Annotated in this window: 39 protein-coding genes (1 of these 39 running past the window's edge); 30 read left to right on the plus strand and 9 right to left on the minus strand. The window is 73.2% G+C overall.

The features are described from left to right. Positions 1 to 5635, minus strand: a 5635-nt coding sequence (locus D7294_RS26125; protein WP_120684178.1) for a type I polyketide synthase, incomplete at its 3' end; no start/stop codon positions are given. Between the two features lie 723 nt (positions 5636 to 6358). Between D7294_RS26125 and D7294_RS26130 the strand changes: the two genes are divergently transcribed. Together D7294_RS26130 and panD are read left to right on the plus strand one after the other, a co-directional pair. Next, positions 6359 to 7198, plus strand: a complete 840-nt coding sequence (locus D7294_RS26130; RefSeq protein ID WP_120684011.1) for an AfsR/SARP family transcriptional regulator — start codon at positions 6359 to 6361, stop codon at positions 7196 to 7198. 81 nt (positions 7199 to 7279) lie between these two features. After that, on the plus strand, positions 7280 to 7702 hold the full coding sequence (gene panD, locus D7294_RS26135) for an aspartate 1-decarboxylase (RefSeq protein ID WP_120684013.1): 423 nt from the start codon (positions 7280 to 7282) through the stop codon (positions 7700 to 7702). A 214-nt stretch (positions 7703 to 7916) separates the two neighbouring features. Here the strand turns inward: panD and D7294_RS26140 are convergent, their stop codons facing one another. Further along, positions 7917 to 9143, minus strand: a complete 1227-nt coding sequence (locus D7294_RS26140) for a trypsin-like serine peptidase (protein WP_120684015.1) — start codon at positions 9141 to 9143, stop codon at positions 7917 to 7919. A gap of 287 nt (positions 9144 to 9430) precedes the next feature. Here D7294_RS26140 and D7294_RS26145 point away from each other — a divergent pair, with 287 nt between their 5' ends. The 3 genes from D7294_RS26145 (at position 9431) to D7294_RS26155 (ending at position 14472) form a co-directional block, all read left to right on the plus strand. Next, on the plus strand, positions 9431 to 11434 hold the full coding sequence (locus D7294_RS26145) for an IucA/IucC family protein (RefSeq protein ID WP_120684017.1): 2004 nt from the start codon (positions 9431 to 9433) through the stop codon (positions 11432 to 11434). 59 nt (positions 11435 to 11493) lie between these two features. Beyond that, the gene (locus D7294_RS26150; protein ID WP_120684018.1) at positions 11494 to 12270 is read left to right on the plus strand and encodes a GNAT family N-acetyltransferase; all 777 of its coding nucleotides are present in this window, start codon (positions 11494 to 11496) and stop codon (positions 12268 to 12270) included. A gap of 201 nt (positions 12271 to 12471) precedes the next feature. Next, positions 12472 to 14472: an ATP-dependent DNA helicase gene (locus tag D7294_RS26155; protein WP_120684020.1), complete on the plus strand. Its 2001-nt coding sequence runs from the start codon at positions 12472 to 12474 to the stop codon at positions 14470 to 14472. A 65-nt stretch (positions 14473 to 14537) separates the two neighbouring features. Here the strand turns inward: D7294_RS26155 and lexA are convergent, their stop codons facing one another. Further along, positions 14538 to 15287 carry a transcriptional repressor LexA gene (gene lexA, locus D7294_RS26160; protein ID WP_120684022.1) on the minus strand — a complete coding sequence of 250 codons (750 nt, stop codon included), beginning with the start codon at positions 15285 to 15287 and terminating at the stop codon, positions 14538 to 14540. A 529-nt stretch (positions 15288 to 15816) separates the two neighbouring features. Here lexA and nrdR point away from each other — a divergent pair. The 5 genes from nrdR to D7294_RS26185 all read left to right on the plus strand — a co-directional run bounded on the left by nrdR (position 15817) and on the right by D7294_RS26185 (position 21771). Continuing rightward, positions 15817 to 16317: a transcriptional regulator NrdR gene (gene nrdR / locus D7294_RS26165; RefSeq protein WP_120684023.1), complete on the plus strand. Its 501-nt coding sequence runs from the start codon at positions 15817 to 15819 to the stop codon at positions 16315 to 16317. Between the two features lie 130 nt (positions 16318 to 16447). After that, the gene (locus D7294_RS26170) at positions 16448 to 19366 is read left to right on the plus strand and encodes a vitamin B12-dependent ribonucleotide reductase (RefSeq protein ID WP_120684025.1); all 2919 of its coding nucleotides are present in this window, start codon (positions 16448 to 16450) and stop codon (positions 19364 to 19366) included. Positions 19367 to 19733: 367 nt separating this feature from the next. Then, positions 19734 to 20342, plus strand: coding sequence for a YdbC family protein (locus D7294_RS26175; protein WP_120684027.1), 609 nt, complete (start codon positions 19734 to 19736; stop codon positions 20340 to 20342). 45 nt (positions 20343 to 20387) lie between these two features. Further along, positions 20388 to 21053: a histidine phosphatase family protein gene (locus D7294_RS26180; RefSeq protein ID WP_120684029.1), complete on the plus strand. Its 666-nt coding sequence runs from the start codon at positions 20388 to 20390 to the stop codon at positions 21051 to 21053. A 13-nt stretch (positions 21054 to 21066) separates the two neighbouring features. Then, positions 21067 to 21771: a ribonuclease HII gene (locus D7294_RS26185; protein WP_120684180.1), complete on the plus strand. Its 705-nt coding sequence runs from the start codon at positions 21067 to 21069 to the stop codon at positions 21769 to 21771. A 45-nt stretch (positions 21772 to 21816) separates the two neighbouring features. Here D7294_RS26185 and D7294_RS26190 read toward each other — a convergent pair whose 3' ends face one another. Continuing rightward, the gene (locus D7294_RS26190; RefSeq protein WP_120684031.1) at positions 21817 to 24072 is read right to left on the minus strand and encodes a DEAD/DEAH box helicase; all 2256 of its coding nucleotides are present in this window, start codon (positions 24070 to 24072) and stop codon (positions 21817 to 21819) included. 134 nt (positions 24073 to 24206) lie between these two features. Between D7294_RS26190 and D7294_RS26195 the strand changes: the two genes are divergently transcribed. From D7294_RS26195 to D7294_RS26215, 5 genes are all read left to right on the plus strand, one after another. Next, positions 24207 to 25385, plus strand: a complete 1179-nt coding sequence (locus D7294_RS26195) for a DUF4192 domain-containing protein (protein WP_120684033.1) — start codon at positions 24207 to 24209, stop codon at positions 25383 to 25385. A 7-nt stretch (positions 25386 to 25392) separates the two neighbouring features. Then, positions 25393 to 26130 (plus strand): NUDIX hydrolase, encoded by a 738-nt coding sequence (locus D7294_RS26200; RefSeq protein WP_120684035.1) that lies wholly within the window; start codon positions 25393 to 25395, stop codon positions 26128 to 26130. A gap of 117 nt (positions 26131 to 26247) precedes the next feature. Beyond that, positions 26248 to 28032, plus strand: a complete 1785-nt coding sequence (locus D7294_RS26205) for an ABC transporter ATP-binding protein (RefSeq protein ID WP_120684037.1) — start codon at positions 26248 to 26250, stop codon at positions 28030 to 28032. A 153-nt stretch (positions 28033 to 28185) separates the two neighbouring features. Beyond that, entirely contained in the window at positions 28186 to 29175 is a 990-nt protein-coding gene (locus D7294_RS26210; RefSeq protein WP_277751116.1) for a FadR/GntR family transcriptional regulator, read from the plus strand. A gap of 300 nt (positions 29176 to 29475) precedes the next feature. Further along, on the plus strand, positions 29476 to 31104 hold the full coding sequence (locus D7294_RS26215; RefSeq protein ID WP_120684182.1) for an RNA polymerase sigma factor: 1629 nt from the start codon (positions 29476 to 29478) through the stop codon (positions 31102 to 31104). 307 nt (positions 31105 to 31411) lie between these two features. On the opposite strand, the gene D7294_RS26220 is transcribed toward D7294_RS26215, so the two are convergent. Then, positions 31412 to 31642: a DUF7455 domain-containing protein gene (locus tag D7294_RS26220; protein WP_120684041.1), complete on the minus strand. Its 231-nt coding sequence runs from the start codon at positions 31640 to 31642 to the stop codon at positions 31412 to 31414. Between the two features lie 425 nt (positions 31643 to 32067). Between D7294_RS26220 and D7294_RS26225 the strand changes: the two genes are divergently transcribed. Further along, positions 32068 to 34185, plus strand: a complete 2118-nt coding sequence (locus D7294_RS26225) for a DNA gyrase/topoisomerase IV subunit B (protein WP_120684043.1) — start codon at positions 32068 to 32070, stop codon at positions 34183 to 34185. Here D7294_RS26225 and D7294_RS26230 read toward each other — a convergent pair. Beyond that, positions 34136 to 35095, minus strand: a complete 960-nt coding sequence (locus D7294_RS26230) for a sucrase ferredoxin (RefSeq protein WP_120684045.1) — start codon at positions 35093 to 35095, stop codon at positions 34136 to 34138. The two genes, D7294_RS26225 and D7294_RS26230, sit on opposite strands and share 50 nt — an antisense overlap. A 111-nt stretch (positions 35096 to 35206) precedes the next feature. Between D7294_RS26230 and D7294_RS26235 the strand changes: the two genes are divergently transcribed. The 7 genes from D7294_RS26235 (at position 35207) to D7294_RS26265 (ending at position 44575) form a co-directional block, all read left to right on the plus strand. Next, entirely contained in the window at positions 35207 to 36226 is a 1020-nt protein-coding gene (locus tag D7294_RS26235; protein WP_120684048.1) for a LacI family DNA-binding transcriptional regulator, read from the plus strand. A gap of 112 nt (positions 36227 to 36338) precedes the next feature. Continuing rightward, positions 36339 to 37712, plus strand: a complete 1374-nt coding sequence (locus D7294_RS26240) for an ABC transporter substrate-binding protein (protein ID WP_120684050.1) — start codon at positions 36339 to 36341, stop codon at positions 37710 to 37712. A gap of 1 nt (position 37713) precedes the next feature. After that, positions 37714 to 38601, plus strand: coding sequence for a carbohydrate ABC transporter permease (locus D7294_RS26245; RefSeq protein WP_120684052.1), 888 nt, complete (start codon positions 37714 to 37716; stop codon positions 38599 to 38601). Positions 38602 to 38612: 11 nt separating this feature from the next. Continuing rightward, the gene (locus D7294_RS26250) at positions 38613 to 39482 is read left to right on the plus strand and encodes a carbohydrate ABC transporter permease (protein ID WP_120684054.1); all 870 of its coding nucleotides are present in this window, start codon (positions 38613 to 38615) and stop codon (positions 39480 to 39482) included. A gap of 69 nt (positions 39483 to 39551) precedes the next feature. Further along, entirely contained in the window at positions 39552 to 41153 is a 1602-nt protein-coding gene (locus D7294_RS26255) for a glycoside hydrolase family 13 protein (RefSeq protein WP_120684056.1), read from the plus strand. Between the two features lie 56 nt (positions 41154 to 41209). Then, positions 41210 to 43444: a discoidin domain-containing protein gene (locus D7294_RS26260; RefSeq protein ID WP_120684058.1), complete on the plus strand. Its 2235-nt coding sequence runs from the start codon at positions 41210 to 41212 to the stop codon at positions 43442 to 43444. Between the two features lie 93 nt (positions 43445 to 43537). Beyond that, a complete protein-coding gene (locus D7294_RS26265) occupies positions 43538 to 44575 on the plus strand; it encodes a CobW family GTP-binding protein (protein ID WP_120684060.1) in 1038 nt (345 codons plus the stop codon). 1 nt (position 44576) lies between these two features. Here the strand turns inward: D7294_RS26265 and D7294_RS26270 are convergent, their stop codons facing one another. After that, positions 44577 to 47054 (minus strand): DNA gyrase/topoisomerase IV subunit A, encoded by a 2478-nt coding sequence (locus D7294_RS26270; protein WP_120684062.1) that lies wholly within the window; start codon positions 47052 to 47054, stop codon positions 44577 to 44579. A 145-nt stretch (positions 47055 to 47199) separates the two neighbouring features. Here D7294_RS26270 and D7294_RS26275 point away from each other — a divergent pair, with 145 nt between their 5' ends. From D7294_RS26275 to D7294_RS26285, 3 genes are all read left to right on the plus strand, one after another. Beyond that, entirely contained in the window at positions 47200 to 48630 is a 1431-nt protein-coding gene (locus D7294_RS26275; protein ID WP_174248445.1) for a M16 family metallopeptidase, read from the plus strand. A gap of 14 nt (positions 48631 to 48644) precedes the next feature. Beyond that, a complete protein-coding gene (locus tag D7294_RS26280) occupies positions 48645 to 50015 on the plus strand; it encodes a M16 family metallopeptidase (protein ID WP_174248447.1) in 1371 nt (456 codons plus the stop codon). A gap of 235 nt (positions 50016 to 50250) precedes the next feature. Further along, the gene (locus D7294_RS26285; RefSeq protein ID WP_120684068.1) at positions 50251 to 50928 is read left to right on the plus strand and encodes a GntR family transcriptional regulator; all 678 of its coding nucleotides are present in this window, start codon (positions 50251 to 50253) and stop codon (positions 50926 to 50928) included. Positions 50929 to 51224: 296 nt separating this feature from the next. On the opposite strand, the gene D7294_RS26290 is transcribed toward D7294_RS26285, so the two are convergent. Further along, positions 51225 to 51512 carry an HPr family phosphocarrier protein gene (locus D7294_RS26290; protein ID WP_120684070.1) on the minus strand — a complete coding sequence of 96 codons (288 nt, stop codon included), beginning with the start codon at positions 51510 to 51512 and terminating at the stop codon, positions 51225 to 51227. A 103-nt stretch (positions 51513 to 51615) separates the two neighbouring features. On the opposite strand from D7294_RS26290, the gene D7294_RS26295 reads away from it, so the two are divergent. The 4 genes from D7294_RS26295 to D7294_RS26305 all read left to right on the plus strand — a co-directional run bounded on the left by D7294_RS26295 (position 51616) and on the right by D7294_RS26305 (position 56969). Continuing rightward, positions 51616 to 54342 carry a bifunctional acetate--CoA ligase family protein/GNAT family N-acetyltransferase gene (locus D7294_RS26295; RefSeq protein ID WP_120684072.1) on the plus strand — a complete coding sequence of 909 codons (2727 nt, stop codon included), beginning with the start codon at positions 51616 to 51618 and terminating at the stop codon, positions 54340 to 54342. Positions 54343 to 54445: 103 nt separating this feature from the next. Beyond that, positions 54446 to 55033, plus strand: coding sequence for a DUF5998 family protein (locus tag D7294_RS33460; RefSeq protein ID WP_241562634.1), 588 nt, complete (start codon positions 54446 to 54448; stop codon positions 55031 to 55033). Continuing rightward, the gene (locus D7294_RS26300; RefSeq protein WP_241562635.1) at positions 55030 to 56283 is read left to right on the plus strand and encodes an alkaline phosphatase family protein; all 1254 of its coding nucleotides are present in this window, start codon (positions 55030 to 55032) and stop codon (positions 56281 to 56283) included. The genes D7294_RS33460 and D7294_RS26300 overlap by 4 nt, the downstream gene beginning before the upstream one ends. 23 nt (positions 56284 to 56306) lie before the next feature. Further along, the gene (locus tag D7294_RS26305) at positions 56307 to 56969 is read left to right on the plus strand and encodes a thymidine kinase (protein WP_120684076.1); all 663 of its coding nucleotides are present in this window, start codon (positions 56307 to 56309) and stop codon (positions 56967 to 56969) included. 160 nt (positions 56970 to 57129) lie between these two features. Here the strand turns inward: D7294_RS26305 and D7294_RS26310 are convergent, their stop codons facing one another. Beyond that, positions 57130 to 57671, minus strand: partial view of a VOC family protein gene (locus tag D7294_RS26310; RefSeq protein WP_120684078.1) — the 3' portion only. 241 nt of this gene lie beyond the right edge of the window; 542 of the gene's 783 nt are visible here — the last part of the coding sequence; its start codon lies beyond the right edge, outside the window — the gene reads right to left on this strand; it ends in the stop codon at positions 57130 to 57132.

A 57671-nucleotide genomic window follows, 5' to 3' on the forward strand; every position in this document is an offset into this window, starting at 1 on the left:
GGGTGGTGTGGGCGTGGCCGTGGGTTTCGGCGGTGTCCTGGATGCTGTGGGTGAGGACGGGGTGGGGGCTGGTTTCGATGAAGAGGGTGTGTCCGTCCTCCAGGAGGCGGCGGGTGGTGGTCTCGAATTCGACGGTGGTGCGGAGGTTGTCGTACCAGTACGCGGCGTCCAGGAGGGCATCCGGCGCGAGGAGCCGGCCGGTGACGGTGGAGTAGAAGGCGACGCGGGGGGTCTGCGGCTGGACGGGGGCGAGGATGTCGAGGAGTTGGTCCTTGAGGGTTTCGACGTGGTGGGTGTGGGAGGCGTAGTCCACCGGTATGCGGCGGGCGCGGATGTCGTGGGCCTCGCAGTGGGTGAACATCTCGTCCAGTGCGTCGGCGTCTCCGGCGACCACGGTGGAGTGGGGCCCGTTGACGGTGGCGATGGCGATGCGGCCTTCCCAGCGCTGGATCAGCTCAAGTGCTTGGTCCTTGGGGAGGGGGAGTGAGGTCATTCCGCCGCGTCCGGTGATGGCCGAGAGCGCCTGGGAGCGCAAAGCCACGATCCGGGCCGCGTCCTCCAGCGTGAGAGCCCCCGCGATGTGGGCTGCGGCGATCTCCCCCTGCGAGTGGCCCACCACCGCATCGGGCCTGACGCCAAGGGACTCCCACAACCTCGCCAGGGAGACCATCAACGCGAACAGTGCGGGCTGGACCACGTCCACCCGGTCGAAGCCGGGCGCGCCCTCGGCCTCGTGCAGGACGTCGAGGAGGTTCCAGTCGGTGAACGGGGCAAGTGCCTCGGCGCACTCGTGCAGCGCCCGCGCGAACACGGGGGAGCTGTCCATGAGTTCGACGCCCATGCGGACCCACTGCGAGCCTTGCCCCGGGAAGACGAACACTGTCCTCCCTGGTTGGGTGGTGGCGGTGCCGGTGAGGAGGTGGGGGGCTTCCTGGTCGTCGGCGAGGGCGGTCAATGCGCTGCGGAAGTCGGCGAGGTTGCGGCCGAGGAGGACGGCGCGCTGGTCGAAGGTGGTGCGGGTGGTGGCCAGGGAGTAGCCGATGGCGGCGGGGTCGGGCTCTGGGGTGCGGTCGAGGTGTTGCAGCAGCCGCCGTGCCTGGGCGCGCAGCGCGGCCTCGGACTTCGCCGACAGCAGCCACGGCAACGTCCCATCCGTCCCCACGACCGGCCCCCCGCCGGGCGCCCCCGCGGGTTCCCCGTCCCGCAGCGCATCGGTGACCGGTGCATCGACGACCGGCGCATCGGTGCCCGGCTCGTCGGTGCCCGGCCGCTCGGTGGCCGGGGCCTCCTCGATGATGACGTGGGCGTTGGTGCCGCTGACGCCGAAGGAGGAGACCCCGGCGCGGCGGGGGTGGTCCGTCTCGGGCCACGGCCTGGCCTCGGTCAGCAGCTCCACCGCGCCCGAGGACCAGTCCACGTGCGGGGTCGGCTCGTCCACGTGCAGGGTCTTCGGCAGCACCCCGTGGCGCAGCGCCATGACCATCTTGATGACGCCGCCGACGCCCGCGGCGGCCTGCGAGTGGCCGATGTTCGACTTGAGGGAGCCCAGCCACAGGGGCCGGTCCCCGGGCCGGTCCTTGCCGTACGTGGCGAGAAGCGCCTGCGCCTCGATGGGGTCGCCGAGCGTCGTGCCGGTGCCGTGCGCCTCCACCGCGGTCACCTCGTGTGCCGGGAGGTCCGCCTGGGCGAGGGCCTGGGCGATGACGCGTTCCTGGGAGGGGCCGTTGGGGGCGGTCAGCCCGTTGCTCGCGCCGTCCTGGTTCACCGCGGAGCCGCGCACCACCGCCAGCACCCGGTGCCCGTTGCGGCGCGCGTCCGACAGCCGCTCCAGGAGCAGCACGCCGACGCCCTCGGCCCAGGCCGTGCCGTCGGCCGCCCCGGCGAAGGCCTTCACCCGGCCGTCGGCCGCCAGGCCGCGCTGCCTGCTGAACTCGACGAACATGCCGGGGCTCGCCATGACCGCCACCCCGCCGGCCAGGGCGAGTTCGCACTCGCCGCCCCGCAGCGCCTGGGCGGCCAGGTGCAGCGCCACCAGGGAGGAGGAGCAGGCCGTGTCCACCGTGACCGCGGGGCCCTGGAGGCCGAGCGCGTAGGAGACCCGGCCCGAGGCGACGCTGGCCGTGCTGCCGGTCAGGAGGTAGCCGTCGAAGCCGCCCGCGCCCTGGTGGAGTTGCGGCCCGTAGTCCTGGGTCATGGCGCCGACGAAGACGCCGGTCTGGCTGCCGTGCAGCGTGGCCGGGTCGATGCCGGCCCGCTCGATGGCCTCCCAGGAGACCTCAAGCAGGAGCCGCTGCTGGGGGTCCATCGCCGTGGCCTCGCGTGGGTTGATCCCGAAGAAGGCCGGGTCGAAGTCGGCGGCGCCGGAGAGGAAACCGCCCCTGGTGACGTACGAGGTGCCCGGCTGGTCCGGGTCCGGATGGTAGAGAGCCTCCAGGTTCCAGCCGCGGTCCCCGGGGAACTCCGAGATGGCGTCCACGCCCTCGCTCACCAGGCGCCACAGGCTTTCCGGGCTGTCGACGTCGCCCGGGTAGCGGCAGCCCATGCCGACGATCGCGATGGGCTCGTCCGCGGTCGCCGCCCTGGTCGCGGAGGGCCGGCCGGCCGCCGGGTCGCCCTCGGTGCCGAGGAGTGCGGCGAGCAGGTAGCCGGCCACCGCCGCGGGGGTGGGGTGGTTGAAGAGCAGAGTCGTCGGCAGGCGCAGGCCGGTGGCGTTGCCGAGGCGGTTGCGCAACTCCACCGAGGCGAACGAGTCGAAGCCGAAGTCCTTGAACGAGCGATCGGGATCGATCGTGCTGCTCGTCATGTGGCCGGTGATGACGGCTACTTCGGACCGGATGCGATCGATCAGGAGCTGTTCCCGCTGGCTCGCGGGGGCGTTCCGCAGGCGGGCGACCAGGGTGGGCGCGCCGGTGCCTTCCGCGCCGGCGCCCGGCGCCTCCGCACGGGGGGCCGGGAGGGTGGGCTCCGTGGCGGCGGCGCCCGGCACCGGCTCGGGGGCGTCGATCCAGTGGCGCGTCCGCTGGAAGGCGTACGTCGGCAGGTCGACGGCGCCGGTCCGGGCGTAGAAGCGCCGCCAGTCGAGGCAGGCGTGGGCGTGGGCGACGGCCAGGGAGGTCAGGACACGGTGCCAGCCGCCCTCGTCCCGCCGCAGCGTGCCCGTCACCACCCCGGTACGGCGGCCTGCCTCGCCCTGCGCGTCGATGGTGTCGATGAGGCCGTGGGTGAGGACGGGGTGGGGGCTGGTTTCGATGAAGAGGGTGTGTCCGTCCTCCAGGAGGCGGCGGGTGGTGGTCTCGAACTCGACGGTGGTGCGGAGGTTGTCGTACCAGTAGGCGGCATCCAGGAGGGCATCGGGCGGGAGGGGCCGGCCGGTGACCGTGGAGTAGAAGGCGATGCTTGCGCGGCGGGGGCGCACCGGGGCGAGGAGTTCGAGCAGGTGTGCGCGGATGGTTTCCACGTGGTGGGTGTGGGAGGCGTAGTCCACCGGTATGCGGCGGGCGCGGATGTCGTGTGCCTCGCAGTGGGCGAACATCTCGTCCAGCGCGTCGGCATCCCCCGCGACCACCGTCGACTGCGGCCCGTTCACCGCGGCGATCGCAATACGGCCCTCCCACCGCGCGATCAGTTCCGCCGCCTGCTCCTTGGGGAGGGGCAGTGAGGTCATCCCGCCGCGTCCGGTGATGGCGGACAGGGCCTGGGAGCGCAGGGTCACGATCCGGGCGGCGTCCTCCAGCGTGAGAGCCCCCGCGATGTGGGCGGCGGCGATCTCCCCCTGGGAGTGCCCGACGACCGCGTCGGGGGTGACGCCGAGGGATTCCCACAACCGGGCCAGGGACACCATCAGCGCGAACAGCGCGGGCTGCACCACATCCACCCGGTCGAACCCGGGCGCGCCCTCGGCCTCGCGCAGCACGTCGAGAAGGTTCCAATCGGTGAACGGCGCCAGCGCCTCGGCGCATTCGGTGAGCGCCCGCGCGAACACCGGGGAGCTGTCCATGAGTTCCACGCCCATGCGCACCCACTGGGAGCCCTGCCCCGGGAAGACGAACACCGTGCGGCCCGGCTCGCGCGCGGCCGTGCACTCGACGACCTGGGGTGTCGGCTCCCCCTCGGCCAGCGCGGCGAGCGCCGCCTCGAACTCCTCCCGGTCGCGGCCGAGGACGACCGCCCGGTGGGCGAAGGCCGTCCTGGTGGCGGCGAGCGCGTAGCCGACCGCGGCGGGCGTGAGCCGGGGATGGCGCTCCAGGTGGCCGAGCAGCCGCGCCGCCTGGGCCCGCAGCGCCGCCTCGGAGGCGCCGGACAGCAGCCAGGGCAGCGTGCCGTCCGTGACCACCTCGGGCTCGCCGGCCGGCTCCGCGTCCGAGGGCCGGACGGCCGTCCACTCCCGCAGCACCACGTGGCAGTTGGTGCCGCCCATCCCGAAGGAACTGGTGCCCGCGACCAGCGGCAGCTCCGGGCTCGGCCAGGTGCCCAGGGTCTCCTGCACCCGCAGCCGCAGCCCCGCGAAGTCGATCTCCGGGTTCGGCGTCTCGAAGTTGAGGCTCGGCGGCAGCTCCCGGTGCCAGATGCTCAGCGCCGTCTTCAGCAGGCCCACGATGCCGGCCGCGCCCTCCAGGTGGCCGACGTTCGTCTTCGCCGAGCCGACCACCAGCGGCCGGTCCGCGGGGCGGCCGGCGCCGAGGGCCGCGCCCAGGGCCCTCGCCTCGACGGGGTCCCCCACCCGGGTCCCCGTTCCGTGCAGTTCCACGTACTGCACGTCGGCCGGCCTGGTCCCGGCCCGCTCGTGCGCCCGGCGGATCACCTCCGCCTGCGCCCGCGGGCTGGGCACCGTCAGGCCGCTGGTGGCGCCGTCGTTGTTGACCGCGCTGCCCTGGACGACGCAGTAGACCCGGTCGCCGTCCGCCACCGCCCGCGACAGCGGCTTCAGGGCCACCAGGCCGCCACCCTCGCCCCGCACATAGCCGTTGGCCGCGGCGTCGAACGTGCGGCACAGGCCGTCCGGGGACAGGCCGCCGAACTTCGCCGAGCCGACGGTGCTCTCCGGCGTCAGGGACAGGTTGACGCCGCCCGCCAGCGCGAGGTCGCACTCGCCGCGCCGCAGGCTCTCCACCGCCAGGTGCACCGAGACCAGCGAGGAGGACTGCGCGGCGTCCACCGTCAGGCTCGGTCCGTGCAGCCCCAGGGTGTACGAAAGGCGGTTGGCGATGATGCTGCGGTGCAGGCCGGTCACGGTGTGGCGGGTGATGGCCGAAAGGCCCTGCCGGTAGAGGCGAATCGCGTAGTCGTCCCAGATGGCCCCGACGAAGACGCCTGCGCGCGTTCCCGCCAATTCCGCGGGAATGATTCCCGCGTCCTCCAGCGCCTCCCAGCCGAGTTCCAGCACGAGGCGCTGTTGCGGGTCCATCATCGCGGCTTCCCGGGGGGAAATGCCGAAGAAATCGGAGTCGAATCCGGCGACGTCGTCCAGGAACCCGCCGCGTCGCGTGTTCGCCTTGCCGGGTGCCGACACGTCGGCGTCGAAAAGCTCTTCGGCATTCCAGCGGTCCGGCGGCACCGGCGTGATGCCGCTGCGGCCGCCGCGCAGCAGTTCCCAAAAGGCGGCGGGACTTTCGGCTTGGGGGAGCCGGCAGGACATGCCCACGATCGCGATGGGCTCGTGATGCGTCGAAAGTGCCGTTGCCGCCTCGGGCCTGCTCGTGGTCACGCCGTACCCGCCCCTCGTGTGGGAAAGAAATCAAGAGCATGGGATGGTGCGTCGTCACACCTGGTGGGAAGCGCACTTCTCCTGCGCTCGCGGCTCAGCATCCGAGGGGCGTCTTACGCTCACCTACCCGGTGTCTAAAGTCGCCCTTGGCCCCCCGCCCCGGCCGCGGCCGCCCCCGGGGAGCCCGGCCGATAGGGGCAAGCGGCGGATCGAGCTAGGGGTGTGGCGTACCTAACACCGCGGCCGGCGGCCCGGCGGCACGTCCGCCGATATCGGCGGTTAAAGGCCGGTGTCGGCGCGGCGCACATGGTGTTTCCGTTGCGTACCGGGAAGACGCGGCGGCGTCGTCCGAGGAGGGTGCCGGCGGGGAACGCGGGGGCGTCCCCGCGGGTTACTCTGTGGTTACTTCCGGGCGGTGGTTCGGCGATGGCCCGCCCGGTTCCCTTTTCGCCGGGCATATCCCGGGCCGCTGGCGCACTCTCGCCGAGGCGGGCCCCGCCGCATGTCAACCCCTAGTGACCCCAGCCCTGTTCGCGGCGGCGGCGGGCGGCGCCCCGAGGGCGGCTCGCGACCCCGGTTCCCCGGCAACCGGTTACTACAGTGGCCTCACGTTCAGTCGTCATGGCCGGTAATTCGGACAAAGGGGGAAGACTGATGAGATACAACATGCTGGGGCTTTTGCGGGTCACCAGTGACAAGGGCACCACCTACGTGGGAGCGCGCAAGGTGGAGACACTCCTCGCGGCGCTGCTGATCCGATCCGACCAAGTCGTGGCCAGCAGCCGTCTCAAAGACGAGATCTGGGGAGGCTCCGCCCCGAAGCGGGCCTCGGCCGCCATGCATGTGTACGTGTCGCAGCTGCGGAAGGCGCTCGCCGCAGAACCCGGCAACGAGAGCCCCATCGTGACCCGGCCCCCCGGCTACATGCTGCGCCTGGGGCCCGGCGACGAGCTCGACGTCAGGGAGTTCGAGACCTGGGTGCGGCAGGGGCGTGCCCACCTGGAGAGCGGGCGCCTCGAAGCGGCCTGCGCCTCGCTGAAGGCCGCCCTCGCCATGTGGCGCGGCCCGGCGCTCGTCGGGGTCTCCGGCGGCGCGATGATCGGCGCGTTCGTCGCCTACCTCGAAGACGCCCGCGTCCAGTGCTACGAGATGCTGATCGATGCCCAGCTGGCGATGGGCCGGCACCGGGAGCTGGTGGGGCAGCTCCAGGCGCTGATCAACGACTATCCGCTCAGCGAGGTCTTCTACCGCCAGCTGATGCTCACGCTCTACCGCTCCGAGCGGCAGGCCGAGGCCCTGCGCGTGTACGACGGCGCCCGCCGCGTGCTGCGCGACGAGCTGGGCCTGGAGCCGGGGAAGCCGCTGCGCGATCTGCAGCGGGCCATCCTGCTCGCCGACCCGCGGCTGGATTCCCGCCCCGGGGAGGTCGCGCCCGCGCACCTCACGCCCCGCCCCGCGCCCCGTCTCGACCCGGTCGCCGCCCTGGGCGCCTGAGACGCGAGCGTTAGCATGGTGCCGACGGCGCGTATCGCCCCAGGGCGAACGTGACCCCTCTCACCAGGGAGAACACGAATCGTGTTGCGCACCATGTTCAAGTCCAAGATCCACCGTGCCACGGTGACCGAGGCCGATCTCCACTACGTGGGCTCGGTCACCGTGGACGCCGATCTCATGGACGCCGCCGACCTGCTGCCCGGCGAGCTCGTCCACATCGTGGACATCGACAACGGAAGCCGCCTGGAGACCTACGTCATCGAGGGCGAGCGCGGCTCCGGCGTCATCGGGATCAACGGCGCCGCCGCCCACCTGGTCAAGCCGGGCGACCTCGTCATACTCATCAGCTACGCCCAGGTCGAGGACGCCGAGGCCCGCAGTCTGCGGCCCACCGTCGTGCACGTCGACGCGGCCAACCGCATCCTCGCCCTCGGCAACGACCCCTCCGAGCCGGCGCCCGGCAGCGGCACCACGCGCAGCCCGCTCGCCGCCGCCGGCGGCTGAGCCGCCCGCCGCGCGCCCCCACCAGGCGCCCGGCCCACCGCAACGGCCTGCCGCACCGGCCCTCGTGGCACCGGGCGGCAAGCGCCCACCCATCCGCCCACACCACCGGCCGGCGAAGCCGCCCGGCACGCGCCGGCCCACGGCGAAGGGCCCGGCGTCCGTACCACCCGGACGCCGGGCCCTTCGCGCGTTCACACCCCCCGCGCCAGGCCGGTCAGCCGGCCTGCTCGCTCACGTGCTGGAGCACCTGCTCGGCCTCGTCGTCCAGCCGCGGCCCGGCCAGCCACGTACTCTCCAGCGGGCCGATCGAGTTCACCGAGATCAGCTCCGTCTGCCCGTCCTCCCCGGTCCGCAGCCACGGCCCGCCGGAGGAGCCGCCGGTCATCGTGCAGCCGACCCAGTACAGCACCGGCATGCTCGCGTCGATCGAAAGCCGCGCGGGCGTGCCCGTGCAGCCGTACATCAGCGCCCCGTCGTAGGGGTCGGCCGCCGGGAAGCCGTAGAGGGTCACCTCGCCGAGCCCGGAGACCGCGGGGGCGTCGAAGTCGACCGGCACCGCGCTGCCGACCGTCTCCTCCAGGGACCTGCCGTCGGGAGCCGGGGTCACCGACAGCACCGCGAAGTCGCCGTGCGCCCCGTCCCCGCCCGTCGTGGTCCCGTTGTCCAGCCAGTACTGCGTCGTCGACACGTAGTCGGCCCAGAAGGAACCGAAGGGGGCGACGTCCTCCACGGCGGCCTGCTCGACCTCCAGGGCGCTCAGCCCCTGGGGGTTGTAGGCCGGAACGAAGATGATGTTCCGGTACCAGCCGCCGCCGACACCCGCGTGCACGCAGTGCCCCGCGGTCGCCACCAGGTTCGACTCGCCGGGGTGGTTCGGGTCCGCCACCACCGTGCCCGAGCAGACCATCGGCCCCTCGGGGCTGTCGAAGAACACCTTGCCGACCGCCGGGTTGTTCTCCGTGTACGGCGTCGGCACCGGCTGCGCCTCGATGGGCGCGGGCTCCGGGTCGGTCACGCCGCGGTCGTCCATCGGGTCGTCGCTCTGCGGCGGCGAGGGGTCCTCGTCGATGTCGCCGTCGTCGATCGACTGGTCGGGGTCCTCGGCCTCCCCCATCCGGTCCGGGTCCCACAGGCCCTCGATGATCGGGTTGACGAACTCCCCGATGTCGCGCAGCCAGTGGTCGGAGTCCCAGTCGTCCCAGCCGCCGTTGCGCCACTCGTCGAGGTCGAAGTCGAAGGGCAGATTGTCGATCAGGTCCTGCAGATCCGGGTCCAGACCCGTGCCCTCGCCGTCCCCCGCGGGGGTCTGGTCCTGCCCGCCCTCGGCACCCGTGTCCTCATCGCCGTTGCAGGCGGTGGCCGTGAGTGCGAGACAGGCGGCGAGCGCCGTCGCCGCCAGGCCGACACGGCGGCGTCTGCGCCACCCGCGTATCGATGACATGGGTGAACTCCCCCTCGTTCGGTGCGTTGTGCTGCTGGTCATCATGCCGATTTCGTGTCGTACGTCCTGCACTCCGCCGTAGGGGGAGCTCGTCCCCACTATGCCGGTGACCAACTGGACGGCGGCAGCGGGGTCCGCGGTTCCTGCCGCCCCGGCGAAGAGCGCGCCAACGATCTTGACACAGGCCGTGATCCATGCAGCGCGGCGTCGTTACCAAGCACGGAACAACGCCCTCGCCCGGCGCACCGGGAACCCGCGGGCAACGGACAGGAACCCACAGGGAAGTGATGAACGCACGCCAGGCGGATTCGGGCCGCGCACTCCGGCACCTCACCGGCCCCCAGCACCACCCCCACCGCGGCCCGAAGGAGCAACCGGCCGGGCCCGCCCTGGTGCCCCGGCAGTCCAGGCACGGCGAGCCCGTGCCGCCCCCCGCCGCCCCGCCCGAGGACCCCCCTGCCGCGGCGGCCGGCCCGGCGGAGCACCCCGGCACCGCGGTGGCCGACCCGATCGAGGCCCCCGACGCCGTCGCCGCCGCCGACGCCGCCACCGCGGAAAACCTGCTGCGCTGCTGGGTGCGCGAGACCGGCGTGACGCGCCCCGCCGACGGCATCCTCCGCCTGCCGCTGCCCGCCACGGGCACCGCCCTGCTGATCCCCGTCCACCACTGGTCGGCCACCGGGTGGCACCGCTTCGGCCTGCCCCTCGTCGACGGCCCAGGGCAGCGCCCTGGCGACCGCGCCCCCGTCGACGCCGTCACCCTGGCCGCCCTGCTGGTCCGCGAGGCCGCCCACACCGTCGGTGCGGGCCGCCGCGTCACCGCCGAGGCCACCGACCTCGCCGGCCGGGTCGCCGACTCCGCCCGCCGCACCGCCGCCTTCCTCGCCCACCGCCGCGCCGACCCGGGCCCCGCCCCCCACGGCCACGCCTTCCTCGACGCCGAACAGTCCCTGCTCCTGGGCCACCCCCTGCACCCCACGCCCAAGAGCCGCGAGGGCCTCGCCGGAGAGGACGCCAGGCGCTGCTCGCCCGAACTGCGCGGCACCTTCCGGCTGCACTGGTTCGCGGTCGACCGGTCGATCCTCGCGACCGACTCCGCCTGGCGGGATGCGCACGGCGCCCCCGTGCCCGCCTGGGAACTCACCGCCCGCCTCGCCGGCGCGGACCTGCCGCTGCCCGCCGGCACCGTCCCGCTGCCCCTCCACCCCTGGCAGGCCCGCGACCTGCGGCACCGCCCCACCGTCTCCGGCCTCCTGGAGGCGGGGCTGCTCCACGACCTGGGCGAGCACGGCAAGCCCTGGCACCCCACCTCCTCGCTGCGCACCGTGCACCAGCCGGGCGCCCCCGCCATGCTGAAGCTCTCCCTCGGCCTGCGCGTCACCAACTCCCGCCGGGAAAACCTCCGCAAGGAACTCCACCGCGGCGTCGAGGTGCACCGCCTGCTGTCCGCGGGACTCGGCGCCGCCTGGCGCGCCGCCTTCCCCGGCAGCCCCGGCTGCGACATCCTGCGCGACCCGGCCTGGCTCGCCGTCGACGACACCGAGGGCCGCCCCGTCCCCGGCCTGGACACCCTGCTGCGGGAAAGCCCCTTCGGCCCGCGCGAGGACGCCGCCTGCCTCGCCGCCCTCACCGCCCCCAGGCCCTGGCCAGGACGCCCCGCCCAGCGCCTCACCCCCCGCCTCGCCGAACTGGTCACCGCGCTCGCCGCCCGCACCGGGCAGCCCACCTCGGCCGTCGCCGCCCAGTGGCTGTGGCGCTACCTGCACGCCGTCGTCGCCCCCTTCCTCTGGCTCGACGCGCACGCCGGCATCGCCCTGGAGGCCCACCAGCAGAACACCGTGGTCCTCCTCGACCCCGAAGGCTGGCCCAGCGGCGGCCGCTTCCGCGACAACCAGGGCTACTACTTCCGCGCCTCCCACCGCGCGGCCCTGCAACGGCGGCTGCCCGGAATCGGCGAACGCTCGGACACCTTCGTCTCCGACGAGGTCGCGGACGAACGCTTCGCCTACTACCTCGGCCTCAACAACGTCCTCGGCCTCATCGGCGCGTTCGGCGCGGCACGTCTCACGGAGGAGGAGAAGCTGCTCGCCACCCTCCGCCGCTTCCTCACCGGCCAGGCCGCGGCCGCGGACGGCGGCCCGGTGTCCTCCCTCGTCCCCCGCCTCCTCCACGCGCCCACCCTGCGCTGCAAGGCCAACCTGCTGACCCGGCTCCACGGCCTGGACGAACTCGTCGGCCCCGTCGACGGCCAGTCCGTCTACGTCACCATCCCCAACCCCCTGGCCCGCTGAGCCCGTCCGGGGACGGGCAGGGCAGCGCAACGGAACCCCACCGGAAGGAAACGGAAGACGTGCAGGCCGCCGAGACCGCGGACGACCCCGGCGCCCGGGGCACGCCAGGCACCCGGTCCCCCGAACCCGCCGGGCACCCCGGAGACCCCCGGAACCCGGGGAACCCGGCGGACCTCGAAGACACCGCCGACCTGTCCCCTTTCCCCGGCCTCGCCGGCGCCCCCGCCGGGTACGCCGCCCCCGCCGGGTACGGCGCCCCCTGCCCCCTCCCGGCGGACAGCGGCGACCTGCTCGACCGCCTCGCCGACTGGGGCCCCCTGCCCACCCAGGCCGGGGTGTTCCAGCTGGTGCCCGTCCGGCCGGAACGCGACCTCTCGCTCGTCGCGACCTGGATGAACGACCCGGTCGTCGACGCCTTCTGGAACCTCGCGGGCCCCGCCTCCCGCACCGCCGCCCACCTGCGGGCCCAACTCGAAGGCGACGGACGCAGCATCCCCTGCCTCGGCCTCCTCGACGGCCTCCCGATGAGCTACTGGGAGATCTACCGCGCCGACCTCGATCCCCTCGCCCGCTACTACCCCTCCCGCCTCCACGACACCGGCCTGCACCTCCTCATCGGCAGCGCCGAGGATCGCGGCCGCGGCCTGGGCAGCGCCCTGCTGCGCGGCGTCACCGCGCTCGTGCTGCGCCACCGCCCACGCTGCGAACGCGTCGTCGCCGAACCCGACATCCGCAACCACGCCTCCGTCGCCGCCTTCCGCGCCGCGGGCTTCCGCCACGCGGGCCAGGCCGACCTGCCCCACAAACGCGCCGCCCTCCTCCTCAGGGAACGCTGACTCCGGCCCCCGCCCGCGCTCTCCCCTCGGGCCCCGGTCACTCGTACGGGCGGAGATCAGGCCGCCCGCGCCCCACGGGCCCCGCCCCTGAAGGCCCCTTCCCGGCCCCTCGCCCCGCCGGCCTCCGCCGCTGCCACCCGGCCCGTGGACTGGCCGGGAACATCGCCCGCTGTCAGTGGCGCCGCGTAAGGTGTCAGCCCTATGACTGCCACCTCGGGGGAGCCCACCCTCACCGATCTCCTGCATGCCGCCGTCACCGCCGTGGGCGGCAGCGAACGGCCCGGACAGGTCGCCATGGCCGAGGCCGTCGCCCGGGCCATCGAGGACGGCACCCACGTGCTGATCCAGGCGGGCACCGGCACCGGCAAGTCCCTGGGATACCTGGTCCCGGCCCTCGCCGGCGGCGACCGCGTCGTCGTCGCCACCGCGACGCTCGCCCTCCAGCGGCAGCTCGTCGAGCGGGACCTGCCGCGCACCGTGAAGGCGCTCCACCCCCTGCTGCGCCGCACCCCCGAGTTCGCCACCCTCAAGGGCAGGTCCAACTACCTGTGCCTGCACCGCCTGCACGAGGGCGTGCCCCAGGAAGAGGAAGACGGCCTCTTCGACCCGTTCGAGGCGATCGCCGCCCAGCCCTCAGGGCCGAGCAGCCGCCTCGGCAAGGACCTGCTGCGGCTGCGCGACTGGGCGGACGAGACCGAGACGGGCGACCGGGACGACCTGAGCCCGGGCGTCTCGGACCGCGCCTGGGCCCAGGTGTCCGTGTCCTCCAGGGAATGCCTCGGCGCCTCCAAGTGCGCCTACGGCGCCGAGTGCTTCGCCGAGGCCGCGCGGGAACGCGCCAAGCTCGCCGAGGTCATCGTCACCAACCACGCCCTGCTCGCCATCGACGCCATCGAAGGCGCCCCCGTGCTGCCAGGCCACGAGGTCCTCGTCATCGACGAGGCCCACGAACTGGTCTCCCGGGTCACCGGCGTGGCCACGGGCGAGCTCAGCCCCGCCTCCGTGAACCGGGCCGTCCGCCGCGCCGCCAAGCTGGTCGACGAGAAGATCGCCGACCAGCTCCAGACCGCCTCCGAGTCCTTCGAACGCCTCATGGAGCTCGCCCTGCCCGGGCAGCTGACCAAGATCCCCGAAGACCTGGGGTACGCGCTGGCCGCCCTGCGGGACGCCGCCCGCGCCGCCATCACCGCGCTCGGAAACACCCGGGACGCCTCGGTGGCCGACGAGGACGCGGTGCGCAAGCAGGCGCTGGCCTCGGTGGAGACCGTGCAGGAAGTGGCGGAGCGGATCGTCCAGGGCTCCGAGTACGACGTCGTCTGGTTCGAGCGGCACGACCGGTACGGCGCCTCGCTGCGCGTCGCCCCCCTCACGGTGGCCGGGCTGCTGCGGGAGAAGCTCTTCACCGACCGCTCGGTCGTCCTCACCTCCGCCACGCTGAAGCTCGGCGGCGACTTCAACGGCGTCGGAGCCTCCCTCGGCCTGGCCCCCGAAGGCACGCACGGGGAGGACTCGCCGCCCTGGCGCGGCCTCGACGTCGGCTCCCCCTTCGACTACCGCAAGCAGGGCATCCTCTACGTCGCCCAGCACCTCTCCCCGCCCGGCCGCGAGGGCAGCCGCGCCGACATGCTCGACGAGCTGGCGGAGCTCGTGGAGGCGGCCGGAGGCCGAACGCTGGGGCTGTTCTCCTCGATGCGCGGCGCGCAGGCCGCGGCCGAGGAACTGCGCGGGCGCCTCGACCTGCCGATCCTCCTCCAGGGCGAGGAGACGCTCGGCGAGCTGATCCGCGCCTTCGCCGAGGACGCCGAGACCTGCCTGTTCGGCACCCTCTCCCTGTGGCAGGGCGTGGATGTGCCAGGCTCCAGCTGCCAGTTGGTCGTGATGGACCGCATCCCCTTCCCGCGCCCCGACGACCCGCTCACCAGCGCCAGGCAGAAGGCGGTCGAGGAGGCGGGGGGCAACGGCTTCATGGCGGTCGCCGCGACGCACGCCGCGCTGCTGATGGCCCAGGGCGCCGGGCGCCTGGTGCGGGCCACGGGGGACCGCGGAGTCGTGGCGGTGCTCGACCCCCGGCTGGCCAAGGCCAGGTACGGGAGCTTCCTGCGCGCCTCGATGCCCGACTTCTGGTACACGACCGATCGGAACCAGGTCCGCCGCTCCCTCGCGGCGATCGACGCGGCAGCGCGGGAGGCCGCCGCGTCGTGAGAAGCGTGCGGAGGAACGGCGGGACGCCACGGCCGGGCCGGCGAGCGCCCCGCGGCCCGGCCGGCTCAGACCCGGCGCATCACGGCGACGACCTTGCCGAGGATCGTCGCCTCGTCGCCGGGGATCGGGCGGTAGGCCGAGTTGTGCGGGAGCAGCCAGACCTGGCCGTCCTCGCGCCGGAAGCGCTTCACCGTCGCCTCGCCGTCGAGCATGGCCGCGACGATGTCGCCGTTCTCCGCCACGGGCTGGCGGCGGACGGTGACCCAGTCCCCGTCGCAGATGGCGGCCTCGATCATCGAGTCGCCGACGACCTTCAGCACGAACAGCTCGCCGTCGCCGACCAGCTGCCGCGGCAGCGGGAAGACGTCCTCCACCGACTCCTCGGCGAGGATCGGGCCACCGGCGGCGATCCGGCCGACGAGCGGGACGTAGGAGGCGGCGGGCTTGCCCGCGGTGTCCGCGGCCTGGGGCGTCGGCGTCTCGGCCCCCCGGACCTCGTAGGCGCGCGGCCGGTGCGGGTCCCGGCGCAGGAATCCCTTGCGCTCCAGGGCCATCAGCTGGTGCGCGACCGAGGAGGTGCTGGAGAGCCCCACCGCCTGGCCGATCTCGCGCATCGACGGAGGGTAGCCGCGGCGCTGCACGGAGTCGCGGATGACCTCGATGACGCGGCGCTGGCGGTCGGTGAGCCCCGAGCTGTCGGCCCTGATCCCGGGGGGGCGGCCGGGCATCGAGCGGCCTGGCGTCGCTCCTGGCGCGGCCATCCGTTCCTGGCGGCGCTCGGCGGCGGTGACGGCGTCGTCTGCTGCGGTGGTCATGTCGGCCCCTTCCCAGGTGGTACTCCCTAGTCAGACAACGGTAGTTGCTATCGAAAGGTTGCGCCAAACACACGTTCGAGTGAAAAATCGCTGATCAGCCAACGTGACCGGCGATCTCGGTGTATGTGTCCCGCCTCTCGTGGAGGGGTGGCCGCGCGCGGTTACCCGCGGTGCGATAGCGTCGGCGGGCGCCGCCCCGGCGGTCCGTCCCGCTCCGCCGCCCGGCCCTCGCGTCCGCGGCACTCCGCGGCGTCGGGGACCCTCCCGGCTACCGTCGGCATTCCCGCAGCTTACCCCCGGTCACCCCTAGATCTAGTGGGTCGGTGCGACACGACTTCCCACAAATTGTGGTCCCGGCTCGTCCTCGGCGAGGGAATCGCCTATGCTGGGGAGCGCTCCGGAGGTCCGTTGTGCGTGGCCCGCCGGTGCGGCGCGGCCGTCCCTTCGTCTCCTGAAGGCGAACACGCTGCGTCACCGAACACGCGTGAGCCGTGGACCGTCGCGGATGGCCGAGGGGAAGGGAGAAGCGATGTACTGCCCCTTCTGCAGGCATCCCGACAGCCGCGTCGTCGACAGCCGGGTGGCCGACGACGGCACGACGATCCGCCGCCGCAGGCAGTGCCCGAACTGCTCCCGCCGGTTCACGACCGTCGAGACCGCCTCACTCATGGTGATCAAGCGGAGCGGCGTCACCGAGCCGTTCAGCCGGGACAAGGTCATCGCCGGCGTCCGCAAGGCGTGCCAGGGCCGTCCCGTCACCGAGGACGCCCTCGCCCTGCTGGGGCAGCGCGTCGAGGAGGCCGTGCGCGCCACGGGCAGCGCCGAGCTCTCCACCCACGACGTCGGCCTGGCGATACTCGGCCCGCTCCGCGAGCTCGACCTCGTCGCCTACCTCAGGTTCGCCTCCGTCTACCGGGCGTTCGACTCGCTGGAGGACTTCGAGGCGGCGATCGCCGAGCTGCGCGAACGGGAGCGGCCCCCCGCGGAGGCCGAGCCCGCCCCCGGCGGCCAGGCCGCCGGCGCGCGCTGACCTGGAGGGCCGGCAGCCCACACAGAGCTTGGCCGGGGCGCATCGGTGCGTCGCGGTCGTAAGAACAGAACAGGCGATCCCGGGTGAAACCGGATCGCGCCAGGGCGTCATGCCCGTACAGGGAGGCGGAATGACTGAGACGACGAGCGGCCCGGCACGTGGCTCCCGCGCCAAGGGTGGCAAGGGAGGCAAGGGCCTGCGGATCGAGCGCATCCACACCACTCCCGGGGTGCATCCCTACGAAGAGGTGGTCTGGGAGCGCCGTGACGTCGTCATGACCAACTGGCGCGACGGCTCGGTGAACTTCGAGCAGCGTGGCGTCGAGTTCCCCGACTTCTGGTCGGTGAACGCGGTCAACATCGTCACGAGCAAGTACTTCCGCGGTGCCGTCGGCACCCCGCAACGGGAGAGCAGCCTCAGGCAGTTGATCGACCGCGTGGTGCGCACGTACCGGGCGGCCGGCGAGGAGCACGGGTACTTCGCCTCGCCGGCGGACGCGGAGATCTTCGAGCACGAGCTGGCCTACGCCCTGCTGCACCAGATCTTCAGCTTCAACTCGCCCGTGTGGTTCAACGTGGGTACCAAGCAGCCGCAGCAGGTCAGCGCCTGCTTCATCCTCTCCGTCGACGACTCCATGGAGTCGATCCTCGACTGGTACAAGGAAGAGGGGATGATCTTCAAGGGCGGGTCGGGCGCCGGGCTGAACCTCTCCCGCATCCGCTCCTCCAAGGAGCTGCTCTCCTCGGGCGGCAACGCCTCGGGGCCGGTGTCGTTCATGCGGGGCGCCGACGCCTCGGCGGGCACCATCAAGTCGGGCGGCGCCACCCGCCGGGCGGCCAAGATGGTGGTGCTCGACGTGGACCACCCCGACGTCGAGGCCTTCATCGAGACCAAGGTGAAGGAGGAGGAGAAGATCCGCGCGCTGCGCGACGCGGGCTTCGACATGGACCTGGGCGGCGACGACATCACGTCGGTCCAGTACCAGAACGCGAACAACTCGGTGCGGGTGACGGACGAGTTCATGCGGGCCGTGGAGGCCGGCGCCAAGTTCCCGCTGCGGGCGCGAACCTCGGGGGAGACCATCGAGGAGGTCGACGCCAAGGCCCTGTTCCGCAAGATGGCCGAGGCCGCGCACGCCTGCGCCGACCCGGGCATCCAGTACGACGACGTCATCAACCACTGGCACACCTCGCCCGAGTCCGGCCGCATCACCGCCTCCAACCCGTGCAGCGAGTACATGCACCTGGACAACTCCTCGTGCAACCTGGCCTCGCTGAACCTCATGAAGTTCCTCGACGACGACGGCAAGGGCAGCCAGTCCTTCGACGTGGACCGCTTCAGCAAGGTCGTCGAGCTGGTCATCACGGCGATGGACATCTCGATCTGCTTCGCCGACTTCCCCACCCGGAAGATCGGGGAGACCACCAGGGCCTTCCGCCAGCTCGGCATCGGCTACGCCAACCTGGGCGCGCTGCTGATGGCCACCGGCCACGCCTACGACTCCGACGGCGGCCGGGCGCTGGCCGGCGCCATCACCTCGCTGATGACGGGGGTCTCCTACCGGCGTTCCGCGCAGCTCGCCGGGGTCGTCGGCCCCTACGACGGGTACGCGCGCAACGCGGACGCGCACAACCGCGTGATGCGGCAGCACTCCGACGCGAACGCGGCGGCCAAGCGCATGGACGACCTGGACACCCCGGTGTGGGCGGCGGCCACCGAGGCGTGGCAGGACGTGCTGCGGCTCGGCGGGAAGCACGGCTTCCGCAACGCCCAGGCGTCCGTGCTGGCCCCGACCGGCACCATCGGCCTGATGATGGACTGCGACACCACGGGCATCGAGCCGGACCTGGCGCTGGTGAAGTTCAAGAAGCTGGTGGGCGGCGGCTCCATGCAGATCGTGAACAACACGGTCCCGCAGGCCCTCAGGCGGCTGGGGTACCAGCCCGAGCAGGTGGAGGCGATCGTCGCGCACATCGCCGACCACGGCAACGTCATCGACGCCCCCGGCCTGAAGCCCGAGCACTACGAGGTCTTCGACTGCGCGATGGGGGAGCGCTCCATCGCCCCGATGGGCCACGTGCGGATGATGGCGGCGGCGCAGCCGTTCCTGAGCGGCGCCATCTCCAAGACCGTGAACATGCCGAGCACCAGCACCGTCGACGACGTCGAGCAGATCTACCTCGAGGGGTGGAAGCTGGGGGTCAAGGCGCTCGCGGTGTACGTGGAGAACAGCAAGGTCGGCCAGCCGCTGTCCGCCAAGCGCAAGGACAAGGCGGACAAGAAGGGTGAAGAGGGCGCGTCGGCCGCCGCGTCGGAGCAGGCGCAGAGGCCGGAGCGGGTCGTCGAGTACCGCCCGGTGCGCAAGCGCCTGCCGAAGGGGAGGCCCGGCATCACCACCTCCTTCACGGTGGGCGGTGCCGAGGGCTACATGACGGCCAACTCCTACCCGGACGACGGCCTCGGCGAGGTCTTCCTGAAGATGTCCAAGCAGGGCTCCACCCTGGCGGGCATGATGGACGCCTTCTCCATCGCGGTCTCCGTGGGCCTGCAGTACGGGGTGCCGCTGGAGACGTACGTCTCGAAGTTCACCAACATGCGCTTCGAGCCTGCGGGCATGACCGACGACCCGGACGTGCGGATGGCCCAGTCCATCGTCGACTACATCTTCCGGCGTCTCGCCCTGGACTTCCTGCCCTTCGAGACGCGGTCGGCGCTCGGCATCCACACGGCGGCCGAGCGGCAGCGCCACCTGGAGACCGGTTCGTACGAGCCGACGGACGAGGAACTCGACGTCGAGGGCCTCTCCCAGTCGGCCCCGCGCCAGCAGCAGGCGGGCCCGGCCCAGTCGGAGCCCCAGCCCCCGGCCGCTTTGGCCCCCGCCGAGGAACGGCCGGCGCCCCGCGAGGCCCACAGCTCGACGGAACTGCTGGAGATGCAGCTGGGCCTGAACGCGGACGCCCCGCTGTGCCTGTCCTGCGGTACCAAGATGCGCCGCGCCGGCAGCTGCTACCTCTGCGAGGGCTGCGGCTCCACCAGCGGCTGCAGCTGAGAACGGGTGGCGGCGCGTCCGCCGCTTCCCGCGCCCTGACCCGCCGCGACCGATGCGGCACGCACGAGGGGGAGCCGGCCCAGGCCGGCTCCCCCTCCGCCGTGCGCGGCAGGGGCCCGCCGTCCGGCAGACAGAACCCGCCGGCACCCCGGCCCACAGTCCGGCCCACAGTCCGGCCGACACCGCGAGCGCCGCTGCCCGGCCATCCGCCATGACCTGCCGAACGGCGCGGCCGGATCGTCCGGCGCGGCCGGCCGGACGGAGCGTGAAGGGCCGGAAGGCGGCCCGTCCGTGGGGAGGTTGGCGGGCCGGGGCCCGCTTGGCGGTCCTGTGCATGGCGAACGCTCCTTGGCTTTACGATGGCGCGGTGCTGGTCAAGTGGATGCGCTGCACCGTGGTCGACCGCGTCGGCTTCGAACGAGGGCAGCGGAAATGGGCGGGGCTGCTTGGCGAGCCCGGATTCCGGGCGCAGGGCGGCGGCTGGAGTCGCACCCGGCCCGGGGTTGCGCACCTGTTCGGCTTCTGGGAGAGCCGGACGTTCTACGACTCTTTTATGGCGCGCTCCCACGACCGGCTCGCGGCGGGCCAGACGGGCACCTACCAGGACATGCGGGTGCGGCTCTTCCAGTACCGCTTCGACGTCAAGGTCGGCTTCGAACCCCACTTCGCGGACGCCAACCTTCTGCGGGTGGCGCACTGCCGCGTGCACAAGGAGCGCTCCGAGCACTTCACCCTGATGCAGGAGAAGGTGTGGAACCCGGCCATGGCCGGATCGCCCGGCATGCTCCGCGGGGTCTTCGCCGAGGCCGAGCCGGACAACGAGTTCCTGGTCCTGTCCATGTGGGACGCCGCGGCCGAGCGCGCCAAGTACCGCACCGAGCGGGTCGAGCGCCTGGCCCTGCGCGCCCAGACCGACGCCGACGTCGCCGCCATATCCGGCGACGTGATCGACATGGAGCCGTCCTGGACGGTGTGAAGGCCGTTGCCGCTGCCCCGGCACCCGGTCGCATAGGCTGACCGTATGGCACGACCTCGGCGTATCGTCCTCCTGCGGCATGGCGAGTCACAGGGGAACTACGACGACTCGGTTTACGAACACACGCCCGACCACGCCCTGGAGCTGACCCCCAAGGGCAGGCGGCAGGCGGAGGCCGTGGGCGCCCGGCTGCGCGAGATTTTCGGCCGGGAACGGGTGTCGGCCTACGTCTCGCCCTACCGCCGCACGCACCAGACCTTCCAGCTGCTCGGCCTCGATCCGTCCCTGGTGCGGGCCAGGGAGGAGCCCAGGCTGCGGGAGCAGGACTGGGGGAACTGGCAGGACCGCGAGGACGTCCTGCGGCAGAAGCGGGCCCGGGACGCCTATGGGCACTTCTTCTACCGGTTCGCGCAGGGCGAGTCGGGGGCGGACGTCTACGACCGGGTCGGTGCCTTTCTGGAGAGCCTCTGGCGCAGCTTCGAGGAGCCGGATCATCCCCCGAACGTGCTCCTGGTGACGCACGGGCTGACGATGCGGCTGTTCTGCATGCGCTGGCTCCACTGGACGGTGGCCGAGTTCGAGTCGCTGTCCAATCCGGGCAACGGCGAGACCCGCGAACTGGTCCTCGGCCGGGACAACCGCTACCACCTGAACCGGCCCTTCGAGCACTGGCACACTCCCGACCGGCCCTTCGAGGGCTGGTGCGCATAGGGTGGGGGCCGTCATGCCATACGAGCCTCCTACTCATCGAGTCGAACGGTCCCTCCGTGCCACCATCGGGGCGCGCTGCGTCGCCGGCGTGGACGAGGTCGGCCGCGGTGCCTGGGCAGGCCCGGTCACCGTCTGCGCGGCCGTCACCGGACTGCGCAGGCCGCCCGAGGGCCTGACCGACTCGAAGCTGCTGACCCCACTGCGCCGCGCCGCGCTCGCCGAGGTCCTCACCGGCTGGGTCACCGCCTATGCCCTCGGCCACGCCACCCCGCAGGAGATCGACGCGCTCGGCATGACCGCCGCGCTGCGGCTGGCCGCGGTCCGCGCCCTCGAAGGTCTGCCGGAACGCCCGGATGCCGTGATCCTGGACGGCAAGCACGACTACCTCGGCGCGCCCTGGCGGGTGCGGACGGTGATCAAGGGCGACCAGTCCTGCGTCGCGGTGGCCGCGGCCTCCGTCATCGCCAAGGTGCACCGCGACCGGATGCTTGCCGAACTGGCGCCAGAGCACCCGGAGTTCGACTTCGACAGCAACGCCGGCTACCCCTCGCCCACGCACCGGTCGGCGCTCGAACAGCTGGGGCCCACCCCGCACCACCGCCTGTCCTGGGCCTACCTGGAGGCCCTGCCGCGCTGGCGGCATCTGAAGCTCCCCTCTCATCGGGACGCGTCGGCCGCGGACTCCCTGGAGGACGCGGGCCAGCTGGGCATCTTCTGAACCCGGCCCCGGCCCCCCGGGGTTTCGCCCGGCACTCCGTGGGCGCTACGCCTGCACCGCGAGCACCAGGGGCAACACCTCCTCCGCGCCCGCGGCCCGCAGGAGCCGCGCGGCCATGGCCAGGGTCCAGCCGGACTCGGTTAAGTCGTCCACGAGCAGCAGCGGTCCCTTCGCCGCCCCCACCGCCTCCCCGAGGCCGGGGGCCGGCGCCAGCGAGCCGTGCAAGGCCAGCACGCGGCGCGCGCTGTTGCCGCGATCGGAGTGCCCCGGCGGCGCGGTCGGCCGCACCCAGCCGAGCAGCGGTATCCGCCCCACCTCCGCCACCCGCTCCGCCAGCGACTGAACCAGCCGCGGCCTGGCCCTGGAGGCGATTCCCACCACGGCCACCGGCCGCGCCCGCCCGCCCGGCTCGGCGCGGGCCCAACCGCCCGGCTCCCTGGCCCAGTCGGCGAGCACGGTGACGACGGCGTCCAGGACGTCGCCTGGCACCGGCCCGTCGGGGGCTCCCGGCGCGAGCAGGGGACGCAGCCGGTTGCCCCAGCCGATGTCGGTCAGCCGGCCCAGGGCCCGGCCCGGCCCCGCCTGCTCGCCGGGCGGTATCCGGCCCTTCAGCTCCACGCCCATGGCGGGCAGTCCGGTCGGCCACATCCGGCGCGGCTCCACGGGCAGCCCCGGCCGGCTCAGCTCGCCCCGGGCCGCGTCGAGGGCGGCTTGGGAGACGTCCGTGGCGAATAGCGCCCCCGCGCAGTTGTCGCAGCGGCCGCAGGGCGCGGCCTTCTCGTCGTCGAGCTGCCGGCGGAGGAACTCCATCCGGCAGTCCGTCGTGGTGGCGTAGTCCCGCATCGCCTGCTGCTCCGCCGCGCGTTGTTCCGCGAGCCGCGCGTAGCGCTCCGCGTCGTAGTGCCAGGGCTCGCCGGTCACCGTCCAGCCGCCGCGTTCCCGCCGGACCGCACCGTCCACGTCGAGGACCTTGAGCATCATCTCCAGCCGCGACCTGCGCAGCTCGACCCGCGGCTCCAGGGCGGGCAGGGACAGCGGCCGGCCGGCCGCGGCCAGGGCGCCGAGGGTCTGCCGCACCTGGTCCTCCGGGGGAAAGGAAAGGGAGGAGAAGTACCGCCAGATCGCCTCGTCCTCCCTCCCGGGCAGCAGCAGCACCTCGGCGTGGTCGACTCCGCGTCCGGCCCGGCCGACCTGCTGGTAGTAGGCGATGGGAGAGGAGGGCGAGCCGAGGTGGACGACGAAACCGAGGTCGGGCTTGTCGAAGCCCATGCCGAGCGCGGACGTCGCGACCAGGGCCTTGACCCTGTTGGCGAGAAGGTCCTCCTCGGCCGCGGCACGCTCGGCGTTCTCCGTGCGGCCGGTGTAGGCGGTCACGCGGTGTCCGCGGGCGGCGAGGTAGGAGGCGACCTCCTCGGCCGCGGCCACGGTGAGGGTGTAGATGATGCCCGAGCCGGGCAGGCGGTCGAGGTGGCCGTCCAGCCAGGCCAGGCGGTGGGCCGCGTCCGGCAGGCGCAGCACCGAGAGCCGCAGGCTCTCGCGGTCGAGCGGGCCGCGCAGCACGAGCGTTCCCGTGTCCGCGCCCGTGCCGAGCTGCTCGGCGACGTCCGCGGTGACCCGGGCGTTGGCGGTGGCGGTGGTGGCGAGGACGGGCACCCCGGCGGGCAGGCCGGCCAGCATGGTGCGCAGTCGCCGGTAGTCGGGGCGGAAGTCGTGGCCCCAGTCGGAGACGCAGTGGGCCTCGTCCACGACCAGCAGCCCGGTGGTCGCCGCCAGCCGGGGCAGGACCGTCTCGCGGAATTCGGGATTGTTCAGCCGCTCGGGGGAGACCAGGAGCACGTCGACGGTGCCGGCCGTCACCTCGGCGCGCACCGCGTCCCACTCTTCGGGGTTCGCCGAGTTGATGGTGCGGGCCGCGATGCCGGCCCGCCGTGCCGCCTCGATTTGATTGCGCATCAGGGCGAGCAGCGGGGAGACGATCACCGTGGGCCCGCTGCCCCGCGCCCGCAACAGGGCGGTGGCGACGAAGTAGACGGCGGACTTGCCCCAGCCGGTGCGCTGGACCACAAGGGCCCTGCGGCGTCGCGCCACCAGGGTCTCGACGGCAAGCCACTGGTCGGGCCGAAGCCCGGCCCGCCCGGTCTCGTCGCCGACGAGCCGGCAGAGCACCGCGTCCGCCTCGGCCCGCAGGTCCGCTTGCCCCGGCGCCCGACGGCGCACGTCCTCGCCGGTGGCCTCGGCGTTCGCGGAGGCGTTCGGCGGTTCGTCGGGTTGCGGGGCGGCCCCCGCGGCTGAGTTCTGCATGCCTCCCACTGAAGCCCAGGACCAGGGGAAACGCCAATCACCCCTGTGGATAACCCGGTCATTCAAATGATGATTCGGGTCCCCTGTGGATGACGGGCGTGCGCGGGGAAGGCCATTGCGTGCACTCTGCGTACATGACTCGACACAGTGAGCCCACCGGAGATCTGACCCTCGACGGCTACAACCGCGTGACCCTGCGCGGGCACGCCGATCTCGCCGACGCCCTGCCGTACCTGCTGGGCTACCACCCCGACGACTCGATCGTGCTCATCGGCGTGCACGGACCGCGCGGTCGTCTCGGCGAGCGCATCCGCACCGGACTGCCCCCGGATCCGGATCGCTGGGAGGAGGTGGCGTGCCGGCTCGCCGCCTGCCTTGCCGAAGGCGGGACGAGGCGGCAGAGCCTGCCGGACGCGGCCGTCGTCTACCTCTGCCACGACCCGGGGGAGGGGGCCTCGCCCCGCGAGGCCATGGAGCGGCTGCGCCCCCTCGCCCAGCGGCTGCGAACTGCCTGCGGAGAGCGGGAAGTCCCCGTCAGCGAGGCGCTCTTCGTCTCCAGGGGCCGGTACTGGAGCTACTGCTGCCCAGGAGAGGAATGCTGCCCCGACGAGGGGAACGCGCTGCCCAGGGCCGGCACTTCCCCGATGGCGGCGGCAGCGGCCTTCGCGGGCATCCACGTGCGTGGCTCGCTGCGGGAGTTGGAACGCAGGCTCGTGCCCGTGGGCGAGCCGCTCGCCTCGCGGCAGCTGCGGGCCCTCGACGAGGCGGCGAGTGCCCTGCTGCCCTCGCTGATCGGCAAGTCGGCGGACCTGGCGGCGGTCCGCGGCGAGACGCTCGCGCTGGCCGAGCGGCTGCTGAGCAGGTTCCGCCGGGCTTCCGCGCCCGATGCGCCCGGCGAGGAGGCCGCCGATGCCAGGGACGACGCGCTGCTCACCTCGGAGGAGGCCGCCAGGGTCCTGATCGGCCTCCAGGACCGGCTCGCCCGGGACCAGGCGGCCGAGTGGATCGAGAAGCCCGAGGTCGCGGCCGCGCTGCGGCTGTGGCGGGCGCTGGCCCGGCGCTGCGTGGGCGCCTTCGGCGAGTACGCCGCCGCGCCTCTCACCCTGGCCGGATGGGTCGCGTGGTCGGCGGGGGACGCGGTCGGCGCGCGGGTCGCCCTGGGGCGCGCGCTGGCCGCCGACCCGGAGTACATGTTCGCAAGGCTGCTGCACCAGGCGTGCAACGAGGGGGTCGATCCCGAGCCGTTGCGGCGCTGCATGCGCGAGCAGCGGGCGGCCCGCGGGCTCCGAGGACCTGCCGCGGGCGCCCTATGATCACGGCATGCCCTACGACCCGTCGGACTTCCCGCCGTTCGCCGTCACCGTCGATCTGGTCGTCCTCACGGTCCGCCGCCACGCGCTCTGCGCGCTCACCGTTCGGCGGGGCGAGGAGCCGTACCAGGGGCAGTGGGCACTTCCGGGCGGGTTCGTGCGGGCCGAGGAGGATCTGGCGACCGCGGCAGCCCGCGAGCTCGCCGAGGAGACCGGCCTGCACACGCAGGAGTCCGGCGACAGCCACGCCGCGGCGCACCTGGAACAGCTGGCCACTTACGGCGATCCGCACCGCGATCCGCGGATGCGCGTGGTCAGCGTGGCTTATCTGGTGCTGGCTCCCGACCTTCCCGCTCCCACGCCCGGTGGCGACGCCGGCGGGGCCCGCTGGACGCCGGTGGCCCGGCTGCTCGGGGACGCCGTGGAGGCCGCCGAGCGCCTGGCGTTCGACCACGCGCGCATTCTGGCCGACGGCGTGGAGCGGGCTCGTTCGAAGATCGAGTACTCCTCGCTCGCGGCGGCCTTCTGCCCCGCGGAGTTCACCGTCGGAGAGCTGCGGCGGGTCTACGAGGCGGTCTGGGGAGTCGCCCTCGATCCGCGGAACTTCCACCGCAAGGTCACCGGCACACCCGGTTTCCTGGTTCCCGTGGGCGGCACGACGACTCGTCAGGGTGGCCGCCCGGCCCAGCTGTTCAGGGCGGGTGGCGCCTCGGCCCTCAACCCACCCATGCTGCGGCCCGAGGTGTAGTGGCCGGCAGGCACGCGACGGGCCCGTGGACGGCCCCTCGGCAACGCCCGCGCGTCGCCCGGAAAATCCGATATGTCCCGTTATCGTGCCTGAGGTGCACGTCCCACGGGAGGCTCGATGATTCAGGCCATCGGACTCAGCAGCGCGACTCGGCGCGGCCGGCCGCCCGCCGTTGACGACCTCACCTTCGAAGCGCGCGCGGGCCAGGTGACGGCGCTGCTCGGCCCGCCGGGCTCGGGCAAGTCCACCGCCCTGCGGCTCATGCTCCAGTTGACTCCGGGGCGCGGCGTGGCCCTCTTCCGCGGGCGGCCGTTGTCCCAGGTGCCCCACCCCTCCCGGGAGATCGGCGCGCTGCTCGGGGACGTGCCAGGCCATCCCCGCCGCACGGCCCTCGGGCACCTGAGGATGCTCGCCGCCGCGGCCGGGCTCCCGCCGGGCCGCGCGGGCGACGTGCTGGAGGTGGTGGGCCTCAGCGGCCTGGCCGACCAGCGCCTGGGGCGCTTCTCGCGGGGGATGGATCGCAGGCTCGGACTCGCCGCCGCGCTGCTCGGCGACCCCCACACGCTCGTCCTCGACGAGCCGGGCCTCGGCCTCTCGCCGCGGGAGACCGCCTGGCTGCACGGCCTGCTGCGGGGGTACGCGGACCAAGGCGGCGCGGTGCTGATCACCGCGCGGGATGCCAAGGAGGCCGCCAGGATCGCCGACCGGGTGGTGAGCCTGCGGGCCGGGCGGCTGATCGCCGACCAGGTGGCGGAGGACTTCGCGCGCACCCGGCTGCGCCCGCGGGTCGCGGTGCACACGCCGCACGCCGATCGGCTGGCCGCCGCGCTCGCCGCCGAGTTCCGCGAGGCCGCGGCCGACGGGAGCCGGGGGGCGGTGGAGGTGGTGCGCGAGTCCGGGAGCCGTCTCGCGGTCTACGGCAGCAGCTGCGCCGCGGTCGGCGAGGTGGCCTACCGGCACCGCGTGGTCGTACACCAACTCGCCGACCAGATCGGCGACTCGGGCGACCGCTCGCCCGCCGGGCCGTTGCACAGGGCCGATGGCAGACAGGCCGGAGGGCCGGCCGCCGCCGGCGGGGACGACGGTCCCTCCCGGGCGGCGGCCGGTGCGCTGCCGCCGCGGCTCTCCTCCCTGCCGCCGCCGGGGCCGACCTGGCCGCTGCGCTACGAGCTGCGCCGCTGGTCGGGAGTGCGCACGGGATGGTGGGTCATGGGCGCGGCCCTGCTCGCCGGGCTGGTGGCGGGGATCGTGTCCGCCGCGGCGGGAGTGGACCCGGCGGAGCGGGCGCTCACCGGCTGGCCGGAGCCGCTGCTGCTGCCGCCGGTGGCGATGGCGGCCGGGCTGCTCGGAGCGCTCTCCTTCGGGCAGGAGTTCCGCTACCCGGCGCTGGCCCCCGCCCGGGTGCCCGTGCCCAGGCGGCTCTCGCTGCTCGGTGGCAAGCTCGCCGTCTCCTCCGCCGCGGCACTGCTGATGTCGGCGGCGGCGGTCGCGATGAACTCGGCGACCCTTTCGCTGCTGTTCGGCGGGGAGGCGGCCGTCGGGGGCTGGTGTGCGGCGCTCTGCAGCCTGGCCTTGCTCTCCGTGGAGTGCGCCTGGGCCGGAGTGCTCGCCGCCGGAATCTTCCGCTCCACGCTGGTCGGTCTCGCCGCCGTCGCCGCGCTGCCGCTCGCGCTGGCCCCGGCCTTGCGGGCGGTGCTCGACAGCCGGGCGGGGAGTTCGTTCGACGGACTCGCGGGTCGAATGCAGTCGTTGGGGACGCTTCCGATCCCTTCCGGAGTCGATCGGTGGCTGTTCGGCTCCGTGCACCTTGCCTCGCAGCCGATTGCCTGGGCCCTGGTGCTTTCGCTCGCGGTGCTGTTGTGCGGATACGCCCTGATCAGCCTGCGTAACGGAGTCCGTTGACCGGGGAGTCCCGAGGTGGGTGCAGGAGGGCCGCGATCACCTGGGTCCGACTTCGGCCCTCAACTTCCCGGCGGTTCTCCGCATTGCACGGGCAGAGTCCATTTCTTTCCGGTTAGGCGTCAATTATGCAGGAGCCGCCGATCACCCTTTCGTGTGCTTTTCACCAAAGACCTCAAGGTGCCAACGGGGTCCGCCGACAAAGGAGGCGTGACTACCCTTGCGCACTCCATGATGACCGCCACCCGTTCCGCCGACTCGGGCCCGGCGGGCCCCGGTGACCTCGACCGGTACTCCTACGCCGAGTCCACCGGCGCGGCCCGCACCACCAACGCCCCCGCCTGGGACGGCGCCGACTCCGACATGAGCCGGGTGGGCCGCCGCGCGGCCGGCAACCGCGGCCGCGGCCTCCACGGCCAACTCGTCCAGCAGCTCGGTCAGATGATCGTTTCCGGCGACCTCGGCGCCGACCGGCCGCTGGTTCCCGAGGAGATCGGGCAGCGCTTCGAGGTCTCCCGCACCGTGGTGCGCGAGTCGCTCCGCGTCCTCGAGGCCAAGGGGCTGGTGAGCGCCCGCCCGAACGTGGGCACCCGCGTCCGTCCCGTCGGGGACTGGAACCTGCTCGACCCCGACATCATCGAATGGCGGGCCTTCGGCCCCCAGCGCGAGGACCAGCGCCGCGAGCTGTGCGAGCTGCGCCTGACCATCGAGCCGCTGGCGGCCAGGCTCGCGGCCGGCGACATCCGCGAGGAGGTGCGCCAGCGCCTCGGCGACATGGTGGGGATCATGACCCACGCCCTCGGGCAGGGAGACGCCCTCACGTTCTCCCGCGCCGACGCCGAGTTCCACGCCCTCCTCCTGCAGGCGGCGGGCAACCGGATGCTGGAGCACCTCTCCGGCATCGTCGCGGCCGCCCTCCAGGTCTCCGGCGGCGCCGCCTCCGGCTGCGAGCACCCGACGGAGGCCTCGGTCGCCCTGCACCAGCGCATCGTCGAGGCCATCAGTGCCGGGGAGCCCGCCGCGGCCGAGGGCGCGATGCGGCAGCTGCTGACGGTTCCCTCCGAGTCCGCCCCGAGCGCGGCCGGCGGCTCCGCCGCCGCGGGCTCCGGTGCCGATCATGTGGTCCCCGCGCCGCGCGAGCACTGATCGGCCCGCTGCGGGGCCGCCACGGCAGGCAGGAGGCGTCGCCGGAGCCGATCGGACAAGGGCTCCGGCGACGCTGCCGCCACGGCCCGCTACAGTCGGGCGTGCGGTGTGACTCGGGACACGCGAAAGCTGCGTAACACTTCGGGGAGCAGCGCGATGATTCAAGAGGTGGCAGCAGCGGACGGGCCCGTGGTCCGCCGCCGCTCCACCGCCGCCGTCGGCTCACCCCCGCCGTCGGTCACGGTTCCGCTTCCAGCGGGCGGACCTTAAGCCGTTCCCAGAGTTTCCGAGAGGTTGTTCGTGTCGGCCAGCACTTCCCGTACTCTCCCCGCCGAGATCGCCGAGTCCAATTCTGTGATGGCGCTCATTGAACGGGGAAAGGCTGAGGGGCAGATCGCCGGCGATGATGTGCGCCGGGCCTTCGAGGCTGACCAGATCCCATCAACCCAGTGGAAGAACGTTCTGCGCAGCCTCAACCAGATCCTCGACGAGGAGGGCGTGACGCTGATGGTGAGTGCCGCCGAGGCGCCCAGGCGCACCCGGAAGAGTGTCGCCGCGAAGACGACGGCCAAGCGCACCGCGACCAAGACGGTAGCCGCGAAGACCGCTCCGGCCAAGAAGGCCACTGCCCTGGCCCGCCCGGAGGAGCCCGCGGCGGAGACGGCCGGCGCCGAGTCCCTGGGCGGCTCGGTGGCCGCGGGCGCCGCGAAGCCCGGCGCCAGGAAGACCGTGGCCAAGAAGGCAGCGGCCAAGAAGGCCCCCGCCGCGAAGAAGACCACCGCCAAAAAGGCCCCCGCCGCAAAGAAGACCGCGGCCAAGAAGACCACCGCCAAGAAGGACGAGCCGAAGAAGGAGATCGTCGACGAGTTCCTCGAAGGCGAGGAAGAGGCTCTCGACGAGGCCGCGGTTCGTGGCGGCGCCCCGGGCGAGGGCCCGGACGGCAAGCCGGAGAACGAGGGCTTCGTGCTGTCCGACGAGGACGAGGACGACGCCCCGGCCCAGCAGGTCGCCGCGGCCGGCGCCACGGCCGACCCGGTCAAGGACTACCTGAAGCAGATCGGCAAGGTCCCCCTGCTCAACGCCGAGCAGGAGGTGGAGCTCGCCAAGCGGATCGAGGCGGGCCTGTTCGCCGAGGACAAGCTGGCCAGTTCCGACAAGATCGCCCCCAAGCTCCGCCGCGAGCTGGAGATCATCTCCGAGGACGGCCGCCGCGCGAAGAACCATCTCCTGGAGGCCAACCTCAGGCTCGTGGTCTCCCTGGCCAAGCGCTACACCGGCCGCGGCATGCTCTTCCTCGACCTGATCCAGGAGGGCAACCTGGGCCTGATCCGCGCGGTGGAGAAGTTCGACTACACCAAGGGCTACAAGTTCTCCACCTACGCGACCTGGTGGATTCGCCAGGCGATCACCCGCGCCATGGCCGACCAGGCCCGCACCATCCGCATCCCGGTGCACATGGTCGAGGTGATCAACAAGCTCGCCCGCGTCCAGCGGCAGATGCTCCAGGACCTCGGTCGCGAGCCCACCCCGGAGGAGTTGGCCAAGGAACTCGACATGACCCCGGAGAAGGTCGTCGAGGTCCAGAAGTACGGCCGCGAGCCGATCTCCCTGCACACCCCGCTCGGCGAGGACGGCGACAGCGAGTTCGGCGACCTGATCGAGGACTCCGAGGCCGTGGTGCCGGCCGACGCGGTCAGCTTCACGCTGCTGCAAGAGCAGTTGCACTCCGTGCTCGACACGCTCAGCGAGCGTGAGGCGGGCGTCGTCTCCATGCGCTTCGGGCTCACCGACGGGCAGCCCAAGACGCTGGACGAGATCGGCAAGGTCTACGGCGTGACGCGCGAGCGCATCCGGCAGATCGAGTCCAAGACCATGTCGAAGCTGCGCCACCCCTCCCGCTCCCAGGTGCTGCGCGACTACCTCGACTGAGCGGGCTCGCGGGCACCCGGGGCGGAGACGGGGAAGTTCCGCCCCGCCGGCGGCGAGCCGAGGACGGCGTGCGACGGCCGGTGACCCTCAGGGGTCACCGGCCGTCGCACGTGACACGGCGCCCTGCGGCGCGCCCGCGGCCGGCCGTGGGCCCCGCGGGGCCAAGGCCCCTCGCGGGCCCGGCCGCCGCGTGTCTTCACAACGGAAACGGGCGGCAACCCGGGGTGATTCACCCTCGGGTGCCGCCCGTCGTCCGGCGTGGGCGCCGGAACGAGCCCGTCGGTGGGGGACGCGTCAGACCAAGCCCTCAGCGTTCGTCGTCGCTCGCGGTGGCGGGAGTCGCGTGCAGCTTCTCCGTCTCGTCCTGTATTTCGGCGGCGATCTTCTTGAGCTCCGGCTGGAACTTGCGTCCGTGGTGGGCGCAGAACAGCAGCTCTCCGCCGCTGACGAGGACCACACGGAGATACGCCTGGGCACCACAGCGGTCGCAGCGGTCCCCGGCGGTCAGCGGGGTCGCGGGGGTCAGAACAGTAGTCACGTCGCCTCTTCTCTAGCTCGACGAGCTGTCGTACCAGGGACAACATCCAACCAGGCCGAGAACGTTCCCGCTCGCGGCTTCTCGGCGGAAAAAATTCTCCCGAGATGGCCGAACGCTGCCGGTTGGCGGCGAATGGGCCGTATTGCGGTTGTTGCTTGGTTCAATGCGTTGTCTGGCTGTTTTGTTCCGGCTACCTCGGTGTATCCGGGGGGCCTCCTTCGTTCAGGAGGACGTGCCCGAACCCTAAAGGGTTCATGCCTCGAAGGGAACGTGATGTACACGTCACCAGGTCCTCTTATCGAACACGTGAACGATGCTGAGCTACCCTGGGACTTCCCGGGGAGCTGCACAACCGCTCTACAAGGCCTCGGTACCCTCTGAGCGGCGACTGCCACCAGATCTGAATTCAGCGAGGAGCGAACTGCGTGACCGCCGACACGTCCGTGCCATCCACCGCACTGCTGACCGGGTCTGACCCGGGCGGCAACTACACCGCGCGGCACCTCCTGGTGCTGGAGGGGCTCGAGGCGGTGCGCAAGCGGCCTGGCATGTACATCGGGTCCACCGACAGCCGCGGGCTGATGCACTGCCTGTGGGAGATCATCGACAACTCCGTGGACGAGGCCCTCGGCGGCTACTGCGGGCGCATCGACGTCATCCTCCACGACGACGGCTCCGTCGAGGTCAGGGACGACGGCCGCGGCATCCCCGTGGACATCGAGCCCAAGACCGGCCTGTCCGGCGTCGAGGTCGTGATGACCAAGCTGCACGCCGGGGGCAAGTTCGGCGGGGGCTCCTACGCGGCCTCGGGCGGCCTGCACGGGGTCGGCGCCTCGGTGGTCAACGCCCTCTCCTCCCGGCTCGACGTGGAGGTGGACCGCGACGGCCGCACCCACTCCATCAGCTTCCGGCGCGGCACCCCCGGCATCTTCACCGAGTCGGGTCCCGACGCCCCCTTCGACCCGGCCGACGGCCTGCTGAAGGGCAAGAAGATCCCCAAGACCCGCACCGGCACCCGGGTGCGCTACTGGGCCGACCGGCAGATCTTCCTGAAGGACGCCAAGCTCTCCCTGGAGACGCTGCACGCCCGCGCCCGGCAGACCGCCTTCCTCGTCCCGGGACTGACGCTCACGGTGCGTGACGAGCGTGGGCTCGACGGTGCGGAGCACACCGAGGAGGTCTTCCACTACGACGGGGGCATCAGCGAGTTCTGCGAGTACCTGGCCGCCGACAAGCCGGTCTGCGACGTGCTGCGCCTCACCGGCCAGGGCAGCTTCAAGGAGACCGTCCCGGTCCTGGACGACCGCGGGCACATGATCCCGAGCGAGGTCAAGCGGGACCTCGACGTGGACGTGGCGCTGCGCTGGGGCACCGGCTACGAGACGACGGTGAAGTCCTTCGTCAACATCATCGCCACCCCGAAGGGGGGCACCCACGTCACCGGATTCGAGCGGGCCGTCACCCGTACGGTGAACGAGGTGCTGCGCGCCACGAAGCTGCTGCGGGTGGCCGAGGACGACGTGGTCAAGGACGACGCCCTGGAGGGCCTGACCGCGGTGGTGACGGTGCGGCTCGCCGAGCCGCAGTTCGAGGGGCAGACCAAGGAGGTCCTCGGCACCTCGGCGGCCTCCAGGATCGTCGCCCAGGTCGTCGCCAAGGAGCTCAAGAGCTTCCTGACCTCGACCAAGCGGGACGCCAAGCAGCAGGCCAGGGCCGTCCTCGACAAGGTGGTCGCCGCGGCCCGCACCCGCATCGCGGCCCGGCAGCACAAGGAGGCGCAGCGGCGGAAGACGGCCCTGGAGTCCTCGGCGCTGCCGGCGAAGCTGGCCGACTGCCGCAGCGACGACGTGGACCGCAGCGAGCTGTTCATCGTCGAGGGCGACAGCGCGCTCGGCACCGCGAAGCTGGCGCGGAACTCGGAGTTCCAGGCGCTGCTGCCGATCCGCGGAAAGATTCTGAACGTGCAGAAGTCCTCGGTCTCGGACATGCTGAAGAACGCCGAGTGCGGGGCGATCATCCAGGTGATAGGAGCCGGCTCGGGACGGACGTTCGACATCGACCAGGCGCGGTACGGCAAGGTCATCTTCCTCGCCGACGCGGACGTGGACGGCGCGCACATCCGCTGCCTGCTGCTGACGCTCTTCCAGCGGTACATGCGGCCGATGGTGGAGCAGGGCCGGGTGTTCTCCGCGGTGCCGCCGCTGCACCGGATCGAGCTGTCGAATCCGAAGAAGGGCCAGGAAAAGTACCTGTACACCTACTCCGACGGCGAGCTGCGCCAGACCCTGCTCGACCTGGAGCGGCGCAACATCACGTACAAGGACTCGGTGCAGCGCTACAAGGGCCTGGGCGAGATGGACGCCGACCAGCTCGCCGAGACCACGATGGACCCCCGCAGGCGCACCCTGCGCCGGATCAACATCAGCGATCTGGAGGCGGCCGAGGAGGCGTTCAGCCTGCTGATGGGCAACGAGGTGGCGCCGCGCCGGGAGTTCATCGCGAGTTCGGCGGCGACGCTGGACCGCTCCCGGATCGACACCTGAGGGGCACGATCCCGGTCACCGTGAGGCGGGGCTGCCGCCGGGGCTCGGCCCCGCAGCTCGCCGGGGTCGCCACGGCGGCGGGGTGTTCGGCCACCGCCGCCCGCCAGGCCCGGCCGTCGGCGTGCGCGACGGTGACCTCCCAGCCGCCGCCCGCGCCTTCCGCGGGCTCCGTGGCCGTCACGCGGAGCGCGTCCACCGCCTCCTCGCCGGTCATGTCGCGCACGGCCAGCTCGGCGGCCTGGCCCGGCCGCTCCCAGCACGAGCGGCCCCGGCAGCCCTCGGGGGCCACCCGTCCCTCCCGCAGCGCGTCCAGGACGCCCTTGAGGGCCGCGGCGGTCATCCGGCCGTAGGCGTACCCGTGCGGCAGGACCAGCAGCGTGGGGGCGAAGCGGTGCCCGCCCAGGTGCGTGGTCTCCCACACCTCCGCGCCGCCCGCCTCGGCCAGTTCGGCGGCCAGGGGGCGGCCGAGCAGGGCGCAGCACCGGTCGCGCCGCCCGTTCGCGCACACCAGGACCAGCGGCTCGGCCACCGCCCGGCCGAAGCCCTCGTGGTGGCCCGCGCCGAGGCGGGCCAGGTCGAGGCCGAGCAGCTCCCGCGGGTCGGCCACCTCGGCCGCGCGCACCCAGGCGTTGCCCGGCGCGGTGTGCGCGGCGTAGACCCGGTGGCGGGGCGCCTCCCCGGCCGGGAGCCGGCGGCGGGCCGGGCGGCGGATCAGGGCCGGGCGGACGCCGGTGCCGGCCGCGGCCGCCTCCAGGGCCGCGCCGGTCTCCGGGGCGAGGCGGCTCTCGGTGAGGGCCTTGGCGCCCCAGGGTCCCGGCTGCTCCACCAGCAGCCAGGTGGTCGCGGTGGCGGCCGTCCCCGCCAGGGGCTCGGCCGTGGCCAGGGAGGACGCGGCGCAAGTGCTGTTCACCCGCGCAAGGTTAGGTCGTCTCCAGGGCCTGTGGCCGCTCCGGCCCGCCCCCGGAGGGCCGGGAGACGGCCGCCGCAAATCGCTTGCGTGATTTGCGTTATTCTTGCGGCCATGACGCGACGACTTGCCCAGGTGGCGCAGAAGGTAGGAGTGAGCGAGGCCACGGTCAGCCGGGTCCTCAACGGCAAGCCGGGGGTCTCGGAGGCCACCAGGCAGGCGGTGCTCACGGCGCTCGACGTGCTGGGCTACGAACGGCCCACCCAGCTGCGCGGCGAGCGCGGGCGGCTGGTGGGCCTCGTGGTGCCCGAGCTGGGAAACCCGATCTTCCCCGCCTTCGCCGAGGTGCTCGGCGGGGTGCTCGCCCAGCGCGGGCTCGTGCCCGTGCTGTGCACGCAGACGCCGGGCGGCATCCAGGAGACCGACTACGTCGACCTGCTCCTGCAGCAGCAGGTGTCGGGGGTGGTCTTCGCGGGCGGCAGGTACGCGGAGGCGGACGCCTCGCACGACCACTACCGGCTGCTCGCCGAACGGCGGCTGCCGGTGGTGCTGATCAACGCCTCGGTGCCCGGCCTCGACTTCCCGCGGGTGTCCTGCGACGACGCCGTGGCGGCCGAGCAGGCCTGGCGGCACCTGGTGTCCCTGGGGCACGAGCGGATCGGCCTGGTCCTGGGCCCGAGCGACCACGTGCCCTCCCAGCGCAAGCTGGCGGCGGCCAGGGCGGTGGCCGCGGCGGGCGGCGGCGAGCTGCCCGACGAGCGGGTGGCGCGGGCCATGTACACCCTGGAGGGCGGGCAGGCCGCCGCCGCCACGCTGCTGGAGCGCGGGGTCACCGGCGTCATCTGCGCGAGCGACGTCATCGCGCTCGGGGCGGTGCGGGCCGCGCGGCGCCGCGGGCTGCGGGTGCCCGAGGACCTCTCGGTCGTGGGCTTCGACGACTCGGCGCTGATGACCTGCACCTCGCCGCCGCTGAGCACCGTGCGCCAGCCCATCGAGGCGATGGGCAGGGCCGCGGTCGAGGTGCTGGTGGCGCAGTTCGGGGGGCGGGACGTGGCCCGCGACGAGCTGCTGTTCGAGCCCGAGCTCGTGGTGCGCGAGTCCACCGGGCCGGCCCCGGGGGTGGCGCGCGGCTGAGTCGGGGATCTTCAGTCGGTATTTTTCAATCTGCGCGCAGGTTATTGCGTGAATCTGCTTCTGGTGATTGAGTGTGCGGCACTCCACGGCCATGCACACATGGGGGTCACTCATGACGTTTCACGCATATCGCCGCCGCGTGCGGCTCGCGGCTGCCTCCGTCACCGCCCTCGCCGTGCTCCCGCTTGCCTCCTGCTCCTCGGGGGACGACGGCGAGAGCGGCGACGGCCGAGTGCGGCTGGACATCAACGGGCAGCCGCCCGGCACCGACGCCCGGGAGCTGCGGATCTTCAACGCCGAGGTCGCCAGGTTCGAGGAGAGCCACCCGGACATCGACCTGGTGCCGCACGAGGGGTTCATGGAGCCGGAGACCTTCAGCACCCGGGTCGCCGGCGGGGACCTGGAGGACGTCTTCTACGTCTACTTCACCGACCCGGCCCAGATCATCGAGCAGGGCTACGCGGCCGACATCACCGACTACCTCGCCGACGTGCCCTACCTCGACCAGGTGCGGCCGGAGCTGAACGAGGTGTTCCAGGACGCCGAGGGGCGCCAGTACGGCATACCCACCGCCAACTACTCGATGGGCCTGCTCTACAACCGCGAGCTGTTCGAACGCGCCGGCCTCGACCCGGACGCCCCGCCCACCACCTGGGAGGAGGTGCGCCAGGCCGCCGCGGCCGTCGCCGAACTCGGCGGCGGGGTCGACGGCTACGGCGAGTGCGCCACCGAGAACACCGGCGGCTGGCACCTGACCGCGGAGATCTACTCCACCGGCGGCCAGGTGGCCGACCGGGACGGCGAGGACTGGCGGGCCGCGTTCGACACCCAGGCCACCCGCGACCTGCTGGACAACCTGCGGGCGATGCGCTGGGAGGACGACTCGATGGGCAGCGACCAGATGCGTTCCTGCGAGGACGTGATGGTGCAGATGGGCGCCGGGCAGCTGGGCATGATGATCGCGGCGCCCGACGCGCTGCCCACCCTGGTGCGCCAGTACGACGGCAGCTACGAGAACCTCGGCCTGGCCCCCATGCCCGACGGCCGCGGCACCCTGCTCGGCGGCGAGGGCTACATGATCAACGCCGGCGCCTCCGAGGAGCAGATCGAGGCGGCCCTGACCTGGCTCCAGTGGCGCTTCGTCAATCCGGAGGAGACCGAGCGGCGCATCCGGCAGCGCCTCGAGGACGACCAGCCGGTCGGCCTGCCGATGCCGCCCACCCCGGACATCTGGGCCGAGGGACGGGTCAGGGACGACATCGCCGCCCTCAACGAGCGGTACGCCAACGTGCCCGTGGAGCACGTCAGCTCCTTCATGGACGCCGCCCCGAGCATCCCGGGGCGCATCGAGCCGCCGCGGGCCCAGGAGGTCTACGCGGTCCTCGACAATGTGATGCAGGGCGTGCTGACCGAGCGCAACGCCGACGTGGGAGCCCTCCTCGACGAGGCCGAGGAGCAGGTCAACCACCTCTACGACGCCTCCTGACATGGCCGCATCCGCCACCCGCCGCCGCCGTCGGGCCGAGAATGTCACCGCCTACGGCTTCCTCTGCGCCGCCCTGGTCGTCTTCGCGGTCTTCGCCTGGTACCCGGTCCTGCGCAACGTGACCCTCAGCTTCCAGGAGGTCAACTTCGTCCGCGGGTCGAGCTGGGTCGGCCTGGACAACTTCCGCAAGGTCCTGGACGATCCGCTCTTCGCCACGGCCTGGCGCAACAGCGCGCTGTTCACGCTGTACGCGCTGGTCATCGGCTTCGGCGTGCCCTTCGCCACCGCGGTCCTGCTCAACGAGTTCCGGCACGCGAGGGCGTACTTCCGGGTCCTGGTCTACCTGCCGGTGATGCTGCCCCCGGTGGTCGTCGCCCTGATGTGGCGCTGGTTCTACCAGCCGGAGGGTGGGCTGATCAACGAGCTGCTGAGCGCCGCGCACCTGCCCACCTCACAGTGGACGAACTCGGCGAGCACCTCGCTGATCTCCCTGGTGATCGTCTCCACCTGGGCCAACATGGGCACCGCCACCCTCATCTACCTGGCCGCCCTGCAGACCATCCCGGGCGAGCTGTACGAGTCCGCCGAGCTGGACGGGGCGAACCTCTGGCGCAGGCTGTGGCACGTGACGGTGCCGCAGACCAGGTTCGTCATCCTCATGCTGCTGCTCCTCCAGGTGATCGCCACCATGCAGGTGTTCACCGAGCCCTTCGTGATGACCGGCGGCGGGCCCAAGGACTCCACGGTCACGGTGATGCTCCTCATCTACCGCTACGCGTTCGTCACCAACGACTTCGGCGCGGCCAGCGCCATGAGCCTGCTCCTGCTGCTCGTGCTCGGGGTCTTCTCCGCCGCCTACCTGCGCCTGACCCGCAGCAGGCAGATCTGAGGGAGCCCTCGATGCGTACCCTGGTTCGCCCCGCGGTGCTGCGCACCCGCCGCGGCAGGCTCGTCTACTGGTCGCTGCTGAGCGCGGCGCTGTTCCTGTTCACCCTGGCCTTCGTCGTCCCGCTGTACTGGATGGTCACCGGCGGCGTGAAGAGCTCGCCGGAACTGGCCAGGACCCCGCCCACCTACGTGCCCCACGAGTGGCATGTCGGCAACTACGCCGACGCCTGGAGCGAGCTCGACCTCGCGAGGTACTTCGGCAACACGGTGACCCTCATCGGCGGCGCCTGGCTGCTCGGGCTGGCCCTCCAGCTCCCCGCCGCCTACGCGCTGTCCAAGCTGCGGCCGCGCTTCGGCCGGGTCATCCTCGGCCTGATGCTGGTCACCCTCATGGTGCCCGCGACCGTGCTGCTGATTCCCACCTATCTCACGGTCACCGACGTGCCCGTGCTGGGGCTCAACCTGATCAACAATCCCGCCGCGGTGTGGCTCCCGGCCGCCGCGAACGCGTTCAACATCTACGTCCTGAAGAACTTCTTCGATCAGATTCCCGACGAACTCCTCGACGCCGCGCGCATCGACGGGGCGGGCCCGCTCACCACCCTGGCCAGGATCGTGCTGCCCCTCTCCCGCCCGATCGTCGCCGTGGTGTCGATTCTGTCGATCACCGCGCTGTGGCGGGACTTCCTGTGGCCGCTCGTCGTGCTGCCCGACCCGGCCAAGCAGCCGATCACCGTCTACCTCCAGCGCATCTCCGACACCACCTCGCTCAACATGCTCACCGCGGGACTCGTCCTGGCCAGCATCCCGCTCGTGGCGATCTTCCTGATCTTCCAGCGCCAGATCCTCGCGGGCCTCACGGCCGGCGGCGTCAAGGGCTGAGCAACCGCGGTTCCCCAGGCCGGGGGCGCCCATGCCCCCGCAGTGGATCACAGGAAAGGACCCGACTCCGTGCCGCACCCTTCCTCCGCATGGTGGCGGAACGCCGCCATCTACCAGGTCTACGTCCGCAGCTTCGCCGACGGCGACGGCGACGGCACAGGCGACCTCGCCGGGGTACGCGACAGGCTGCCCTACCTCGCCGAACTCGGCGTCGAGGCACTGTGGTTCACGCCCTGGTACGTGTCCCCGATGGTGGACGGCGGCTACGACGTGGCGGACTACCGGGCCATCGACCCCGCGTTCGGGACGCTGGCCGAGGCGGAGAAGCTCATCGCGGAGGCCCGCCGCCTCGGCCTGCGCACCATCGTCGACATCGTCCCCAACCACGTCTCCGACCGGCACCCCTGGTTCCAGGCCGCCCTCGCCGCGCCCCCGGGCAGCCCGGAACGCGAGCTCTTCCACTTCCGGCCAGGCCGCGGCCCGGGGGGCGAACTGCCCCCCAACGACTGGCGTTCCGAGTTCGGCGGGGTGCCCTGGACCCGCACCACCGGGCCCGACGGGCGGCCGGGGGAGTGGTACCTGCACCTCTTCGCGGCCGGCCAGCCCGACCTCAACTGGGCACACCCGCAGGTCAGGCGGGAACACGAGGACATCCTGCGCTTCTGGTTCGAGCGCGGGGTCGCCGGCGTCCGGATCGACTCGGCGGCGCTGCTCGCCAAGGACCCGGCGCTGCCCGACTTCGAGCCGGGCCGCGACCCGCACCCCTTCGTGGATCGCGACGAACTGCACGACATCTACCGCTCCTGGCGCGCCGTCGCCGACGAGTACGGCGGGGTGCTGATCGGCGAGCTGTGGCTGCCCGACGTCGAGCGCTTCACCCGTTACCTGCGGCCTGACGAGCTGCACACCGCCTTCAACTTCGACCTGATGGCCTGCCCCTGGGACGCCGCCCGCCTGCGCGCCTCCATCGACTCCACGCTCGCCGCCCACTCCCGGGTCGGCGCCCCCGCCACCTGGGTGCTCGCCAACCACGACGTGACCAGGACCGTCACCCGCTACGGCCGCGAGGACACCGGCTTCTCCTTCGCGGCCAAGCGCTTCGGCACGCCGACCGACCGGGCCCTCGGCACCCGCAGGGCCAGGGCCGCCGCCCTGCTCACCCTCGCCCTGCCCGGCGCGGTGTACCTCTACCAGGGGGAGGAGCGCGGCCTGCCCGAGGCGGAGATCCCGCTGGACCGCATCACCGACCCCATGCACCACCGCTCCGGCGGGGTCGACCCGGGCCGGGACGGCTGCCGGGTGCCGCTGCCCTGGGAGGGCGAGGAGCCGCCCTACGGCTTCGGCGGCGCGGCCACCTGGCTGCCGCAGCCGGCGGACTGGGCCCCGTACACCGCGGAGCGCCAGGAGGCCGACCCCGGCTCGATGCTGCACCTCTACCGCACCGCCCTGCGGCTGCGCCGCGGCTGGCCCGCGGCCGAGGCGGAGCTGACCTGGCTCGAAACCGGCCCCGGCACCCTGGCGTTCGCCCGCCCCGGCGGCGTGATCTGCGCCGTCAACCTGGCGGAGGAGCCGATGCCGCTCCCCGCCCACCAGGCCGTCCTGCTCGGCAGCGCCCCGCTCGGGGAGTCCGGCCTGCTGCCGCGGGACGCGGCGGTCTGGCTGCGGGGTTAGTCCCCGCGGCCGGGCCGCCACCCACCCCCCACCCCTTCCGCACGGAAAGGAATGTCATGAGCGTTACAAGACGCGCCCGGCTGCGGACCCGATTGCCGGCCGCACTGGCCGCCGCGGCCTGCGCCGCCCTCCTGGCCGCGCTCCCGGCGGCCGGCCCCGCCCAGGCCGCCGCGCCCGCGCACCCCGCGGCCGCCACCGGCGAGGCGACCGCCGCGGCAGGCGCCGACCTGCCCTTCGTCACCCAGGAGGCCGAGGCCGCCGAGCACAACGGCACCGTGATCGGCCCCGACTACACCCAGGGCACCGTCGCCTCCGAGGCCTCGGGCCGCAGGGCCGTCCGCCTCGCCTCGGGACAGCGCGTGTCCTTCACCCTCACCGCCCCCGCCAACGCGGTGACGGTGGCCTGCAACATCCCCGACGGCGCGAGCGGCACCCTGTCGGTGTACGTCAACGGGCAGAAGCTCGACCGGCCGCTCGACGTCACCTCCCGCTACTCCTACTTCGACGCCCCCTGGATCGCCGGGGCGAAGACGCACCACTTCTTCAGCCACGCGCGGCTCCTCCTCGGCCGCGACCTTTCCGCCGGGGACACCGTCACCCTCCAGGCCGACCCCGGCGACACCGCGGGCCCCTACGTCGTCGACACCGCCGACTTCGAGCAGGTCGCCGACCCCGCCGAGGCACCCGCCGGCGCACTCGACGTCACCAGCCGGGGCGCCGACCCGACCGGCGTGGCCGACTCCACGCAGGCGTTCACGCAGGCCGTCGCCGAGGGCAGGGGCGGGGTCGTCTGGATTCCGCCGGGCACCTACCGGCTGACCCAGCCCGTCTACCTGGAGAACGTCACCCTCCGCGGCGCGGGCAGCTGGTACTCGACCGTGCTCAGCTCCCGCTTCGTCAACCAGGGCGAATCGCCGGGCAACGTCCACCTCGCCGACTTCGCCGTCATCGGCGACGTCACCCAGCGCGTGGACAGCAACCCCGACAACTTCGTCAACGGCAGCCTCGGCCCCGACTCCTCGGTCTCCGGCATGTGGCTCCAGCACCTCAAGGTGGGCCTGTGGCTGACCGGCACCAACGACGGCCTGCGCGTCGAGGACAACCGCATCCTCGACATGGCCGCCGACGGCCTCAACCTCAACGGCAACGCCAACGGCATCGTCGTCAGGAACAACTACGTCCGCAACACCGGCGACGACGCCCTGGCCATGTGGTCCCTGCCCGCCCTCAACCACGACTCCACCTTCGAGCACAACACGGTGGTCCAGCCCAACCTGGCCAACGGCATCGCGATCTACGGCGGGCGCGACATCACCGTCCGCGACAACGAGGTCCGGGACACCAACGCGCTCGGCAGCGGCCTGGCCATCTCCAACCAGGCCTTCCTCCAGCCCTTCTTCCCACTCGCCGGCACCATCACGGTGGCGGGCAACACGCTGGTGCGCGCCGGGGCACTCAACCCCAACTGGAACCACCCGATGTCCGCGCTGCGCATCGACTCCTACAACCACCCCGTGGAGGCCGAGGTCCGCATCAGCGACACCACCATCCTCGACAGCCCCTGGAGCGCCATCCAGTTCGTCTCGGGCGGCGGCCAGGGACTCGCGATCGGCAACGTCACCATCGACGGGGCCAGGATCGAGAACGTGGGCACCGTCGCCCTCCAGGCCGAGACCACGGGACGGGCCACCCTGCGCAACGTCACCGCCACCGGCGTCGGCGTGGCCGGCGTCTACAACTGCCCCTACCCCAGCGGCCTCGGCCCACTTGACCTGGTGGACGGCGGCGGCAACTCCGGCCTGGACGGCCAGTGGACGGACTGCGGCACCTGGCCGCAGCCGGGCGAGGACCCAGGCGAGCCCGACCCCGGTCGCAACCTCGCCGCACACCGGCCGGTCACCGTCAGCAGCCACACCGACGTCTACTCCGGCTCCCTTGCGGTGGACGGCGACGCCGCCAGCTACTGGGAGAGCGCCAACAACTCCTTCCCGCAGAGCCTGACCGTGGACCTCGGCCAGCAGTTCGAGGTGGGGCGCCTGGTGCTCAGGCTGCCGCCCTCGGCCGCCTGGCAGAGCCGCACCCAGACCCTCACCATCCAGGGCGGCGCCACGGCGGACGCGCTGACCGAGCTCGTGCCCCAGCGCACGTACGCCTTCGACCCCGCCGCCGGCAACCAGGTCACCCAGGCCCTGCCGGACGGCACCCAGGTGCGCTACCTGCGGCTGACCTTCACCGCCAACACGGGATGGCCCGCGGCGCAGCTCTCCGAGCTGGAGGCCTACCTCTCCTGACCGGCCGCCGCCCGATGCGCGAGCCGGGCGGCCACGACCGGCGCCCGGCGGCGCGCTCGACCCGCGCCGCCGGGTTGCCACTATCGTGAACCCATGCTCAGCGATCGGGTCCCGGTCCTCGTGCTCGCCGGCTTCCTCGGCGCGGGAAAGACCACGCTCCTCAACCACCTGCTGCGCAACCGTCACGGCGTCCGCATCGGCGCCGTCGTCAACGACTTCGGCAGCATCCAGGTCGACGCGATGGCGGTGGCGGGACAGGTCGACGCGATGGCCTCCTTCGGCAACGGCTGCCTGTGCTGCGCCGTGGACACCGAGGACCTGGACGCGGCCCTCGCCCGGCTCACCGACCCGGCCGCCGGCATCGACCTGGTGATCGTCGAGGCGAGCGGGCTGGCCGAGCCGCCCGCCCTGATCCGGATGATCCTGGCGAGCGAGGCGCCCCGCGTGCGCTACGGCGGGCTCGTGCAGGTCCTGGACGCGGCCGAGTTCGACCACACCAGGCACGCGGAGACCGCCGACCTGCTGGTGCTCAACAAGACCGACCGGGTCGCCGAGGACGAACTGCGCGGCCTGCGCAAGCGACTTGACGACCTGGCCCCCGGGGTGCCCGTGGTCGAGACGATCCAGGGGCGGGTCGACCCGGGGCTGTTCTTCGACGCCGACGCGGCCGGCCCGCGCGCTCCAGGCCCCCGCCAGCTCTCCTTCGCCGACCTCGCCGACCCCGCCCCGCAGGGCGCGGAAGACCCGGCGGAACACCGGCACACCGCCTACGACAGCCTGGCCTTCACGAGCGAGCGGCCGCTCGACCCGCGGCGGCTGATGTCCTTCCTGGACACCAGGCCGCCCGGCCTCTACCGGATCAAGGGCTTCGTCTCCTTCGGGCCCGGGCCCGGCCGGCGCTACGGCCTGCACACCGTCGGGCGCTTCCTGCGCTTCCAGCCGGCGCCCGCCGGAGAGCGCACCGAACTCGTCCTGATCGGCAGCGCCTTCGAGGCCGAGACGCTGCGCGCCGCACTCACCGCCTGCCTCGCCGCCGGGCCGGCCGACCCCGACCCGGCCCGCAGCGGCATGTGGGAGATCGCCCGCTACCTCGACCGGCCGGGGGAGCCGGCGGCCGAAGCGGCGGACTGACTCAGACCGGGGCCCCCACCACGGCGATCGGCTTCTGGGGCGGCGTGCCGGAGCCGTCCCGCCGCGGATCGGGCTCGGGCAGGGGCACCGGGGCGCCCGTGGCGCTCGCGGCCCGGGCGGGAGCCGCCCCGGCCCAGGCGAAGGTCAGATGGTCCTCGCCCTTCAGGAACCGCTGGCAGCGCACCCCGCCGGTGGCCCGCCCCTTGCGCGGATACTGGTCGAACGGCGTCAGCTTGGCGGTGCCGAGCGAGTCGTCCAGGGTGCCGCTGCCGCCCGCCACCGTGAGCACCAGGGCCTCGCCCGCCGGATCGACGGCGGTGAAGGACAGGACCCGGGCCCCCGCGGCCAGCTTCACGCCCGCCATGCCGCCGGCCTGTCTGCCCTGCGGGCGCACCTGGGAGGCCGGGTAGCGCAGCAGCTGCGCGTCCGAGGTGATGAAGACGAGATCCTCCTCGCCGGTGCGCAACTCGGCCGCGCCCACGATCCGGTCGCCCTCCCGGAGCGCGATGACCTCCAGCTCCTCCTTGTTCGAGGGGTACTCGGGGACCACGCGCTTCACCACGCCCTGCTCGGTGCCGATCGCCAGGCCGGGCGAGGACTCGTCGAGCGTCGTCAGGCACAGCACGCGCTCCCCCGGCCGCAGCGAGACGAACTCCGAGACCTGCGCCCCGCCGGACAGGCTCGGGGCCGCCCCGCTGTGCGCCAGCTGCGGCAGGTCGACCACGGAGACCCGCAGCAGCCTGCCCTCCGAGGTGACCACCCCGATCTCGCCGCGGGTGGTCGTGGGCACGGCCGAGACGACGACGTCGTGCTTCGCCCGCTTCGCGCCGCCCGCCCCCTCGGGCCTGGTGGCGGCGTCCTGGTCGAAGGGCGCCTGCTCCTCGGAGGCCCGCGCCAGCAGGCCGGTGGAGGACAGCAGCACCCGGCAGGGATCGTCGGCGACCTCGAGCGGCACGGCGTCCACCTGCTCGCCCTCGGACTCGAGCAGCACCGTGCGCCGGGGCGTGCCGTACTTCTTGGCGACGTCGGCCAGCTCCGCGGAGACCAGCTTGCGCAGCTCGGCGTCGGAGTCGAGGATGCGGGTCAGCTCCTCGATCTCCCGGGTCAGCCGGTCCCGCTCGGCCTCCAGCTCGATCCGGTCGTACCTGGTCAGCCGCCGCAGCGGGGTGTCCAGGATGTACTGGGTCTGCACCTCGGTCAGGCCGAACCTGTCCATCAGCGCTTCCTTGGCCTGCGTGGCGTTCTCGCTGCCGCGGATGAGGCGGATCACCTCGTCGATGTCGAGCAGGGCCACCAGCAGGCCCTCGACCAGGTGCAGCCGGTCGCGCCGCTTGCCGCGGCGGAACTCGCTGCGCCGGCGCACCACCTGGAAGCGGTGGTCGACGTAGACCTCGAGCAGCTCGCGCAGGCCCATCGTCAGCGGCTGCCCGTCGACGAGGGCCACGTTGTTGATGCCGAAGGTCTCCTCCATCGGCGTCAGCTTGTACAGCTGGGCCAGGACCGCCTCGGGGTTGAAGCCGTTCTTCACCTCGATCACCAGGCGCAGCCCGTGCTGGCGGTCGGTCAGGTCCTTCACGTCGGCGATGCCCTGCAGCCGCTTGGCGTTGACCAGATCCTTGATCTTCGCCACGACCTTCTCGGGCCCGACCGTGAAGGGCAACTCGGTCACCACGAGCCCCATGCGGCGGGCGGTCACCTTCTCCACCGCGACCGTCGCCCGCATCCGGAAGGTGCCGCGGCCGGTCGCGTAGGCGTCCCTGACGCCGTCGAGCCCGACGATCCGGCCGCCGGTCGGCAGGTCGGGACCCGGCACGTGGCGCATCAGCGCGGCCAGGTCCGCGTTCGGGTACCTGATCAGGTGGCGGGCCGCGGCGATGACCTCGACCAGATTGTGCGGGGGCATGTTGGTGGCCATGCCGACGGCGATGCCGCTCGACCCGTTCACCAGGAGGTTCGGATACGCGGCGGGCAGGGCCACCGGCTCCCGCTCGCTGCCGTCGTAGTTCGGCGCGAAGTCGACGGTGTCCTCGTCGATGGACCCCACCATCAGCCCGGCCGCGGAGGCGGACCTGCACTCCGTGTACCGCATCGCGGCGGGCGGGTCGTCGTTGCCGAGGGAGCCGAAGTTTCCGTGGCCGTCGACCAGGGGCACGCGCATCGTGAACGGCTGCGCCAGCCGCACCAGCGCGTCGTAGATCGCGCCGTCCCCGTGCGGGTGCAGCTTGCCCATCACCTCGCCGACCACGCGGGCGCACTTGACGTACCCGCGCTCGGGCCGCAGGCCCATGTCGTGCATCTGGTAGAGAATCCGGCGCTGCACCGGCTTCAACCCGTCCCGGGCGTCGGGCAGGGCCCGGGAGTAGATCACCGAGTAGGCGTACTCCAGGTAAGAGCTCCGCATCTCGTCGACGACGTCGATGTCGACGATGCGCTCCTCGAAGTCCTCAGGAGGCGGGGTCTTGGAACTGCGGCGGGCCATCGCGGCAGGGGCTCCTTCGTACGTCCGGACGGGTTGGCTCGGCGACCATTGTGGACCGCCCCGCTGACAACCGAGGACTTCGCACACCTCGGCTCACCTTGCATAAGGTGACAGAACATCTCCACCGTCCGAGCGAAGGGACCTCATGCCCATGGGCCACACGGCCACCCCGCAGGATACCGCCGGCGGGCTCACCGCGACCGAGCACAGGCTGGCCAACGGGCTGCGCGTGGTGCTCTCCGAGGACCGTCTCACCCCGGTCGCCGCGGTCTGTCTCTGGTACGACGTAGGCTCCCGTCACGAGGTCAGGGGCCGCACCGGCCTGGCGCACCTCTTCGAGCACCTGATGTTCCAGGGCTCCCAACAAGTCAAGGGCAACGGCCACTTCGAGCTCGTCCAGGCCGCGGGCGGCTCGCTCAACGGCACCACCAGCTTCGAGCGGACCAACTACTTCGAGACGATGCCGGCCCACCAGCTCGAGCTGGCCCTGTGGCTCGAGGCCGACCGGATGGGCACCCTGCTCACCGCGCTGGACGAGGAGTCCATGGAGAACCAGCGCGACGTCGTGAAGAACGAGCGGCGCCAGCGCTACGACAACGTGCCCTACGGGACCGCCTTCGAGAAGCTGACCTCCATGGTCTTCCCCGACGGCCACCCCTACCACCACACGCCGATCGGCTCGATGGCCGACCTGGACGCCGCCTCGCTCGACGACGCCCGGGAGTTCTTCCGCACCTACTACGCGCCCAACAACGCGGTGCTCTCGGTCGTCGGGGACATCGACCAGGAGCGGACCCTGGAGTGGGTCGAGAAGTACTTCGGCTCCATCCCCTCACACGAGGCCAAGCGCCCGCCGCGGGACGGCACGCTGCCCGAGATCATCGGCGAGGAACTGCGCGAGCTGGTCCGCGAGGAGGTGCCCTCGCGCGCCCTGATGGCCGCCTACCGGCTGCCGCAGGACGGCACCAGGGAGGCCGACGCGGCCGACCTCGCGCTGACCGCCCTGGGCGGCGGCGAGTCCTCGCGGCTGCACAACCGGCTGGTGCGCCGCGACCGGACGGCCGTCACCGCCGGGTTCGGGCTGCTGCGGCTGGCCGGTGCCCCCTCGATGGGCTGGCTCGACGTCAAGACCTCGGGCGACGCCGAGATCGCCGACATCGAGCGGGCCGTGGACGAGGAGCTGGCCCGCTTCGCCGAGGAGGGCCCGACGCCGGAGGAGATGGAGCGGGCACAGGCCCAGCTGGAGCGCGAGTGGCTGGACCGGCTGGCGACCGTCGGCGGGCGCGCCGACGAACTGTGCAAGTACGCCGTGCTGTTCGGCGATCCGCAGCTCGCGCTGACCGCCGTGGACCGGATTCTCGAGGTCACCCCCGAGGAGGTGCAGGCCGTGGCCGCGGCCAGGCTGCGCCAGGACAACCGGGCCGTGCTGGTCTACGAGCCGCTGGAGGCCAAGGAGGCCGACGACCTGCAGGACAGCCTTCCCGAGGCGCCCCCCGGGGTGGCGGGCGAGGACACCGAGGCGCCGGGCGCGGCGGCGCCGGTCGCCGGAGACGAGGCCGAGGGAGCGGACAAGTGACCGAGACCACCCCGATGCAGCTCCACCCGAGGCCGACGGCCGGCGAGCCGCGGCTGTGGGCGTTTCCCGCCCCGGAGCGCGGTGGGCTGCCCAACGGCATGACCGTGCTGCGCTGCCACCGCCCCGGCCAGAAGATCGTCGCGGTGGAGGTCAACCTCCTGGCGCCGCTTGCCGCGGAGCCCACCGGGCAGGAGGGCGTGGCGACCATCATGTCCCGGGCCTTCTCCGAGGGCACCGACCGGCACACGGCCGAGGAGTTCGCCGCCGAACTCGAACGCTGCGGGGCCACCTTCGACACCCACGCCGACCACCCGGGCGTGCGGCTCTCGCTCGAAGTGCCCGCCTCGCGGCTGACGAAGGCGCTCGGCCTCCTGGCCGAGGCGCTGCGCGCCCCCGCCTTCCCCGAGCACGAGATCGAGCGCCTGGTGCGCAACCGGCTCGACGAGATCCCGCACGAGCTGGCCAACCCCGGGCGCCGCGCGGCGATGGCCCTGTACGCCGCGCTGTTCCCCGCCGAGTCCAGGATCTCCAGGCCGCGGCAGGGCACCGCCGAGAGCGTGGCGCGCATCGACGCCAAGGCGGTGCGCACCTTCTACGACGCCCACGTGCGGCCCGCCTCCGCCACGGTCGTCGTCGTCGGCGACCTCACCGGCATCGACCTGGACGCCGCCCTCGCCCAGACCCTGGGCGCCTGGACGGGCAACGCGCCCTCGCCCGCGGCCTGGGAGCCGATCACCGCCGACGACACCGGCCGGGTGGTGATCGTGGACCGCCCCGGCGCGGTGCAGACCCAGCTGCTGATCGGGCGCACCGGGCCAGACCGGCACGACCCGGTCTGGCCCGCCCAGCGCCTCGGCGTCTACTGCCTGGGCGGCACGATCACCTCGCGCCTCGACCGCGTGCTGCGCGAGGAGAAGGGCTACACCTACGGCATCAGGGCCTTCGGGCAGGTGCTGCGTTCGCGGGCGGACGGCAGCGGCCTCGCGCTGCTCGGCATTCGCGGCTCGGTGGCCACGGACGTCACGGGGCCCGCGCTGGCGGACCTGTGGCAGGTGCTGCGCACCCTGGCCGCCGAGGGGCTGACCGACGAGGAGCGCGACGCGGCCGTGCAGTACCTCGTGGGCGTGGCGCCGCTCAGCTTCGAGACCTCGGCGGCCGTGGCCGGCACCCTCGCCGACCAGGTGGAGGAGGAGCTGCCCGACGACTACCAGGCCGGCCTGTACGCGAGGCTCGCGGAGACCGGCACGGTCGAGGCCACGGCGGCGGCCGTCCGCGCCTTCCCGCCGGACCGGCTGGTGACCGTGCTCGTCGGCGATGCCGGTCAGATCGCCGAGCCGGTCAGGCAGCTGGGCATCGGCGAGGTCACCGTGATCAGCGGCAGCTGATCGCGGCGACCGCCCTGGGAAGCCCCGGTTCGCCGGGGCTTCCCGCCGTTCGGCCCCGGCCGTTCGCAGTCGTCAATCCGGGCGCGGGCCAACGCGGATCGTTTCGTAAGCAAGGCCGAGATGCGCTCCCTTTTTCGGGGCGCTATCGGCATTCCCGCGTTTTTGCCATACAGTTCGGTGAGTGATCCGGCAGTAATGCGACAGGGCTCCGCCGGTATGGCTGTGGGGGTTGATTATGCGTATCTCCGCGCAGACGGTATGCACGGCGATCCGTGACGACATTGTCGGCGGCGTCCTGCCACCCGGGGTGAGGCTGGCGGAGGAGCAGCTGGCCAGGCGCTACGGGGTCTCCCGGGTGCCGGTGCGCGAGGCGCTGCGGACGCTGGAGTCCGAGGGGTTCGTGGTCTCCAGGCGGCACGCCGGCGCCTGCGTGGCGCAGCCGGGCGACCGGGAGGCGGCGGACCTGCTGGACATCAGCGCGCTGCTCGAACCGCTCGGCGCGGCCAGGGCCGCGCAGCGGCGCACGGAGGCGCATCTGAAGGTTCTGCGCGGGCTCGTGCGCCTCGGGCGCCAGCGTGCAGGTCAGGGGCAGGAGGCGGACCTGAGGTCGCTGGGGGACTGGTACCACGAGACCCTCGCCCAGGCCACCGGCAGCCCCGGCCTGGCCTCCCTGCTGGTGCAGCTGCGCCGCAAGATCACCTGGCTGTACGGCGCCGAGCCGGCCACGCGCGCGGTGGTGATCTGGCAGGAGCGCGGCGCCCTGGTGGACGCCGTCGCCCGGGGCGACGCGGAGCGGGCGCGGGCGCTGTCCGCGGCGCAGTTCGAGCACGCCGCCCCGGCCCGCAGGCAGTTCGGGGGCGCCGCTGTGAGAACCCGGAAACCTGCCGTAAACACGGCGCGCGGCCAGAATTAACAGCGCTCGTATACACCTGGATGTCAGGGAAGAATTACGGCGAAGGTTCCCGTCGAAAGTGCGTGGATACTTCGGTCCGGATTGCCGCCCCTGTATTTCCCTGCCCGGAATTGATCCCCGCCTCCTGGCGGACCTTCCGCGCGCCGTGGCGGACCGTTTTTCCCCCGGGTTCCCGCGCGCCGCCCCGAGTTCCGCGGCCATCCCCCGCTTTTCCCCCGCGATCCCCCGTGCGGCTCTCCGTTCCTCCCCCGTTCCCCCTCGTTCCCCCCGTTCTCCCTCGTGGTCTCACGGGTTCTTCACGCGGACTCGGGGGGCTCCTCGAGGCCCTCCGCGATCAGCCGGGCCAGCCGGTCCAGGGCGTTCGCGGCCGCTTCGCCCTCCCCGGTGGAGGCCAGCACGACCTCGTCGCCCGGCTCGGCGCCCAGGCTCAGCACCGCGAGCAGCGAGGCGGCGTTCACGGGCCTGCCCTCGCCCCGCGCGATGGTGACCGGCACTCCGGTGGCGGTCGCCGCACGGACGAGGATCGACGCGGGACGGGCGTGCAGCCCGTCGGCCCAGCCGATGGTGACGCGGCGCTCGACCATGGTGTGTTGCCCTTCGCGTGGGAGAGTGGCCCGGGTTGACGCCGGGGGGGAGCGCACCTGCTCGAACCTCCCGCCCGGACACAGCCAACCGTACGCTGATGCCATGGCGCCCCCCGTCCAGCCTCCCTACCCGGCCCACTGGGAAGCCGACGTGGTGCTGCGCGACGGCGGGCTCGCGCACGTCAGGCCGATCACGCCGGCCGACGCCGGCCGGCTGGTCGACTTCTACGAACGCGTGTCCGACGAGTCGAAGTACTACCGGTTCTTCGCCCCCTACCCCCGGCTCTCCGCCCGCGACGTGCGCCGGTTCACCCACCACGACTACGTGGACCGCGTCGGCCTCGCCGCCGTCGCCGGCGACGAGTTCCTGGCCACCGTCCGCTACGACCGGCTGCCCGAGGCGGGGGACCGGGCGGAGGTGGCCTTCCTGGTCCAGGACGCCCACCAGGGGCGCGGCATCGCCTCGGCCCTGCTCGAACACATCGCCGCCGTCGCCCGCGAGCGGGGCATCCGGGAGTTCGAGGCCGAGGTGCTCCCGGCCAACCAGAAGATGATCAAGGTGTTCACGGACGCCGGGTACTCCCAGGCCCGCAGCTTCGCGGACGGCGCCGTGCGCCTCACCCTCGACCTCGAACCCACCGCCCAGTCCCTGGCCGTGATGCGCGCCAGGGAGCAGCGCGCCGAGGCGCGTTCCGTGCAGCGCCTGCTCTCCCCGCGCGCCGTCGCGGTCGTCGGCGTCGGCCGCCGCCCCGGCGGCGCGGGCCGCGCCGTCCTCGCCGGCCTGCTCGCCGGTGGCTACGCCGGCCGGGTCCACGCGGTCAACGACGCCCTGCCGCCCGGCCGCACCGAGCTCGCCGGCGTCCCCGCCCACCGTTCGGTGCGGGAGATCGGCGCCCCCGTGGACCTCGCCGTGCTCGCGGTGCCCGCGGCCCGGGTGGCCGAGGCCGTCGCCGACTGCGGCCTCGCGGGCGTGCAGGGCCTGGTCGTCCTGGCCGCCGGGTACGGCCGGCGGGAGCAGCGCGACCTGGTCCACCACGCCCGCCGCCACGGCATGCGCGTCGTGGGGCCGAACGCCTTCGGCCTGATCAACACCGACCCGGCCGTCCGGCTCAACGCCAGCCCCGCGCCGCGGCTGCCGCGCGCCGGACGCGTCGGGCTCTTCACCCAGTCCGCGGCCATCGGCATCGCCGGCCTGGCCGAGCTCGAACGCCGCGGCGCCGGCCTGTCCACCTTCGTCTCCGCCGGGAACCGCGCCGACCTCTCGGGCAACGACCTGCTGCAGTACTGGCACGAGGACCCGGGCACGAACGTGGCCCTCATGTACCTCGAATCGGTCGGCAATCCGCGGAAGTTCACCCGCATCGTCCGCCGCACCGCCGCCGCGGGCACCCCGGTGGTGGTGGTCCGCGGCGGGCGGCACAGCGGCGGCGCCCCGCCGCACGGCCACGACGTGCCGGTCAGCCGCACCCCCGAGGCCACCGTCTCCGCCCTGCTCGCCCAGGCGGGAGTCATCGAGGCGGACACCGCGACCGAACTGGTCGACATCGGGCTCCTCCTCGCCCACCAGCCGCTGCCCGAGGGCCCGCGCGTGGCCCTCCTCGGCAACGAGGAGGCGCTCGCCCTGGTCGCGTACGACGCCTGCCGCGCCCACGGTCTGCGCCCCGCGCCCCCGGAGGTGCTCGGGCAGGCCGCCGGCCCGGCCGAGTACCGCGCGGCCCTGGCCGCCGCCCTCGCCGGCCCGGCCGTGGACGCCGTGGTCGTCACCGCCGTCCCCGCCGTCGGTCCCGGCGCCCCCGACGCGGAGCCGCTCGCCGCCGCCCTGGCCGCCGCGGTTGAGGAGGCGGCGGGGCCGGCCGGCGCCGGGGAGCGGCGGGCCGCGGGCAAGCCGGTGGCCGTGGCGCACCTGGCCGTCGAGGGCCTCGCGGAGGCGCTGAGCGCCCGCGGCCTGCCGGCCTATCCCTCCGCCGAACGCGCCGTGCGGGCGCTGGCACGGGCCGTCGCGCACGCCGAGTGGCGGGCAGGCGCCGTACGCCCGGGGCGCGTTCCGCAGTACGAGGACCTCGACGAGGCCGCCGCAGCGCGGCTCATCGCGGGCGTCACCCGGAACGCCCAGGGGACCGCGCTCGACGAGGAGACCGCCCGCCGGCTGCTGGCCGCCTACGGCATCCGCGTGCTGCCCGCGCTCCCGGCGCCCGACCCGGACGCGGCCGCCCGCGCCGCCGCGGCGCTCGGCTACCCGGTGGTCCTCAAGACCACGGCCCCGCACCTGCGCCACCGGCCCGACCTGGGCGGCGTCCGGCTCGACCTGGTCACCGAGGAGCAGCTGCGCCTGGCCCACGCCGACCTCACCGCCCGCCTGGGACCGGCCGCGGAACTGCGGCTGACGGTCCAGCCGATGGCCGCGCGGGGCGTGGACACGACGGTGCGCGCCGCGGTGGACGCGGGCATCGGCGCGGTGCTCTCCTTCGGCCTGGCCGGGCCGGCCTCGGAGCTGCTCGGGGACGTCGCCCACCGGCTGCTGCCGCTCACCGACCGCGACGCGGCCGAGCTGATCCGGTCGATACGCGCGGCCCCGATGCTCTTCGGCTGGCGCGGCGCCGGCCCCGTGGACACCGAGGCGCTCACGGAGTTGCTGCTGCGCCTCGGGCGCCTGGTGGACGACCGGCCGGAGATCGCCTCGGTGGAGCTCGACCCCGTCGTCGTGGCGCAGGCGGGCGTCACCGCGCTCGCGGCCTCGGTGCGGGTGGCGCCCCCACCGCCCCGGCCCGACCTGGGGCCCAGGCGCCTGCGCGACTACGGACCGGGGGGCGGCGGGGCGCCCGCGGGGTGAGCCGCGAGGCGGCCGGGCGCGGCCGGGGCAAGGGCGCTCCGCACGCGCCGGGGACGCCGCCGCGGGCCCCACCGGTGTCGGACCCTCCCCGTAGGATGGGCGCATGGCGAAGACAGGTACGACGTCCCAGGGCCTGCGGGAGGCGATCGAGCGCAGCGGGTACTACCCCGCGCTGGTCGCCGAGGCGGTGGAAGCGGCGGTGGGCCGCGAGCCCGTCGTCTCCTTCCTCGTCCATCAGGAGACCACCTTCGACAACAACGAGGTGCGTCGCCACGCCACCGTCCTCGTCCTCACCGGTACCCGGTTCATCGTCAGCCATACCGACGAGCAGTCCTCCGAGGGCAACACGCCGGTGCCCTACGCCACCACCTCCACCGAGTCCGTGAAGCTCTCGCGGATCTCCTCCGTGGTCCTCAGCCGCGTCGTCGCCGACCCCCAGTCCTACGTGCCGGGCACGCTGCCGCGCGAGGTCGTGCTGACCATCGGCTGGGGCGCCGTCTCCCGCATCGACGTGGAGCCCGCGAGCTGCGGCGACCCCAACTGCGAGGCGGATCACGGCTACACCGGCTCCACCACCGCCGACGACCTCTCGCTGCGCATCAGCGAGGCGGGCGACGGCCCGGAGACGGTCAGGCAGACCCTGGAGTTCGCCCAGGCGCTGTCGGAGGCGACGGCGGTGGCGGGCAGGTGACCCCGCCCCAGTCCGGGGGGAGCGCCCGCGCCGGGGAAGGCGGCCGGCCGGCCGCGCCCCCCGGCCCCGCGGCGCACGAGCCCGCCCCCCTCGACCCCCGCGAGGCGCCCGCCCCGCGCTACGGCTCCGCCTCCCTCGCCGACCTGCTGCCCGCGGCGGCGGCCGGGCTCGGCGTGCCGGGCGTGACCTCGCCGCTCAGCCTGCCGCCCGCCGACCGGGTCTGCGTGTTCCTCGTCGACGGGCTCGGCTGGGAGGCGTTGCGCGCGCACCCGGCCGAGGCCCCGTTCCTCACCTCGCTGCTGCCCACCTCCACCGCGGGCTCCGGGCTCCCGCTCACCGCCGGCTTCCCCGCCACCACCGCCACCTCCCTGGCCTCCGTCGGCACCGGCCTGCCCCCGGCCGCGCACGGACTCGCCGGGTACAAGGTGCTCGACCCGGCCACCGGCGAGCTGATGAACCAGCTGCGCTGGGACCCGTGGACCGACCCGGCGGCCTGGCAGCCGTACCCCACGCTCTTCCGGCGGGCCGAGGCCGCCGGGGTCGCCGCCTCCCAGGTCACCGCGCCGCACTTCGAGCACACCCCGCTCACCCAGGTCGCGCTCTCCGGCGGCACGTTCGTGGGCCGCCTGGACGCGGGGGAGCGGATGGACGCCGCGGCCCGGCGGCTCGCCGCGGCCGACCGGACCCTCGTCTACACCTACTACGCGGAGCTCGACGGCACCGGGCACCGCCTCGGCATCGCCTCGGGCGCCTGGCGCGAGCAACTGCGTTACGTGGACTCGCTTGCCCAGCGGCTCGCCGAGCAACTGCCGCCCCGCGCCGTCCTCTACGTCACCGCCGACCACGGCATGGTGGACGTCCCGCACACCGAGGAGGCGCGGTTCGACTTCGACACGGACTGGGAGCTGCGCGCCGGCGTGGCCAGGCTCGGCGGCGAGGGGCGGGCCCGCCACCTGTACGCGGTGCCCGGCGCCGCGGCCGACGTCCACGCCGTTTGGCGCGAGGTGCTGGCCGGGCAGGCTTGGGTGGTGACCCGGGAGGAGGCCGTGGACCTCGGCTGGTTCGGGCCTCCGGGCGTGGCGCTCGACCCGCGGGTCGAGCCACGTGTCGGCGATGTCGTCGTGGCGATGACCGGCACGGCGAGCGTCATCGCAAGCGAGTCGGAGCCCAACGAGTCGGCGCTCGTCGGCATGCACGGCTCGGTCACGCCCGCGGAGCAGCTGGTCCCGCTCCTCGAAGTACGCACCTGACCCCGACCTGGAGCCTTGTTCCGTTGGCTGAACTCGCTTTCTTCGCCGGCACGATGGACTGCGGCAAGAGCACGCTGGCCCTGCAGATCCAGCACAATCGCTCGGCCCGCGGTCTGCTCGGCCTCATCTTCACGCGCAACGACCGAGCCGGGGAGGGCAGGCTCTCCTCCCGGCTCGGCCTCGTCACCGACGCCATCGAGGCGGACGAGGGCTTCGACTTCCACGCGCACCTGGTCAAGTACCTCACCGCCGGGGGCCGGGCCGACTACGTCATCGCGGACGAGGCCCAGTTCCTGTCGGCCGAGCAGGTCGACCAGCTGGCCCGGGTGGTGGACGACCTGGGCATCGACGTCTTCGCCTTCGGCATCACCACCGACTTCCGCACCCGGCTCTTCCCCGGCTCGCAGCGGCTGATCGAGCTGGCCGACCGGGTCGAGGTGCTCCAGGTCGAGGCGCTGTGCTGGTGCGGGGCCCGCGCGACGCACAACGCGCGCACGGTGGGCGGCCGGATGGTCGTGGAGGGCGCACAGGTGGTGGTCGGCGACGTCGGCGGCGGACAGGAGATCGGGTACGAGGTGCTCTGCCGCCGGCATCACAGGAGGCGGCTGACCGCGGCCGCGGCCGGAGTGGGGCAGTTGTCGCCCGAGGTGCTCCCCGCCGACCCGATTCCGCACCAGGCGACGTAGCCCGCCTCGCCGGGCCGCGGGCCCGGTCGCGGGCGGGCGGCCTCGCCGGGCCGCGGAGACCGCCTCCCCGCGCCTCCCTTCGGCGGGGAGGGGCGGGGAAGCGGGAGGTGCGCACGGTGCGAGTGGGGCCAAAAGTGGGGGGTGGAGGTGCACAGCCCGGTTAGCGGCGGCCCGGCCTGATGACCGCGAAGATCGCGCCCTCCGGGTCGGCCGCCTTCGCCCAGCGCCCGAACGGCGAGACCTCGGGTTCGCTCAGCCGCCGGCCGCCGAGCTCCACGATCCGGTCCAGCGTCTCCTCGACGTCGGGCACGGAGAAGTAGGACAGCCAGTGCGCCCCGCGGTCGTGGGGCAGTTCGTCGCCCACCCCGCGCAGCCCGGCGACCGGCCTTCCCCCGAGCCGCAGGGTCAGGTAGTCCGCCTCCTCGGGCAACGCCGGCTCGTGCACCGGCTCGTAGCCGAAGACCAGGGAATAGAACTTGCTCACGTGCGAAGTGTCCGCGGTGATCAGCTCGTTCCAGTCGGGGGCGCCCACGGGCGCCTGGAAGGACCCCCGGCGCCGCGGCGGCCCCTGCCACAGGCCGAAGGCCGCCCCGCTCGGGTCGGCCGCGATCGCCAGCCGCCCGACCGACTCGACGTCCAGCGGGCCCACGGCCACCGTCCCACCGCAGTCCCGGATCAGGGCCGCGGTGCTGTCGGCGTCGG

The organism is Streptomyces hoynatensis, from assembly GCF_003626535.1.
In the GTDB taxonomy this organism is placed as follows: Bacteria; Actinomycetota; Actinomycetes; order Streptomycetales; family Streptomycetaceae; genus Streptomyces; species Streptomyces hoynatensis.

Excerpts from the sequence above, each read along its gene's own strand:
- D7294_RS26290 (WP_120684070.1), bottom strand. The coding sequence starts at position 51,512 with ATGGTCGAGCGCCGCGTCACCATCGGCTGGGCCGACGGGCTGCACGCC.
- D7294_RS26250 (WP_120684054.1), top strand. The coding sequence starts at position 38,613 with ATGCGTACCCTGGTTCGCCCCGCGGTGCTGCGCACCCGCCGCGGCAGG.
- D7294_RS26265 (WP_120684060.1), top strand. The coding sequence starts at position 43,538 with ATGCTCAGCGATCGGGTCCCGGTCCTCGTGCTCGCCGGCTTCCTCGGC.
- D7294_RS26180 (WP_120684029.1), top strand. The coding sequence starts at position 20,388 with ATGGCACGACCTCGGCGTATCGTCCTCCTGCGGCATGGCGAGTCACAG.
- nrdR (WP_120684023.1), top strand. The coding sequence starts at position 15,817 with ATGTACTGCCCCTTCTGCAGGCATCCCGACAGCCGCGTCGTCGACAGC.
- D7294_RS26155 (WP_120684020.1), top strand. The coding sequence starts at position 12,472 with ATGACTGCCACCTCGGGGGAGCCCACCCTCACCGATCTCCTGCATGCC.
- D7294_RS26130 (WP_120684011.1), top strand. The coding sequence starts at position 6,359 with ATGAGATACAACATGCTGGGGCTTTTGCGGGTCACCAGTGACAAGGGC.
- D7294_RS26235 (WP_120684048.1), top strand. The coding sequence starts at position 35,207 with ATGACGCGACGACTTGCCCAGGTGGCGCAGAAGGTAGGAGTGAGCGAG.
- D7294_RS33460 (WP_241562634.1), top strand. The coding sequence starts at position 54,446 with ATGGCGAAGACAGGTACGACGTCCCAGGGCCTGCGGGAGGCGATCGAG.
- D7294_RS26285 (WP_120684068.1), top strand. The coding sequence starts at position 50,251 with ATGCGTATCTCCGCGCAGACGGTATGCACGGCGATCCGTGACGACATT.
- D7294_RS26185 (WP_120684180.1), top strand. The coding sequence starts at position 21,067 with ATGCCATACGAGCCTCCTACTCATCGAGTCGAACGGTCCCTCCGTGCC.
- D7294_RS26145 (WP_120684017.1), top strand. The coding sequence starts at position 9,431 with ATGAACGCACGCCAGGCGGATTCGGGCCGCGCACTCCGGCACCTCACC.
- D7294_RS26260 (WP_120684058.1), top strand. The coding sequence starts at position 41,210 with ATGAGCGTTACAAGACGCGCCCGGCTGCGGACCCGATTGCCGGCCGCA.
- D7294_RS26280 (WP_174248447.1), top strand. The coding sequence starts at position 48,645 with ATGCAGCTCCACCCGAGGCCGACGGCCGGCGAGCCGCGGCTGTGGGCG.
- D7294_RS26200 (WP_120684035.1), top strand. The coding sequence starts at position 25,393 with ATGCCCTACGACCCGTCGGACTTCCCGCCGTTCGCCGTCACCGTCGAT.
- D7294_RS26270 (WP_120684062.1), bottom strand. The coding sequence starts at position 47,054 with ATGGCCCGCCGCAGTTCCAAGACCCCGCCTCCTGAGGACTTCGAGGAG.
- D7294_RS26295 (WP_120684072.1), top strand. The coding sequence starts at position 51,616 with ATGGCGCCCCCCGTCCAGCCTCCCTACCCGGCCCACTGGGAAGCCGAC.
- lexA (WP_120684022.1), bottom strand. The coding sequence starts at position 15,287 with ATGACCACCGCAGCAGACGACGCCGTCACCGCCGCCGAGCGCCGCCAG.
- D7294_RS26195 (WP_120684033.1), top strand. The coding sequence starts at position 24,207 with ATGACTCGACACAGTGAGCCCACCGGAGATCTGACCCTCGACGGCTAC.
- D7294_RS26140 (WP_120684015.1), bottom strand. The coding sequence starts at position 9,143 with ATGTCATCGATACGCGGGTGGCGCAGACGCCGCCGTGTCGGCCTGGCG.
- D7294_RS26245 (WP_120684052.1), top strand. The coding sequence starts at position 37,714 with ATGGCCGCATCCGCCACCCGCCGCCGCCGTCGGGCCGAGAATGTCACC.
- D7294_RS26205 (WP_120684037.1), top strand. The coding sequence starts at position 26,248 with ATGATTCAGGCCATCGGACTCAGCAGCGCGACTCGGCGCGGCCGGCCG.
- D7294_RS26170 (WP_120684025.1), top strand. The coding sequence starts at position 16,448 with ATGACTGAGACGACGAGCGGCCCGGCACGTGGCTCCCGCGCCAAGGGT.
- D7294_RS26275 (WP_174248445.1), top strand. The coding sequence starts at position 47,200 with ATGCCCATGGGCCACACGGCCACCCCGCAGGATACCGCCGGCGGGCTC.
- D7294_RS26240 (WP_120684050.1), top strand. The coding sequence starts at position 36,339 with ATGACGTTTCACGCATATCGCCGCCGCGTGCGGCTCGCGGCTGCCTCC.
- D7294_RS26190 (WP_120684031.1), bottom strand. The coding sequence starts at position 24,072 with ATGCAGAACTCAGCCGCGGGGGCCGCCCCGCAACCCGACGAACCGCCG.